General features: G+C 64.1%; 49 protein-coding genes. 35 read left to right on the forward strand and 14 right to left on the reverse strand.

All coding sequences use genetic code 11. The annotated features are described in order from the left end of the window. Window positions 1–331 (forward strand): transposase (locus BLR94_RS25005; RefSeq protein ID WP_139207505.1); only part of this gene is annotated, 331 nt, incomplete at its 5' end. Between the two features lie 83 nt (window positions 332–414). Here BLR94_RS25005 and BLR94_RS25010 read toward each other — a convergent pair. After that, on the reverse strand, window positions 415–1125 hold the full coding sequence (locus BLR94_RS25010) for an NUDIX domain-containing protein (RefSeq protein WP_084308669.1): 711 nt from the start codon (window positions 1123–1125) through the stop codon (window positions 415–417). Next, on the reverse strand, window positions 1122–1703 hold the full coding sequence (locus BLR94_RS25015) for an adenylyltransferase/cytidyltransferase family protein (RefSeq protein WP_084308668.1): 582 nt from the start codon (window positions 1701–1703) through the stop codon (window positions 1122–1124). Before BLR94_RS25015 ends, BLR94_RS25010 begins: the two co-directional genes overlap by 4 nt. Before the next feature lie 99 nt (window positions 1704–1802). Here BLR94_RS25015 and BLR94_RS25020 point away from each other — a divergent pair, with 99 nt between their 5' ends. Genes BLR94_RS25020 through nadE form a run of 3 tightly spaced genes read left to right on the forward strand, consistent with a single transcriptional unit; the run spans window position 1803 to window position 4498 of the window. Beyond that, window positions 1803–2456 (forward strand): isochorismatase family protein, encoded by a 654-nt coding sequence (locus BLR94_RS25020; RefSeq protein WP_084308667.1) that lies wholly within the window; start codon window positions 1803–1805, stop codon window positions 2454–2456. Continuing rightward, a complete protein-coding gene (gene pncB / locus BLR94_RS25025; protein ID WP_084308666.1) occupies window positions 2449–3654 on the forward strand; it encodes a nicotinate phosphoribosyltransferase in 1206 nt (401 codons plus the stop codon). The genes BLR94_RS25020 and pncB overlap by 8 nt, the downstream gene beginning before the upstream one ends. 16 nt (window positions 3655–3670) lie before the next feature. Further along, window positions 3671–4498: an ammonia-dependent NAD(+) synthetase gene (gene nadE, locus BLR94_RS25030; protein ID WP_084308665.1), complete on the forward strand. Its 828-nt coding sequence runs from the start codon at window positions 3671–3673 to the stop codon at window positions 4496–4498. A gap of 108 nt (window positions 4499–4606) precedes the next feature. On the opposite strand, the gene BLR94_RS25035 is transcribed toward nadE, so the two are convergent. After that, window positions 4607–5953, reverse strand: a complete 1347-nt coding sequence (locus BLR94_RS25035; RefSeq protein WP_090423768.1) for an MATE family efflux transporter — start codon at window positions 5951–5953, stop codon at window positions 4607–4609. Between the two features lie 167 nt (window positions 5954–6120). Between BLR94_RS25035 and BLR94_RS25040 the strand changes: the two genes are divergently transcribed. From BLR94_RS25040 to BLR94_RS25050, 3 genes are all read left to right on the forward strand, one after another. Continuing rightward, window positions 6121–6624 (forward strand): RNA polymerase sigma factor, encoded by a 504-nt coding sequence (locus BLR94_RS25040; protein WP_084308663.1) that lies wholly within the window; start codon window positions 6121–6123, stop codon window positions 6622–6624. Beyond that, the gene (locus tag BLR94_RS25045) at window positions 6621–7574 is read left to right on the forward strand and encodes a FecR family protein (RefSeq protein WP_084308662.1); all 954 of its coding nucleotides are present in this window, start codon (window positions 6621–6623) and stop codon (window positions 7572–7574) included. The genes BLR94_RS25040 and BLR94_RS25045 overlap by 4 nt, the downstream gene beginning before the upstream one ends. A 195-nt stretch (window positions 7575–7769) precedes the next feature. After that, window positions 7770–10172 carry a TonB-dependent receptor gene (locus BLR94_RS25050; protein ID WP_084308661.1) on the forward strand — a complete coding sequence of 801 codons (2403 nt, stop codon included), beginning with the start codon at window positions 7770–7772 and terminating at the stop codon, window positions 10170–10172. 242 nt (window positions 10173–10414) lie between these two features. Here BLR94_RS25050 and BLR94_RS27635 read toward each other — a convergent pair whose 3' ends face one another. The 5 genes from BLR94_RS27635 to BLR94_RS25070 form a co-directional block, all read right to left on the reverse strand. Continuing rightward, entirely contained in the window at window positions 10415–10555 is a 141-nt protein-coding gene (locus BLR94_RS27635; RefSeq protein ID WP_167359809.1) for a hypothetical protein, read from the reverse strand. 344 nt (window positions 10556–10899) lie between these two features. Then, window positions 10900–11181: a FecR domain-containing protein gene (locus tag BLR94_RS28350; protein WP_084308660.1), complete on the reverse strand. Its 282-nt coding sequence runs from the start codon at window positions 11179–11181 to the stop codon at window positions 10900–10902. Then, window positions 11178–11513, reverse strand: a complete 336-nt coding sequence (locus tag BLR94_RS25060; protein ID WP_084308659.1) for a FecR/PupR family sigma factor regulator — start codon at window positions 11511–11513, stop codon at window positions 11178–11180. Before BLR94_RS25060 ends, BLR94_RS28350 begins: the two co-directional genes overlap by 4 nt. Before the next feature lie 366 nt (window positions 11514–11879). Beyond that, entirely contained in the window at window positions 11880–13100 is a 1221-nt protein-coding gene (locus tag BLR94_RS25065) for a hypothetical protein (RefSeq protein WP_244158263.1), read from the reverse strand. Between the two features lie 80 nt (window positions 13101–13180). After that, a complete protein-coding gene (locus BLR94_RS25070) occupies window positions 13181–15340 on the reverse strand; it encodes a TonB-dependent receptor family protein (protein WP_084308658.1) in 2160 nt (719 codons plus the stop codon). 322 nt (window positions 15341–15662) lie between these two features. Between BLR94_RS25070 and BLR94_RS25075 the strand changes: the two genes are divergently transcribed. The 6 genes from BLR94_RS25075 (at window position 15663) to BLR94_RS25100 (ending at window position 21492) form a co-directional block, all read left to right on the forward strand. Then, a complete protein-coding gene (locus tag BLR94_RS25075; RefSeq protein ID WP_084308657.1) occupies window positions 15663–16751 on the forward strand; it encodes an ABC transporter substrate-binding protein in 1089 nt (362 codons plus the stop codon). Continuing rightward, window positions 16732–17727, forward strand: a complete 996-nt coding sequence (locus BLR94_RS25080; RefSeq protein ID WP_084308656.1) for an ABC transporter permease — start codon at window positions 16732–16734, stop codon at window positions 17725–17727. Before BLR94_RS25075 ends, BLR94_RS25080 begins: the two co-directional genes overlap by 20 nt. Next, window positions 17721–18512 (forward strand): ABC transporter ATP-binding protein, encoded by a 792-nt coding sequence (locus BLR94_RS25085; protein WP_084308655.1) that lies wholly within the window; start codon window positions 17721–17723, stop codon window positions 18510–18512. Before BLR94_RS25080 ends, BLR94_RS25085 begins: the two co-directional genes overlap by 7 nt. Before the next feature lie 381 nt (window positions 18513–18893). Continuing rightward, window positions 18894–20339 (forward strand): cytochrome ubiquinol oxidase subunit I, encoded by a 1446-nt coding sequence (locus BLR94_RS25090; protein WP_084308654.1) that lies wholly within the window; start codon window positions 18894–18896, stop codon window positions 20337–20339. Window positions 20340–20341: 2 nt separating this feature from the next. Then, the gene (gene cydB / locus BLR94_RS25095) at window positions 20342–21349 is read left to right on the forward strand and encodes a cytochrome d ubiquinol oxidase subunit II (RefSeq protein ID WP_084308653.1); all 1008 of its coding nucleotides are present in this window, start codon (window positions 20342–20344) and stop codon (window positions 21347–21349) included. Continuing rightward, on the forward strand, window positions 21349–21492 hold the full coding sequence (locus BLR94_RS25100) for a DUF2474 domain-containing protein (RefSeq protein ID WP_084308652.1): 144 nt from the start codon (window positions 21349–21351) through the stop codon (window positions 21490–21492). Before cydB ends, BLR94_RS25100 begins: the two co-directional genes overlap by 1 nt. Before the next feature lie 168 nt (window positions 21493–21660). Here the strand turns inward: BLR94_RS25100 and BLR94_RS25105 are convergent, their stop codons facing one another. Further along, window positions 21661–22440: a sulfite exporter TauE/SafE family protein gene (locus BLR94_RS25105; RefSeq protein WP_084308651.1), complete on the reverse strand. Its 780-nt coding sequence runs from the start codon at window positions 22438–22440 to the stop codon at window positions 21661–21663. A 103-nt stretch (window positions 22441–22543) separates the two neighbouring features. Here BLR94_RS25105 and BLR94_RS25110 point away from each other — a divergent pair, with 103 nt between their 5' ends. Further along, the gene (locus BLR94_RS25110; protein WP_084308650.1) at window positions 22544–23422 is read left to right on the forward strand and encodes a LysR family transcriptional regulator; all 879 of its coding nucleotides are present in this window, start codon (window positions 22544–22546) and stop codon (window positions 23420–23422) included. A 166-nt stretch (window positions 23423–23588) separates the two neighbouring features. Here BLR94_RS25110 and BLR94_RS25115 read toward each other — a convergent pair whose 3' ends face one another. Continuing rightward, window positions 23589–24377, reverse strand: coding sequence for a transporter substrate-binding domain-containing protein (locus tag BLR94_RS25115; RefSeq protein WP_084308672.1), 789 nt, complete (start codon window positions 24375–24377; stop codon window positions 23589–23591). 524 nt (window positions 24378–24901) lie between these two features. Between BLR94_RS25115 and BLR94_RS25120 the strand changes: the two genes are divergently transcribed. Both BLR94_RS25120 and BLR94_RS25125 read left to right on the forward strand, forming a co-directional pair. Then, window positions 24902–26344 carry a TldD/PmbA family protein gene (locus BLR94_RS25120; protein ID WP_084308649.1) on the forward strand — a complete coding sequence of 481 codons (1443 nt, stop codon included), beginning with the start codon at window positions 24902–24904 and terminating at the stop codon, window positions 26342–26344. Beyond that, a complete protein-coding gene (locus tag BLR94_RS25125; protein ID WP_084308648.1) occupies window positions 26344–27663 on the forward strand; it encodes a TldD/PmbA family protein in 1320 nt (439 codons plus the stop codon). Before BLR94_RS25120 ends, BLR94_RS25125 begins: the two co-directional genes overlap by 1 nt. A 151-nt stretch (window positions 27664–27814) precedes the next feature. Here BLR94_RS25125 and BLR94_RS25130 read toward each other — a convergent pair whose 3' ends face one another. Next, window positions 27815–28111 (reverse strand): type II toxin-antitoxin system RelE/ParE family toxin, encoded by a 297-nt coding sequence (locus BLR94_RS25130; protein WP_084308647.1) that lies wholly within the window; start codon window positions 28109–28111, stop codon window positions 27815–27817. Continuing rightward, window positions 28099–28356: a type II toxin-antitoxin system Phd/YefM family antitoxin gene (locus BLR94_RS25135; protein ID WP_084308646.1), complete on the reverse strand. Its 258-nt coding sequence runs from the start codon at window positions 28354–28356 to the stop codon at window positions 28099–28101. The genes BLR94_RS25130 and BLR94_RS25135 overlap by 13 nt, the downstream gene beginning before the upstream one ends. Before the next feature lie 162 nt (window positions 28357–28518). Between BLR94_RS25135 and BLR94_RS25140 the strand changes: the two genes are divergently transcribed. The 17 genes from BLR94_RS25140 to BLR94_RS25220 all read left to right on the forward strand — a co-directional run bounded on the left by BLR94_RS25140 (window position 28519) and on the right by BLR94_RS25220 (window position 50804). Beyond that, complete coding sequence (locus BLR94_RS25140; RefSeq protein ID WP_084308645.1) at window positions 28519–29538, forward strand: substrate-binding domain-containing protein; 1020 nt, start codon at window positions 28519–28521, stop codon at window positions 29536–29538. Further along, on the forward strand, window positions 29522–30526 hold the full coding sequence (locus BLR94_RS25145) for an ABC transporter substrate-binding protein (RefSeq protein WP_084308644.1): 1005 nt from the start codon (window positions 29522–29524) through the stop codon (window positions 30524–30526). Before BLR94_RS25140 ends, BLR94_RS25145 begins: the two co-directional genes overlap by 17 nt. A 52-nt stretch (window positions 30527–30578) precedes the next feature. Continuing rightward, complete coding sequence (locus BLR94_RS25150; protein WP_167359811.1) at window positions 30579–31397, forward strand: ABC transporter permease; 819 nt, start codon at window positions 30579–30581, stop codon at window positions 31395–31397. Next, a complete protein-coding gene (locus tag BLR94_RS25155; RefSeq protein WP_084308642.1) occupies window positions 31394–32188 on the forward strand; it encodes an ABC transporter permease in 795 nt (264 codons plus the stop codon). Before BLR94_RS25150 ends, BLR94_RS25155 begins: the two co-directional genes overlap by 4 nt. Then, on the forward strand, window positions 32185–33216 hold the full coding sequence (locus BLR94_RS25160; protein WP_084308641.1) for an ABC transporter ATP-binding protein: 1032 nt from the start codon (window positions 32185–32187) through the stop codon (window positions 33214–33216). Before BLR94_RS25155 ends, BLR94_RS25160 begins: the two co-directional genes overlap by 4 nt. Beyond that, the gene (locus tag BLR94_RS25165) at window positions 33209–34069 is read left to right on the forward strand and encodes a phosphodiesterase (RefSeq protein WP_084308640.1); all 861 of its coding nucleotides are present in this window, start codon (window positions 33209–33211) and stop codon (window positions 34067–34069) included. The genes BLR94_RS25160 and BLR94_RS25165 overlap by 8 nt, the downstream gene beginning before the upstream one ends. Before the next feature lie 327 nt (window positions 34070–34396). After that, entirely contained in the window at window positions 34397–34903 is a 507-nt protein-coding gene (locus BLR94_RS25170) for a sigma-70 family RNA polymerase sigma factor (protein WP_084308639.1), read from the forward strand. Then, window positions 34900–35835, forward strand: a complete 936-nt coding sequence (locus BLR94_RS25175; protein ID WP_084308638.1) for a FecR domain-containing protein — start codon at window positions 34900–34902, stop codon at window positions 35833–35835. Before BLR94_RS25170 ends, BLR94_RS25175 begins: the two co-directional genes overlap by 4 nt. Window positions 35836–36031: 196 nt before the next feature. Next, entirely contained in the window at window positions 36032–37870 is a 1839-nt protein-coding gene (locus BLR94_RS25180; protein ID WP_244158264.1) for an ABC transporter ATP-binding protein, read from the forward strand. 122 nt (window positions 37871–37992) lie between these two features. Further along, the gene (locus tag BLR94_RS25185; RefSeq protein WP_208601370.1) at window positions 37993–40914 is read left to right on the forward strand and encodes a TonB-dependent receptor; all 2922 of its coding nucleotides are present in this window, start codon (window positions 37993–37995) and stop codon (window positions 40912–40914) included. Between the two features lie 123 nt (window positions 40915–41037). Beyond that, window positions 41038–41592, forward strand: coding sequence for a GNAT family N-acetyltransferase (locus BLR94_RS25190; RefSeq protein ID WP_167359810.1), 555 nt, complete (start codon window positions 41038–41040; stop codon window positions 41590–41592). A gap of 74 nt (window positions 41593–41666) precedes the next feature. After that, window positions 41667–41894 (forward strand): hypothetical protein, encoded by a 228-nt coding sequence (locus BLR94_RS25195; protein WP_084308636.1) that lies wholly within the window; start codon window positions 41667–41669, stop codon window positions 41892–41894. A gap of 295 nt (window positions 41895–42189) precedes the next feature. Continuing rightward, the gene (locus tag BLR94_RS25200; protein WP_084308635.1) at window positions 42190–45111 is read left to right on the forward strand and encodes a TonB-dependent receptor; all 2922 of its coding nucleotides are present in this window, start codon (window positions 42190–42192) and stop codon (window positions 45109–45111) included. Window positions 45112–45315: 204 nt separating this feature from the next. Then, the gene (locus BLR94_RS25205; RefSeq protein WP_084308634.1) at window positions 45316–47136 is read left to right on the forward strand and encodes an extracellular solute-binding protein; all 1821 of its coding nucleotides are present in this window, start codon (window positions 45316–45318) and stop codon (window positions 47134–47136) included. Continuing rightward, window positions 47133–48197, forward strand: coding sequence for a microcin C ABC transporter permease YejB (locus tag BLR94_RS25210; RefSeq protein WP_084308633.1), 1065 nt, complete (start codon window positions 47133–47135; stop codon window positions 48195–48197). Before BLR94_RS25205 ends, BLR94_RS25210 begins: the two co-directional genes overlap by 4 nt. Next, window positions 48197–49219, forward strand: a complete 1023-nt coding sequence (locus BLR94_RS25215; RefSeq protein WP_084308632.1) for an ABC transporter permease — start codon at window positions 48197–48199, stop codon at window positions 49217–49219. Before BLR94_RS25210 ends, BLR94_RS25215 begins: the two co-directional genes overlap by 1 nt. Window position 49220: 1 nt before the next feature. Continuing rightward, a complete protein-coding gene (locus tag BLR94_RS25220; RefSeq protein WP_084308631.1) occupies window positions 49221–50804 on the forward strand; it encodes an ABC transporter ATP-binding protein in 1584 nt (527 codons plus the stop codon). Window positions 50805–51215: 411 nt separating this feature from the next. Here BLR94_RS25220 and BLR94_RS25225 read toward each other — a convergent pair whose 3' ends face one another. Together BLR94_RS25225 and BLR94_RS25230 are read right to left on the reverse strand one after the other, a co-directional pair. Further along, complete coding sequence (locus BLR94_RS25225) at window positions 51216–52334, reverse strand: methyltransferase (protein WP_084308630.1); 1119 nt, start codon at window positions 52332–52334, stop codon at window positions 51216–51218. 386 nt (window positions 52335–52720) lie between these two features. Further along, window positions 52721–53665 (reverse strand): LysR family transcriptional regulator, encoded by a 945-nt coding sequence (locus tag BLR94_RS25230; protein WP_084308629.1) that lies wholly within the window; start codon window positions 53663–53665, stop codon window positions 52721–52723. 116 nt (window positions 53666–53781) lie between these two features. Between BLR94_RS25230 and araD1 the strand changes: the two genes are divergently transcribed. Together araD1 and BLR94_RS25240 are read left to right on the forward strand one after the other, a co-directional pair. Then, entirely contained in the window at window positions 53782–54777 is a 996-nt protein-coding gene (araD1, locus tag BLR94_RS25235; protein ID WP_084308628.1) for an AraD1 family protein, read from the forward strand. 71 nt (window positions 54778–54848) lie between these two features. After that, window positions 54849–55244: aldehyde dehydrogenase family protein (locus BLR94_RS25240; RefSeq protein WP_208601371.1), on the forward strand; the 396-nt coding region annotated here is incomplete at its 3' end.

A 55244-nucleotide genomic window follows, 5' to 3' on the forward strand; every position in this document is an offset into this window, starting at 1 on the left:
CGAACTGGGCGATCTGCACAGGTTTGACAGCAGCCGTGCTGTGACGGCCTATGCGGGGCTCAATCCCAGGCTACAGGAGTCCGGGAAATTCAAAGGCCAAACACGGATATCTCGCACCGGCTCGGCCATCTTACGCGCAGGGCTGTATATGCCCGGCTTGGTGTCCATAACGCATAACGCGGCGATACGGGCAATGGCCGAGCGCATGAGAGCCAAAGGCAAAACCGGCAAACAGATCGTCTGCGCGGCGATGCGCAAGTTGCTGTGTATCGCCTACGGCGTGCTGAAATCGGGAATGCCTTTTGATGCCGAATTGGCGCTTGCAAGGTAACGGGCAAGACGGTATCTACGGCCGCTTGCGCCGCTCCGCTGCCCTTCATATCAGCAGCATCGCAGCCGCTCCGAGCCGCAATATCAAATAGCGGCGCGATCCGCCAGCAGACTGCGGTCGAATACGAATACGCCCACGGCCTGTTCGGTCAGCTCCCACAGCTGCTGAGGGCGGCCCATCTTCGGGAAATTCTTGTCCCCGGTGTCGCGAATCCAGCCGGCTTCCTTCATCCGCTCCAGGCGTTTGCGCAGCGAGGTGTTGTTGATCGTCGTGCCCAGGCAGGCCTGGGCTGCATGCAGGGCATCGAGCACGGTGAAGCGTGGCGGGGCCAGGTACAGGGGCAGGCTGGTGTACACCGATTTGCCCGCCAGGCGTTCCAGGCTGAGGCGCAGCAGATCCCCATGGTCGAAGGGCAGGGCGATATTCCCGTCGAGCACCTGTTCCAGCGGCACGAAACGCAGGCCGTCATCGGCCGTTTCAGTGTCCGGGGGCAGCAATGCCAGGTAGTAGGTGCTCATCGACCAGCCCCGCGGATCACGGTTGGCGCTGCCTTCGGTGCCAACCTGTTCCAGGTGCCGTGGCGCGACCTGGGCCTTGTCGCGCAGCACGCGATGGGCCGCCGCTTCCAGGTTGGCGTCGCGGGTGCTGCCATTGACGATCACTCCAGGCAGCGCCCATTGCCCGATGAAGGGCTCCCGCTCGCGGCGGTGCAGCAAAAGGTGTAGCTGCCGGCTCTCGGCATCCATGCGCAGGGCGATCAGGTCGACACTCGCCAGTACTTCTACGGAACTCACATGGCCCTCCTGTAAATCGTCATGTCGGACTGGATCTCCGGCAGTTGCCATGCATCCGGGATCCTTTGCCCGGCAGCGATCATCGCGCGAATCGAGCTGCTGTGCACGGCCATCTCCTCGTTCGCCACCAGCAGGCCGAATCGCTCGCGCAGTTGCGCTGCCCGGTAAAAGGTGGTCAGGCGAGTGAGGTTGTCCTCACCGATCACCAGCGCCAGGCGATGCGCTGGCAACTGATGCTGCTGGGCGATGTGGCTCATCAGGTCGTAGCTGTAGATCACCTTGCCGTCAGCACCCAGCTGACGCTCCACGGCTGAGCACACCACGCGTTCGCCGAAGCGTGCCGCCAGGCGTTCGATCCAGGCGCAGCGCAGCTCGAAGTCCGCCATGCGCTTGGCGTCGGCGTGCCGGTAGCTGGGCACCACCATGACCCGGTCCGCTACTTCCAGCGCGCGCTGGATGACGCTGGCATGGCCGGCGTGAGGAGGGTCGAAGGCGCCACCATATAGGGCCATGGCGAAACGTTGCGGCGTTGGCAGGGCACTGGCGGCGGCGAAGGTCTGCAGTGATGACGGCAGCATCGTCAATCTCCTCGTGAGCGGGTGTTGACATATATAATACACCTGGTGGAATATGTGTCCACCCCGCAGCGATGCGGCTCCACCAGCAGGAGGTGTCAGATGAAGATCGCCACGTTCGATGTCGATGCGCAGAAGGGCTTCACCAGCCTGTGCCCGGATGAACTGCCAGTGGCTGGCGGCCATGAGATCGCCGCGCCGCTCAACGACATGGCGCGTCGTGGCACCCTGCGCCTGGGCAGCAAGGACGCCCATGCGCCCAATGCCATCTGGGTGGTGGAAAACCATGCGCAGATGCTCCAGCCGCTGAGTCATGCCAACGCCGACCTGACCTGGGTCAGCCACTGCGTACCGGGTACGCCTGGCTTCGAGCTGCTGGACGAGCTGCCAGCACCGATCGACTACGACTTCTTCGTCTGGAAGGGCGTCGAGCCCGATCTGCACCCCTACGGCGCCTGCTTCCACGACCTGGCCGGCAGGCGCAGTACGGGCGTCATCGAATACCTGAAGGTCGCCGGGGTGCAGGCGGTGGTGGTCGGCGGCCTGGCCCTGGACTTCTGCGTACAGAACACCGCATTGCAATTGCGCGGCGCCGGCTTCCAGGTGTTGCTGTATCTTCCGGCCTGCCGGGCCATTTCCGAAGCCGGCGCAACGCAAGCCATCGACCGGATGCGCGCGCAGGGCATCATCATCTGCGCCGACAGCGGAGCGCTCGACAACGAGTTGGCCCGCCTCGAGGAGAATGACCATGAGTGAGAGCGTATTCGCCCCCAGCATCATCCAGAATCTGCTGGATACCGACTTCTACAAGCTGACCATGATGCAGGCGGTGCTGCACAACTATCCCAACGCCGAAGTGGAGTGGGAGTTCCGTTGCCGCAGCAACGAGGATCTGACGCCTTACCTGGCGGAGATCCGCTATCAGATCGAGCAACTGGTCAACACCTCGATCACCCCGGATCAACTGGCCTATCTGGAGAGGATCCCCTTCATCAAGGCCGATTTCATCCGCTTTCTCAGCCTGTTCCGCTTCAACATGCGTTACGTGCACGTCGGTACCGACGCCGCCGGCCAGTTGGCGATCAGGGTACGCGGGCCCTGGCTGCACGTGATCCTCTACGAGATCCCGCTGCTGGCCATCGTCTCGGAAGTCCGCAACCGCTACCGTTACCGCGAGGTAGTGATCGAGCAGGTGCGCGAACGGCTCTACGAGAAGCTCGACTGGCTCAAGGGGGAGGCCTCGGTCGATGAACTGGCCGATTTCCAACTGGCTGATTTCGGCACGCGCCGGCGCTTTTCCTACCGGGTGCAGGAGGAGGTGGTGCACATCCTCAAGCGTGATTTTCCCGGCCGTTTCGTGGGGACCAGCAACGTGCACCTGGCCCGGGAATTCGACCTCAAGCCGATCGGTACCATGGCCCACGAATGGTTCATGGCGCACCAGCAACTGGGCCCGCGGCTGATCGACAGCCAGAAGGCCGCGCTGGAATGCTGGGTCAAGGAATACCGCGGCCTGCTCGGCATCGCCCTGACCGACACCATCGGCATGTCGAGCTTCCTCGAGGATTTCGATCTGTACTTCGCCAAGCTGTTCGACGGTCTGCGTCACGATTCCGGCGACCCTTTGCAGTGGGCCGAGAAGGCCATCGCGCACTATGAGCAACTGGGCATCGACCCACAGAGCAAGACGCTGATCTTCTCCGACGGCCTGACCATGCCCAAGGCCCTGGAACTGTATCGCGCGCTGCATGATCGCATCCATGTCAGCTTCGGCATCGGCACCAACCTGACCTGCGACATCCCCGGTGTCGAGCCGATGAATATCGTCATCAAGATGATCGACTGCAACGGCCAGCCGGTGGCGAAGATCTCCGACACACCCGGCAAGACCCAGTGCCGCGACCCGAACTTCGTGACTTACTTGAAACATGTTTTCCGCCTCGAATCCAACTGACCAAGGGAGAGACACCATGAGCAATCGACAAGCCGAAATCGCCATCGCCCTGGGCGTCATCGCCCCGTTCGCTTCGTCGGCCGATGTGGATGCCGAAGTCGCCCGGCGCATCGCCTTCATCAAGGCCACCCTGGCCGCTTCGCAAACCAAGGTGCTGGTGCTGGGCATCAGTGGCGGCGTGGACTCTTCCACCGCCGGGCGCCTGGCGCAGCTCACCGTCGAGCAACTGCGCAGCGAGAAGCAGGACCAGGGCTACCGTTTCGTCGCCATCCGCCTGCCGCACAACGTCCAGCACGACGAGGCCGATGCCCAGGCCGCGCTGGCCTTCATCGCCGCAGACGAGGTGCTGACCCTCGACATTGCCCCGGCAGTGGCCGGGCTGGCCGGGCAGGTCGCCGAGTTGGGCGGGCTGACTTCGGCGCGCCGCGACTTCGTGCTCGGCAATACCAAGGCGCGCATGCGCATGCTGGCCCAGTACACCGTGGCCAACGCCCGCAACGGCCTGGTGATCGGCACCGATCACGCGGCGGAGGCGGTGATGGGCTTTTTCACCAAGTTCGGCGATGGCGCCTGCGACCTGGCGCCGTTGAGCGGCCTGGTCAAGGGCCAGGTGCGGCAGATCGCCGAACGCCTCGGCGCCCCTGCGGCGGTATTCTCGAAGGTGCCGACCGCAGACCTGGAAGACGAGCGCCCCGGCATTCCGGATGAGCAGGTGCACGGCGTCAGCTACGAGGACATCGATGCCTTCCTGCAGGGCAAGCCTGTCAGTGAATCGGCCTACCAGGCCATCGTGCAGACCTATGACAAGACCCAGCACAAGCGCGAATTGCCGCTGGTGCCTTGAAGGCCTGCGTTCGGCTATCGCGGCTCAGGCTTCAGGCAGCCCGTAGCCGCGCGCCATCAGTACCGTCTGCAACGCCGACATGACGCCATGCAGCCGATCAGCCTGGCATCACGCGTCGCCCGGCGCCGCGAGCCACTGGTTGCGGCGTGCCAGTTGCCAGGCCATGGCCGCGAGGGTCATGCCGCGCAGGGCCATGAAGGCCAGGAACGCCATCCACAGACCATGGTTGCCGAAGCCCTGCAGTGCGAGGGCGATCGGCAGGCCGAGGGCCAGGGCCACGAGCATGGCGTTGCGCATCTCCCGGGCGCGGGTGGCGCCGATGAACAGCCCGTCGAGCAGGTAGCTGGCCACCGCGAACAGCGGCAACAAGGCGAGGTAGGGCAGGTAGCGCTGTGCGGTTTCGCGTACCACGGGAATGTCCGTCTGCAGGGTGACGAACAGCTGGCCACCGACACCGAAGCACAGCGCGAAGAGGAGGCTGGCCAGCAGCGACCAGAGGCCGGCGACGATCAGGCTGCGCCTGAGTGCCAGGCGGTCACGGGCGCCGATGGCATGGCCGCATAGCGCTTCCACCGCGTGGGCCAGGCCATCCAGCGCGTAGGCAGTCACCAGCAGCCCATTGAGCAGGAGCGCATTGGCTGCCACCGTGGCGTCGCCCAGGCGTGCCCCCTGGATGGTGACCAGCAGGAACACTCCCTGCAGTGCCAGGGAGCGCAGAAAAATATCCCGGTTGACGCCCAGCAGTGCGCTCCAGCTCCGCCACTTGGCCATCGCCGCCCACTGCGTGTTGCCAGGGTGGCGGCGCAGGGCGCCGCGGGTCAGCGCCAGGCCCACCAGCAGGCCGCCCCATTCGGCCAGTACCGCGGCGCGGGCAGCGCCGACGACTTCCCAGTCGAGAACCAGCACGAACCACAGTGACAGCAGGATATTCAGCAGGTTGGTGACCAGCAGCATCGCCAGGGGCGCACGGGCGTTCTGTGCGCCCAGCAGCCAGCCGATCAGCGCATAGTTGGCCAGTGCGGCCGGCAGGCCGAGCAGACGGGTATGCAGGAAGGCCCGGGTCAGCGCATCCAGCTCGGCCGATGGCGCCATCAGGCCAAGGGCCAGACCGCTGAAGGGCACCGCCAGAGCACCGAGCGTCAGCGCCAGCAGTGCCGCCAGCAGCAACCCTTGCACCAGTACCTGGCGCAACGCGCCGCCATCGCCCCGGCCGCAGGCCTGGGCGCTGAAGCCCGTGGTGCCCATGCGCAGAAAACTGAGCAGGCCGACGATCAGCACATACAGGCTGCTGCCCACCGCCACGGCGGCCAGCTGGTGGGCGTGGGGCAGGTGGCCGACCACGGCGGTATCGACCAGCGCCACCAGCGGCACGGACAGGTTGGAAAGGGTCATTGGCGCGGCCAGCGCCCATACCTTGCGGTGGGTCGGCGCATGGCGCCAGGCATCACGAAACATACGGGGCTCCATTACGGCTGCGCAGTATAGTGACAGTGCCGCGCACATGCCTCCTGGCGCCGCTGCGCCCTGTATCCGGACCTGCAGCGAGACGCTGGTCGCCTTTTATTGAAAATAGTTATCAGCGGATATATGTTCGCAACCCTTTCCCTGCATGAGATCCGCGAGTGCGTCCGCCCAATGACTCCGATGCCCAGGATGGCCAGTTCCAGCGCCATGCAGGCGAGTTGCTGCGCTTCTTCACCCGCCAGGTGAAGTGCGACGAACTGGCGGCGGACTTGCGTCAGGAAACCTGGCTGCGCTTCCAGCGCCGTGGCGCGGGTGAGGTGGAGAATCTGCGCGCCTTCCTTTATCGCATTGCCCGCAACCTGATCATCGACCATCGCCGTCAGCAACAGGCGCGGCCCGTGCAGGAGAGCGTGTCGGTGGAACTGGAGTCTGCCCAGCCGGGGCCAGAACAGATAGTCGGTGATGGTCAACAGCTTGCCCGTTTGCAGGATATTCTTCAGGATCTGCCCCCTCATTTGCGTCAGGCCCTGTTGTGGAACCGCCTCGACGGGCTGACCCAAAAGGAGATCGGGCAGCGCCTCGGTGTTTCCGAAAGCATGGCCGGGCGCTATATCCTCAAGGCGCTGGAACAGTGTCAGCAGAAAATGGACTTGATGTCGTGACCACCGATTCTTCGCTCCTCGCCCAGGCCCGGGAATGGCAGGTACTGCTGCATTCCGGGCGCGCCAGTGCTGCCGATCGTGCCGCCGCCAACGCCTGGCGCTGCGCGTCGCCGGATCACCAGCGAGCCGCCGTCGAAGTGGACAGGTTATGGGCGCTGTTGGGGCAGCTCGGCGAGCAGCCTGCCGCGAGCGCCACCGTCCCCCCGGCGGCTGCGATCCGGCCATTGCGCCGTGGCCGGCGGCTGCGTTGGGCGGTACCGCTGGCCAGCGCCGCCATGCTGCTGGTGGCGCTGTGGCTGCCCCAGGGCGCATGGCTGGGCTGGTACGCCGACCTGGCCACCGCCCCGGGCGAAGTGCGCATCGTCGAACTGGAGGACGGTTCGGTGCTGACGCTCAATGGAGCCACCGCGCTGGACTGGCGCCTCGACGAAGGACGTCGGAGCATTCGCCTGTATCGGGGCGAAGCGGATTTCCAGGTCGCCAAGGATGCCGGCCGGCCGTTCTTCGTGGAGGCTGGGCCGGCGCGTATCCGCGTGACCGGTACCCGTTTCGATGTCGACTACGACGGTCGGCAAGTGGTTCTGGCGGTCACCGAAGGGCAGGTGCAGGCCAGCGATGCCCACGGCCAGCCGTTGCCGGTGGGCGCCAACCAGCAGGTACGCTGGAGCGCTGACCGCCTGCAACAGGTACAACCTCTCGATGCCCGTCAGCAACTGGCCTGGCAGCGCGGCAAACTGGTGTTTCGCGCACAGCCGCTGAGCGAGGTGTTCGCCGAGCTCGAACGCAGCCAGAGCCAGCGGGTGATCTTTCTCGACTCGAGTGTGCGTGACTTGAAGGTCACGGGGGTGTTCGCCCACGACGATCCGCAGGCGGTGTTGCGTGCTATCGAAAGCAACCTGCCGGTACGCCTGGTGCGATTGCCCGGGTTGCTGCTGGTCAGCCGTCCCTGACCCGGTGGGCAAACGGGCCTTGCACCCGGCATCGCGGGTGCTGCCGCGAGGGGTTCTGCCCGCCTCGCCGATGCCGGGCAGCCCTGGCTGAAAAATAATCTCGCTGCTGGTTCAGAAACGCGCTGGTCTTTCGTCTTCCGCTTCTGCAAATGCGACTTTTTCGCATGATCTTTGGCAGAACACAGGAAACCCAGCATGCGCCCCACGCGTTCTCCTCTTCTCCCGGCACTGGCCGCCGCTCACCTGTTGTTCGCGGCCACGAGCGCGTCGGCGCTGGAGTTCGATCTCCCTGCCCAACGTCTCGATGCGGCCCTCACCGATTTCGCCGAACAGGCCAATGTGCGCCTGCTCTACGATGCCAGCCTGACCCGGGGTGACCATCAGGCGCCAGCGCTGAAGGGCGACTATTCGCTGGCCGAAGGTCTGCAGCGGTTGCTGCAGGGCAGTGGCCTCAGCTACCAGATCGACCCTCAGGGCACCGTGAGCCTGGTGCCGCTTGGCCAAGGCGATGATTCGCTGCAGCTCGGTGCCACCACGGTCAGTGGCCAGGCCGACGGCCGCCTCGACCTGCCGGTGGCATACGCCGGTGGCCAGGTCGCCCGAGGGGCGCGCATCGGTATGCTGGGCAATCAGGACATGCAGGACGTGCCGTTCAGTGCGGCCAGTTACACCGGCGAACTGATCGAGAATCGTCAGGCGCGCAGCCTTGGTGAAGTGTTGGCCAGTGATCCGGCGATCCGCCAGTCCAACGGCTTCGGTAACTTTTCCCAGGTGTTCGTGGTGCGTGGCTTTCAGCTGTACAGCGACGAGATCGCCTTCAACGGCCTGTATGGCATCCTGCCGCGGCAGATCATTTCCACCGAGGCCGTGGAGCGGGTCGAGGTGTTCAAGGGCGCCAACGCCTTTCTCAATGGTGTGGCACCTGGCGGTAGTGGCGTTGGCGGCACGATCAACGTGATTTCCAAGCGCGCCGAGGATACGCCCAATCGCAGCATTACCCTCGATTACGCCAGTGATTCGCGTGTTGGCGGGCATATCGACCTGGGCCGGCGTTTCGGCGAGGACAATCGCTTCGGGGTACGCGTCAACCTGGCCAAGCGTGATGGCGAAGCGGCGGTGGACGGTGAGCATTCACATTTCAGCCTGGCGGCTGTCGGCCTGGATTACCGCAGTGACAGGCTGCGCGTCTCGACCGATTTCGGCTACCAGAAGCAGCGGATCAATGAAGGCCGAGCGGTCATCAACCTGGCTGCGTCAACCACTGGGCTGGGCGGCAAGCTCCCCAAGGCGCCGGACTCGGACGCCAACTACGCGCAGCCTTGGAGTTGGTCGCAGTTGGAAGATACCTACGGCATGTTCAACGCCGAGTACGACCTCAGTGATAATTGGACGGCCTACCTGGCCGGCGGCGGAAAGTACACCCGCGAGAATGGTGTGTATTCCTCGCTGTTTCTCGCCTCGTCGAATGGCGATGGTCGGGTCGGTCGTCTCTATTCGCCGCTCGACCAGGAAACCCTCAGTTCGGTCGGTGGCTTGCGTGGTCGTGTGCAGACCGGTGCGATCAGTCATCAACTGAATTTCGCGGTGAACGGTTTGTGGCAGGAAAAGCGCAATGCCTTCGAGTCGACCACCGCAGCCAATCGCTTGCCGGGCAACCTCTACGATCCCTTCCCAAGCCCCGAGCCGATACCCAGTGTCAGTGGCGATATCCATGATCCACGCAAGACGGCCAAACTCACTACCCGCAGTGCCGCCGTTTCCGACACGCTGGGCTTCATGGACGACCGCCTGCTGCTGACGCTGGGCTTACGTCGGCAGAGCCTGACCTCTGACTCATGGAGCGCAAGCACCGGAGCGCGCGGTACGCCTTACGACAAGAGCATCACCACGCCAGCTTACGGCGTGGTATTCAAAGCCACGGATGTGGTGTCGCTTTACGCCAACCGCATCGAGTCTCTGCAGCAGGGGCCGACTGCGCCTACCGCGGCGGTCAACAACGCCGGGCAGACATTCGCGCCATATCGTTCCAAGCAGATCGAGGCGGGCGTCAAGCTGGATTGGGGCACCTTCGGTGGTAGCCTGGGTGTCTATCGGATCGAACAACCACAGGGGATTACTCAGGGCGGTACGTTCAGCGTGGATGCTGAACAGCGCAACCGTGGCGTCGAGTTGAACCTGTTCGGTGAGCCGGTTTCCGGGGTGCGTGTACTGGCTGGGGCGACCTGGATGGACACCGAGTTGCGAGGCACCGCAGGTGGTACCAATGATGGCAACCGCGCTGTTGGCGTGCCGCAGTTCCAGTTCAATGTTGGTGCCGACTGGGATGTGCCAGGTGTGCCTGGGCTGAGCCTCAACAGTCTGCTGTTGCGTACTGGCGGCCAGTACATAGACTCGGCCAACGACCTGAGCATCCCCGCCTGGACGAGGGTAGATCTGGGCGCCCGTTATGGGATGAAACTCGACGAAGAGCGCAACTTGACCCTGCGTGCGGGCCTGGAAAACGTCGCTGACAAGGCCTATTGGGCTTCCACCAACGGTGGCTACCTGACCCAGGGTGAACCACGCACCCTGAAGGTTTCGGCCACTCTGGACTTCTAAGGAGCACCGTAGATAACGACCCCGCATCACGATAACCAGCCCGGCACATTCCCACGTCGGGCTGGTGTAGTACTTCTTGTCGAGCAGGTTGTTGAGGTTGAGCATCGTGCTGAGTTGCTCGGTGATGGGGTAGCAGGCCATCAGGCCGACGACGGCGTAGCTGCCCTGGGTAAAGCGCACGCGGTTTGGGCCGAGATTGTCGGTGTAGGCCGCGCTCTGCCAGTTCACACCGCCGCCGAAGGTCAGGCCATTGCCAAGGTTTCGATCAGATAACTGGTAAACAGCTTGGCGGTGTTTTGCGCAACGTTGGTGTTGAGAGCGCTACCACTACTGTCCTGCACCAAGTTGCGCGAGAAGCTGGCACTCACTTGCCAGTTCGGCATCAGCTCACTGCTTAGCTCTACCTCGAAGCCGCATGCCGTTATCGGCGTGGCCGTGGCGAAACAAAGCACATCTCTAACGCGCGCTCAGCTCGGTGCTTTGGCTGCCTTCGTTCGCGCGTACCGGGGCGATGGTCGGGAGGGCGCGGATGAAGTCCTCCATGTCGCTCAGTTGCAGTACGGCACTGATCCGTGGGCTCGGGCAACCGGCGTGGGCTTGCAGCGGCCGTTCGCGATAGCGCGACAGGCTGGCGGTGATCTAGCCGAGATCCGCGTCTTCGAACACCAGGTTGCCGCAGGTGAAGGCCAGGGTATTGTCGGCCGGCAGGTCGCCCTTGCGCAGTCCACTACCATCGACTTCCACGACCAGCCCCCACCTGCCATGTTTCGTTCGGGTGGCGAGTGCTGGTTACTTCGAGCCGGCCATGATCGACGCTGACCCGCAGCCGATCCGGCAGGCGGTTGACCACGAAGCGGATGCCGCGCACGGTAATCTGCGCCATGCCGCTATCGATCAAGAAGGGGCGCAAAGGGTTGCGTACGACGTCGAACAGCGCCTCGCCCTGCCGCAGGTCGAGGCGGCGCTGGCGCCAGCCATAACGGACGTTGGTCCGGGTGGCGGCGTTCAGCTACAGCTCGCTGCTATTGCGTAGGATACTCGCCAATCGGCGTGTGCAACGCGAGCTGCTGAGAGGTATGCCGATAACCGAGCCAGCCCGCAGCCGACGGCGAACATCAGCATCAGGGCGTAGGTAGCGGGGCTGCGCATGCCGCTGGCGCTCCATGGCTTCGATCTGACGGGGCTGCCGAAGTCGTTCCAGAGCGCCTCGAAGGCCCGATACTCCTCGGCGTTCGCCGGGTCAGCGGCCAGCCAGTTGCGCAATTGCGCCTGCTCCGCCAGTCGCGCATCGCCGCGCAGGCGCAGAAACCAGGTGGCTGCCTGTTCGGTCGGGTCGTTCATGATTGCAGCAAGTCGCGGGCGCGGCACAGGTCGAGCAGTAGCGCATCATGTGCCATTCGACCCTGTTCAGGCTTGATGCCCATTACACGCAGCAGGTGCGCCGGCTCAGGCTGAGCAGCAGATCGCTGTAGGCCCAGCCAAGGTCGATGCCTTGCCTGTCGGCTCGGGCGGAATCGCGAAGCACGGGGTGCCGGCCTGCAGCACGGCAATCGACACGATAAGCCCTATGGGTGTTGGAAGCGGCCAGAGGATAGGCAATTGGCGATAGTTGTTAAATAGTATTTATTGCTATTTTGAGTGCTCGGGCGTATCGCACGTAGAGCCAAGAGGGTCTGCCCCATGCGGGGCAGATCAGGGGAGGTGACGTTACTTCGCCTTCAAGGTGTAAGACGGCCCCCACACCGATTTACCAGGGGTTTCGCGGGCTTTGATGTTGATCTGCCGGTAGGTCAACTCGCTGAGTATGTTCGCCAGCTTGGGCAGCCCATAGTCGGCCGGGTTCTGGCTGTTCCTGACTTCCTCGACCTCACCCAGCAACTGAACCAGGGTGACCTGCTCGAGCTCGCAGCGCATCCGCTCCTGATCCGCCTGTTTGCAGCTCTTGTTCCTGAGCGCAGCGGCAGGCGGTTCGGCAAACAGGCCATCGGTAACAACGACCTCACCAGCGGCGATATCGAAACTCGCGAATTCCCTGTCGATGGTTGCCGTGACATTTCGGGCTTCGAAGGTTCGTTGCTGGATGCTGGGCACCCAGCCTGCCTCCGACGTTTGTCGTTTCACGTCGTAGGAGGTTTTCGCCCGGCTCATGCACTCGTTGTTGACCACGCGCACGGAGGTGCAGTAGTCCTCTTCCACCGTCTCGGTACGGTAGCTGGCGTCTTCCCATTTCTGGCCGCGCTCGAACTCATCGATCTTCTGCGCCTTGAGCATCAGATGACCCAATGACGACGGCTTGATGTTACGCCCGCCCGGTGCCTCGAAGGCGGCAGTTCGCGGCAGCACATAACTGACGCCGGTGATCGTATAGCGACCCGGCTCGACCACGAAGATCTTGTAGAGCGTGCGCCCGAAAACCAACTGGAAATAGGAGCGGCTTGGATCGTTCTCATCCGGCTCGTTGCGGGTGTCGTAACCGACGAAGAACTTGGACGACGGGCGAGAGGTATTGGTCCACTCGGTGACCCCCGAGCGAAGTCGCAGAAACTCGGCGATCGAGTCGTTGTTCTGGAAGTCGGTGGTACCGTCCAGGCTGGCAGTTGGCACGATTAGAATGGCTTTGCCCGAGGTTTTTATCTGGGCGAACATTTCGTCATGAGCTCTACGCATTTCCAACATCATGGCTTGCGGTGATGCAGGCTGCGCCTGCCCGGCATAGTAGCCCTGGTTGGGTGCGGCGAGCGGAACGCATGCAGCCAATGCCAGGCTGGACAGGGTGATGCCGAGCAGCATGCCCAAGCGGGTCGACGAACCCCTCGGGAGTTGCGATCCAACGGTGCCCTTCACGTTCATCTTTCGTATCCATCTGCTTTGTGGGGTAGTGGCACATGCCTTCCGGGCTGTGCAAAGGTCCAACACACCATTGTCCACATAAGCTCGACAAGCCCTATAGCTCATCAAAACTATTGTGAGGGCGTTCAAAAAATGGTGGTTCGCATGCGGCGGGTGGGTCAGTTGAAGCTGTACGACACCCCGACGAACGCCCCGAAGCCATCGCCCGGGGTGGAGCGGGCAACGTCTGCGCCGTTGTCGTTGTAGCCAGGCGTGACGGTGGCGGCGTAGCGCTTGTCGGTGAGGTTGCGCAGGTCCAGCCAGGTCTGCCAGTCGTCTTTCGGCGAGGCGTAACCCAGGGTCGCGCCGAAAATCGCGTAGGCATCGGCGTAGTAAGAGTTGGCGTAATCCACGGCAACCTTCGAGGCGTACTGGGTGTTGAACCCGGCGTAGAAACCGCTCGGGTGGCTGTAGCGCAGCTCGGCCTGGTAGTAATGACGCGGCAGGCCGGGCAGGCGGTTGTCGCCGTAGGTGTCGTCGTCGCGGTAGTGGAAATCGCTGAAGGTATACGCCTGGCGCAGGGCCAGATCACCGGCTGCACCACCTTGCCACAGCGGGCTGTCGAGGCCGAGCTCGATGCCCTGGTGGATGGTGGGGCTGGCGTTGGATTCGGAGAACACGTTCTGCTCGACCTGTACGGTCAGCAGCTCGTGGCGCACGACCGAGTAGTAATAGGCCGCGTCCCACTGGCCCAGTGCCGAGTCACCACGGCCGCCCATCTCGAAGGTGGTGGCGGTTTGGTTATCCATCGAGATCGGCGCGCGCTGGCGAGCGCTGTACGGCTGGTTGCTGGCCGGGAAACGCAGCGGCGAACTCCAGAGCATCGACCAGGCGTGGGGCGGTTCGACCGAGCGGCTGATAGTGCCGTACAGCTGCACCTCGGGGTTGAGCTTATAGCGCAGGCCGATGCGCGGGGCGTAATCCCAAGTGTGTTCGCTGAGCGTGTCGTCGGTGGCCGGCCAGGTTACCTCGACCTGACGGCGGGTATAGATCAGCGCCAAACCGGTAGTCAGCCACAGATCGGGCACCAGCTCGGTTTCGTTGCTGGCGTGCAGCACGTTGTCCGAGCCCAGGTGTTCATAGGCGCGCATCAGGGTGCCGGCTGGGTAATCGGTGCCACCGACGCTGATCGGTAGGGCGGCATTTTCCTTCGACTTGCTGCTTGGCAGATTGGTGGTGCTGCGAAAGCCGATGGTGGTGGTGCTGTCGAGCCCGAACAGGGTGTGGCGGCGGGTGTAGTTCAGGGTGCCACTGACGTCGCTGTAATCCACACGCACCCGGTAGGTGTTGCCGTTGGGGGAGCTGTTCTCGACGATATCCATCGGGTAGTGGTGATAGGCCAGGCCGGCTACCAGCGTCGAGTCATCGTCGATCCGCCAGGTGGTCTTGTTGGCCAGCCAGGTGCTGCCGGGTTGGTCGCGGTGCGCGTCGATGCGCAGGTTGTTGGCGGCGGCAGCCCGTGGGTCGTGCTTGATCTGCGCTTTGCTCAGGCGGCCCGGGACATCATGCTCTGTTTCCCGATAGCGCAGGTAAAAGCGCGTTTCCAGGTTGTCGTTGAGGCGATAACCAACGTTCGCGGCCACGCCCTTGCCTTTGCCCGAGGCATGATCCTGATAACCGTCGTAATGGCTGTCGGTGAGGTTGATGTAGTAATCGAAATCACCCAGCACCTGGCCGGAGCTGATGCTGCGTTTCTGGTAACCGTGGCTGCCGGCTTCGTAGCGCAGTTGCAGCGTGTCGGCATCGCGGCCGGTGCGGGTGATGTAGTCGATGGCGCCGCCCAGGGCCAGCGATCCCTTGTCGAAACCATTGGCGCCGCGCAGCACTTCGGCGCGGCTTATCCACAGCGGCTCCAGCAGCTCATAAGGCGTGCCGCCCGAGCCGGTCAGCGGCAAACCGTCGAGCATGATGTGGTTGCCGGAGGCGTGAGAGCCGGTGCCGCGATTGATGCCCGAGCCGCGGATCGCGATCTTGATGCCCTCGTTGCCAGGCGACTGTGCGTACACGCCCGGCTGGTAGGCCAGCACATCCTGGTTGCCGGCCACGCGGCCCTGCTCGACGCGCGTCATGTCCACCAGGTTGATGCCGCCCGGTACCTGCTTGAGCTGCTCTTCGGCCGCCTGCTGCTCGGTCAGCACCTGATCGGTTACCCGCACGCCTTCCAGTTGCACGGTGCCTGGCCTGGTTTCGGCATGGGCGGCAGGAAGTGCCGCGCAGGTCAGCAGGCTGGCGGCCAGCAGGTGGCGAGGGCGCAGGGCGAAGGGGGGCAGGGAACGCATCGATGGAAATCTCCGTGTGAACAGCAGGCAGCGGTTGTAGCAGGCAGCGCCGGGTAGGACGGCGGCTCGGCAGGATAAGCCACGTCCCTCGCCTGGTGATCGTTTTCTGCTGCCGGGGTTTCCGGCTCTGGTGTCGTTCAATTTGCTAAATTTGCATATTAGGTTATGCCTAAATTGAATTTCCATGTAGTTCGTGGAGCCTATACCGTCTAAGGCCTTTCCATCGACGCTCGCCCACAGGCCTTGAAACGCGTCATGCCGTTCCATCCGCACGCTACCCGACCGCGCGGCGCCTGCACGACTCTCTCTGAAGGGAGGCGCCATGCCCATATCCGCGCTCAACCGCCGACAGCTGCTTGCCCTGGCCGGCACTGCCACTGCGGCAGCGTTCGCCAGCCGCTTCGCCTGGGCCGACAGCAGCCATGCCGGCCACGGTGCCCACACAGGGCACGCCAGCCACGGGGCTCAGCCCGTGGGCAGCGGCCTGGATCTGGACAGTGATCGCTGGGTGTTGCCCGAGCCACGCAAGATCAAGCTGGCCACCAACCTCAATGCGGTGTGCCTGGCGCCGGTGGCCGTAGCCGACAGCCAGGGCATCTTCAAGCGGCACAACCTGGACGTGGAGTTCGTCAACTTCGGCAACTCCACCGAGGTGCTGCTCGAGTCCATGGCCACCGGCAAGGCGGACGCCGCCACCGGCATGGCGCTGCGCTGGCTGAAGGCGCTGGAGCAGGGCTTCGACGTCAAGCTGACCGCCGGCACTCACGGCGGCTGCCTGCGCCTGTTGACCCTGGAGGATGGGCCGAAGAGCTTCGAGGCCCTGAAGGGCACCACGATCGGCGTTACCGACATGGCCGCAGCCGACAAGAACTTCTTCTCGCTGATGCTCAAGCGTCATGGGGTAGACCCGGTGCGCGACGTGACCTGGCGCGTGTACCCCATCGATCTGCTCAGCGTTGCCCTGCAGAAGGGGGAGATCCAGGCGGCCAGCGGCTCCGACCCGCTCATGTATCGGGTCAAGCAGCAGCCGGGCTTCGCCGAGCTGGCGACCAACATGATCGAGGAGTACGCCAACATGAGCTGCTGCGTGGTCGGGGTCAGCGGCGAGCTGGCGCGCAACGACACGCCGGTGGCGGCGGCCATCACCCACTCGATCCTGCAGGCCCACGCCTGGGCATCGCGTAACCCCGACGCGGTGGCGGAGGAGTTTCTCAAGTTCGCCATCAACACGTCCAAGGAAGAGGTGCACGCCATCCTCACCGAGCACACCCACGGTTACTACTCGGTGGGCAACACCTTCGTCAAGGAGATCGCGGTGTATGCCCGCGACCTCAAGAACGTGGAAGTGCTGCGCCCACGTACCGATCCTCTGGAGTTCGCGGAGAGCGTCCATGCCGACGTCTTCGCTTGAGCAAAGCCGGCCACCGCAAGGCGCCGCGTTGCCGCTGTGGCGTGGCGGCCTTCTGGCAGCGCTGGGCTGGATAGCCTTCGCGTTGTTCACCCGATTCTATCCGGACGGCGGCAAGCCCTGGCCCTTCACCCAGGAACTGGCGTTCTTCGCTGCGGGCGTTGGCGTGCTGCTGGCAGTGCTGGCCATCCTGCCGGGCCTGTTCGGCAGGATGGTCGAGCGTCTGCGCCCGAGCGGTGCCTGGTTGGCGGCGCTGCCCCTGCTATTGGGCATCTGGCTGCTGGTCACCGCCAAGGTGGTGGTGCTGCCGGTACCGTTCTTCGCGCCTCCCCAGGCGCTGATCGAGGTTTTTGTCGATGACTGGGCGCGCCTCGGCGAGAGCCTGCTGCATTCCCTGTGGCTGCTGGTCAACGGCGTTGTGATCGGCGGGCTCAGCGGCTTCGCAGCGGGTGTTGCGATTGGTTGGTCGCAGCGAATCGGCTACTGGGTGCATCCAGTGCTGCGCATCCTGGGGCCGATTCCTTCCACGGCATTGCTGCCGCTCTGCTTCTTTTTCTTCCCCAGCAGCTGGAGCGCCAGCGTGTTCCTGATCGCCCTGGCGACCTGGTTTCCGGTCACGGTACTGACCTGGTCCGGCGTGGCCAGCGTCGACAGGGCCTACTACGAAGTGGCCCGTACCCTGGGTGCCAACGCGCGCTTTCTGATCTTGCGGGTGGCGATCCCGGCGGCGCTGCCACATGTGTTCGTGGGGCTATTCATGGGCCTTGGCGCGTCGTTCTCGGTGCTGGTGGTGGCCGAGATGATGGGCGTCAAGGCGGGTCTCGGCTGGTACCTGCAATGGGCTCAGGGCTGGGCAGCCTATGCCAACATGTACGCGGCATTGCTGGTCATGGCGCTGCTCTGTTCGGGGTTGATCACCCTGCTGTTTATCGTTCGTGACCGGGTGTTGTCCTGGCAGAAAGGGGGCGTGAAATGGTGAATGTCGCGCAAGCAATCGTGGGTCGGGAAGCCGGCATGACCCTGGAGGTTCTCGGCCTCAGCCATGCCTTCGACCTTGGCGACAGCCGCCTGCCGGTACTCGACAAGGTCGATCTGCAACTGGCGCCCGGCGAGAGCGTCGGCCTGCTCGGCCCGTCCGGTTGTGGCAAGTCGACCCTGCTGCGTCTGCTCGCCGGCCTGGAAAACCTGCAGAGCGGCAGCCTGCTGGCCGATGGCACGGCGATTCCGGGGCCGCATCATTCGCGGGTGCTGGTGTTCCAGGACCCGACGCTCTACCCCTGGCGCAGCGTGTGGGACAACGTGGCTCTTGGCCTACAGGCGCGTGGCCAGCTCAGGGAGCAGAAGCACCGGGTCGACGAAACCCTGCGCAAGGTCGGCCTGCTGGAGTTCCGTGATGCCTACCCGCGCCAGCTCTCCGGCGGCATGGCGCAGCGTGTGGCGCTGGCCCGCGCACTGATCAACGAACCACGTCTGTTGCTGCTCGATGAACCTTTGGGCAAGCTCGATTCGTTGACTCGCATCGCCATGCAAAGCGAGCTTATCCGCCTCTGGCAACAACAGGCCTACAGCGCCCTGCTGGTCACCCACGATGTCGAGGAGGCGCTGCTGCTCTGCGACCGCGTGCTGGTGTTCTCGGCACGCCCGGCGCGGGTACTGGCGGAGCTGAAGGTCGAGCGGCCCTATCCGCGTCGTCGCGACGATCCGCGGCTGCTGGAACTGCGTCATCATGCGCTGGACCTGCTGGGGCAGGGTAGCGACTGGTGACTGCACAGGCGACCGGTAGCCGTACAGGTCGCTCACGGCTGTAGCTTTCCACTCCTGGGGCGCGCCATCGATGGATAACTTGGCATTTTCCCAGCAGCCGGGTGCTCAACCCTGCTTCCCATGCTCTCGTGGACTGCACATGGCGGGGCGACTACCTGCAAGGGCAGGCCACACAGCGCCTGCGCCTGCGATAACGCGCCAACACGACACAACGCCGCACGTGACGGCCTGTCGCGCGGCAACCGACCACGGCGGCAAGCGCCGAGACGGGGCGTAGTCTTTCGTTGATCGATTGATCCAGATCAAGACGCTTTTCGCTCTGTCTGGGTTGCAGATAACTAGAAAATCGATAACCGATAACCTGATCGAGGGGACGCTCCCATGTTCGGCCTAGAGGCTTTGGATCTCGCGCGCATCCAGTTCGCCTTCACCATTTCCTTCCATATCATTTTCCCGGCCATCACCATCGGCCTGGCCAGTTACCTGGCGGTGCTCGAGGGCCTGTGGCTGAAGACCGGCCAAGCGGTGTACCGCGACCTCTACCATTTCTGGGCGAAGATCTTCGCCGTCAACTTCGGCATGGGCGTGGTGTCCGGGCTGGTGATGGCCTACCAGTTCGGCACCAACTGGAGTGCCTTCTCGGACTTCGCCGGCTCGGTCACCGGGCCACTGCTGGCCTATGAGGTGCTCACCGCATTCTTCCTCGAGGCGGGTTTTCTCGGTGTCATGCTGTTTGGCTGGAGCCGCGTCGGGCCGGGGCTGCACTTCTTCTCGACGATCATGGTGGCGATCGGCACGCTGATCTCGACCTTCTGGATTCTCGCCTCCAACAGCTGGATGCAGACGCCCCAGGGCTTCGAGATCGTCGACGGCCGGGTGATTCCCGTGGATTGGTTCGCGGTGGTGTTCAACCCCTCGTTCCCCTACCGCCTGGCGCACATGGCCACTGCCGCGTTTCTCGCCACCGCGTTCTTCGTCGGCGCGTCGGCGGCCTGGCACCTGCTGCGTGGGCGCGACACCCCGGCGATGCGCAAGATGTTCTCCATGGCGCTGTGGATGGCCCTGCTGGTCGCCCCGGTACAGGCGGTGATCGGCGACTTCCATGGCCTCAATACCCTCGAGCATCAACCGGCGAAGATCGCCGCCATCGAGGGCCACTGGGACAACAGCTCCGGTGAGCCGACGCCGCTGATCCTGTTCGGCTGGCCGGACATGCAGCGCGAGGAAACCCGCTTCAAGGTCGAGGTGCCGTACCTGGGCAGCCTGATCCTGACTCACAGCCTCGACAAGCAGGTACCCGCGCTGAAGGAGTTCGCCAAGCAGGACCGGCCTAACTCGACCATCGTCTTCTGGTCGTTTCGGGTGATGGTCGCCATGGGCATGCTGATGATCCTGGCTGGGCTCTGGAGCCTCTGGCTGCGCTGGCGCGGCAGCCTCTACCAGTCGCGCCCGTTCCTGTATTTCTGCCTGTGGATGGGGCCGTCTGGCCTGATCGCCATCCTCGCCGGCTGGTTCACCACCGAGATCGGCCGCCAGCCCTGGGTGGTCTACGGGTTGATGCGCACCGCCGACGGCGTGTCGATGCACAGCGCGGCGCAACTGGGGATCACCCTGGTGCTGTTCGTGGTCGTCTACTTCGCCGTGTTCGGCGCCGGCATGAGCTACGTGATGCGCCTGGTGCGCAAAGGGCCGGTCAGCGGCGAAGGCGATCATCAGCATGACGGCGGGCCGGGAACCCGGCACACGCAGGCGCGACCATTGTCCGCCGCGAAGGAAGGCCTGGACGACAGCGATTCGATCACCAGCACGGCGACCGGGAGGGCATGACCATGGGTATCGATCTTTCCGTCATCTGGGCGGTGATCATCGTCTTCGGCGTGATGATGTACGTGATCATGGACGGCTTCGACCTGGGCATCGGCATCCTCTTTCCGTTCGTGCCGGACAAGGGCGAACGCGACGTGATGATGAACACCGTGGCACCCGTGTGGGACGGCAACGAAACCTGGCTGGTGATGGGCGGTGCCGGGCTGTTCGCCGCCTTCCCGCTGGCCTACTCGGTGGTGCTCAGTGCCTTGTATCTGCCATTGATGCTGATGCTGCTGGGCCTGGTGTTTCGCGGCGTGGCCTTCGAGTTCCGCTTCAAGGCCAGGGATCACAAACGGCATATCTGGGACAAGGCCTTCATCGGCGGCTCGCTGGCGGCGACCTTCTTTCAGGGCGTGGCGCTGGGGGCTTTCATCGAGGGTATTCCGGTCGAAGGCCGGGCGTTTTCCGGCGGCTCGCTGGACTGGCTGGCGCCGTTCCCGCTGTTCAGCGGCCTGGGCCTGATCGCCGCCTATGCGCTGCTCGGCTGCACCTGGCTGATCATGAAAACCGCAGGGCGCCTGCAACAACAGATGCACAGGCTGGCCCGGCCCCTGGCGCTGCTGTTGCTGGCCGTGATCGGCATCGTCAGCCTGTGGACGCCACTGTCTCAATCGAGCATTGCCGAGCGCTGGTTCAGCCTGCCCAACCTGTTCTGGTTCCTGCCCGTGCCGCTGTTGGTGCTGGCGACCTTCTTCCACCTGCTGCGCTCGGTGGCCAACCACGACAACAGCAAGCCATTCGTACTGACCCTGGTGCTTATCTTCCTTGGCTACAGCGGCCTGGGCATCAGCCTGTGGCCGAACATCGTGCCCGGCTCGCTGACCCTCTGGCAGGCCGCCGCGCCCCCGCAGAGCCAGGGCTTCGCCCTGGTCGGCGCACTGTTCATCATTCCGTTCATCCTCGTCTACACCGCCTGGAGCTACTACGTATTCCGCGGCAAGGTGACGCCTGACCAGGGGTACCACTGATGAACAAGGCCACGGAAAAGAAACCCCTCTGGCAACGCATCGCCTGGCTGGCCGGCATCTGGACGGTCAGCGTGCTGAGTTTGGGGCTGGTGTCGTACTTGTTGCGGCTATTCATGAGTGCGGCGGGGTTGAGTACGCCGTAACGCCGCCCCGTAGGGTGGATCGGGGCGCATAGCTGACGCTTTATTCATCCACCAAGGGATCAACCGTGAAAACGGTGGACAAGCTTCGCGTTGTCCACCCTACTTGCTGCAACCCGCTTCGCCGCCCTTGAATCACACAAGCCGTGCGGCGAAACAGGTGTGCCATCCCTAGCCAGGCCCGGCGACGAAATAGCGCCCCACCAGAACGATGCCGCTGGCCAGCACCAGCCAGGTCACCAGGCGCACGAAGCGCTCGCGGGACATGTTCAGCGTCAGGCGACGGCCCACCCACAGGCCCAGCGCCATGGCCGGCAGCAGGCAGGCGGCGAGCAACAGCAGCGCCGCGTCGGCGTACACCCCGGCGATCAGCAGCAACGCCAAGCGTATCAGCGTGCTGCAACTGATCAGCGCGCTCTGAGTCGCCCGGGCCTGGTCCTTGTCGGGGAGACGCGCATTCAGGTAGATCGCATAGAGAAACCCGCCGCTGCCGAACAACGCCCCGAACAGGCCGCCGACCACCCCCGCTGGCACGGCCCAGCGTGGTGACAGCGTGGCTGGGCGCACCGTTGACGCCAGGCTGTAGAGCGCGTAGGCGGTCACGAAGACGCCCATCGCCAACAGCAGTAAGTCTGACTTCAGGCTGAGCAGAAAGACCACGCCCAGGGTGCAGCCCAGCGCCATGCAAGGTAGCAGGCGCAGCAACTCGCGGCGCGCCACGTCCTGGCGCGACGGCAGCAGGTTGCCGAGCGCGGCGACGAAGTCCAGCAGTACCAGCAGCGGGATGATCTTCGCCAGCGGCATGACGTGCAGCAGCAACGGCGCCGCCACCAGGGCAGTTCCGAAGCCGGCGATACCGAAGACCACGTAGGCGCCGGCCAGGGTCACGGCGATCAGCAGCCAATCCATAGGTGAGAACGGCAGCGAAGCGAACAGTGCAGCGAGATCCATCGGGTGCCGTCCATGCAGGGTATCTGCGCATACTCTAGCGGTGTTCGAGATATGCCGACCAATATGATAAAAGTCCTTTTGCTATCTCGATAAGGCATGACTCATGGTCTCTACACGGCAGTTGCACTATTTCGTCGCCATCGTCGAATGCGGCAGTTTCAGCGCTGCCGCCGAGCGCCTGTTCATCGCTCAGTCGGCCCTGAGCCGGCAGATCAAGGCGCTGGAGGACCAGCTGCAGGCCGCGCTGTTCCTGCGCACCGCACGCCAGCCGGTGCTGACGGATGCCGGCGCGGCCTTCTTCGCCCGCGCCAGCAGTTTGCTCACCGAGCTGCAGGCCGCCAGCCAGCAGGCCCTGGAAATCGCTCGCGGACAACGCGGTACCCTGCGCCTCAACCATTCCAGTACGGTGCCGCTGAGCGGGTTGCTGATGGAACGGTTGGCGCGCTACCTGGCCGCGCACCCGGACGTACGCATGGAAATCGCCCAGCAATCTTCGGAGGCTCAACTACAGGAACTGAGCGAGCGACGCCTGGACATCGGCCTGATACGCCTGCCCGTGCTACGCCAGCACGACGGTCTGGTCCTGCACGCCCTGTTCGACGAGCCCATGCTGCTGGCCGTGGGGGACCAGCACCGCCTGGCGCAAGCCTCGTCGGTGAGCCTTGCCGAGCTGCGCGACGAATCCTTCGTTTCCATTCCTCATCCGCAACGCGGTGGGCTCAGTTACAGGGCGGTCGAGCTCTGTACCCGTGCCGGCTTCTACCCGCGTGCCGCGCGCGTGGTGTCGCGCAAGACCACCCAACTGCAACTGATCCAGGCAGGCTTCGGTATCGCCCTGCTGCCGCTTAGCATGCAGGCCATCACGCCGACCGGCGTTCGGCTGATCGCCCTGGCCGACGAGGACTGTCGCACCACCGTGGCCCTGGCCTGCCGCCAGAATGACAATGCACTGGTTCGGCAATTTGTCGATCAATACCGCTAGAGGCGCCGGGGCGTTGGCGACCTTTGCGCGGGCATTCCGGTGCTATTCAGCGCCACGACAGCTAGGCCTGATACAGCGGGCAGAGTGCTCTGGCAGTACGCTCTTGCCGATCGGCCGCCCCTCCTGTTCCTGATGGGCCAGCATGCTCCGCGTCGGAACCCTCCAATCACTGCGCCGGCACCGCCAGCCAATGCCCCAGGGTTTTCTGATACGCGCCGGTGGCCTTGCTCAAATGCAGCCACTGATCGACGTAGCTCTTCCAGGTCATGTCGTCGCGGGGCAGCAGGTAGGCCTTCTCGCCGTATTGCATGTAGTTGGTCGGGTTGACGGCGCACAGGCCGGGCATGCGTTTCTGCTGGTACAGGGCCTCGGACGAATCGGTGATCATCACGTCGGCGCGCTTATCCAGCAGTTCCTGGAAGATGGTCTTGTTGTCATGGAAGCCCAGCTGAGCCTTTGGCAGAAAAGCCCGCGCGAAGGCTTCGTTGGTGCCGCCGGCCGGCTCGATCAGGCGCACCGACGGCTGGTTGATCTGCTCGACGGTCTGGTAACGTGACACGTCTTCGCAGCGCACCAGGGGAATCTTGCCGTCGACATCCAGCGTGCTGCTGAAAAAGGCCTTCTTCTGGCGCTCCAGCGTCACCGAAATGCCGCCCATGCCGATATCGCACTTGCCCGCCACCATATCCGGCATCAGGGTTTTCCAGGTGGTCGGCACCCACTGCACCTTGACCCCGAGGCTTTGCGCGAGCGACTGGGCCATTTCGATATCGATGCCTTCGTACTCGCCATCCTGGCGCAGAAAGGTATACGGCGTGTAATCACCCGTGGTGCACACCGCGAGCTGTCCCTCCTCCAGCACCTTGTCCAGATGCGATGACGTTTCCTGGGCCTGGACAAAACCCGACAGCCCGATAAGCAAGGTGGTGATGGCGCTGAGGGTCAGGTTTTTCATCATGAGTCGATGCTCGCGGTTGTGAGGAGGGGCAATCTTGCAAGACACAGTAAGGACGAGGCGCCCCGCAGCCAAGCCCCGGAGCAAGGCACTGACCCCAGGCTAACCCGAGTTCATTCGGGACAATGTTTTGAAAATGGTGGACAAGCTTCGCGTTGTCCACCCTACGGATGTCCTTCGACTTGCTGCGTGGAAATGCAGACTTGACGCTCCGCGTAGTATTTATGAGCCGAACTGACAATGCCTCGGACGCGTCCTGTTGAGACGTTTCCATGCAGCAAGTAGGGTGGATGACGCTCTTTTCATCCACCATTGCAATACTGAAAAGCATGCTGCCTAACCGGGAGATCATTACTTATCAGGGTGCGGTCTTGCTGTTAATCGCGCACGAATACAAAAAACGCTTCCGACACTACGCTATCAAATAGCCATCCGTCTAAGGCATGCTCGCCGGCGCTCTGGTTGCCTCATCCCGGCACTTATTCCCATACTGACTCCCTATGCCGCCTACCAAGGGAGCCCCCATGTTCGCCTTCAGCGAAACCCTAGAACGCCGCTTCGCCGCCCTGCATTCCACCGCCGACTTCTGGTCGCTGCGCCATGTGCGGGAAACCACCGAGCGCTATTGGGTGCGCCGCAACGTGGCGCTGGCGCCGTCGTTCGGTGACGATGCAGGCGCCATGCTCAGCGTGCGTATCGCTGGCGTGGAGGCCTACGCGGCGACCAGCGATCTCAGCCAGGCCGGGCTGCAGGCAGCGCTCGACAGGGCCGAAGCGCTGGCGCGGCAGCTTGCGGGCCGCAATCTGCTCGATATGCATGAGCTACCGGTGCCCCATGAGCAGGCCGATGACGTGATGCCCGGCTACCAGCGATCCCTGGCCAGCCCGGCCCACTGGTATGAGCTGCTGGCGGCCGAGTCGGCGCGGGTGCCGCGTGACGAGCGCCTCGTTGACTGGTACGCGGGCCTGAGCTTCACCGCCACCGAGCAGATCTACCTCAACAGCGCCGGTGCCCGTTTGCGGCGTGCCCAGCACTACGTGTTCCCGCAACTGGGGGTGACCGCCAGCGATGGCGCCGACAGCCAGAGCCGCAGCTTCGGCGGCACTCACCTGGCACGCCAGGGCGGTGCGGAGGTGATCGATCAGCTGGGGCTGATCGGTACCGCCAGCCGTATTGCCGACGAGGCGCTGCAGTTGCTGCTGGCGCCCAACACGCCAAGCGGCCACCGCGACCTGTTGCTGATGCCGGATCAGATGATCCTGCAGATCCACGAGTCCATCGGCCATCCACTGGAGCTGGATCGCATCCTCGGTGACGAGCGCAATTTCGCCGGCACCAGCTTTATCCGCCAGGAAGATTTCGGCAGCTATCAATACGGCTCGCCGCTGCTCAACGTGACCTTCGACCCGACGGTTTCGGGCGAGCTGGCCAGCTACCGCCATGACGACGACGGCACGCCGGCGCAGCGTGAGTACCTGATCCGCGAGGGCATCCTGCAGCGACCGCTCGGCGGGGCGCTGTCGCAGTGGCGCAGCGGTCTGCAGGGGGTCGCCAACAGCCGTGCCTGCAGCTGGAACCGGCCGACCCTCGACCGCATGGCCAACCTCAATGTCGAGCCCGGTACGCAACGCCTGCAGGAGCTGGTCGCGGGCATCGAGCAGGGCATTGTGATGAGCAACAACCGCTCCTGGTCGATCGACGATGCACGCAACAAATTCCAGTTCGGTTGCGAGTGGGGCCGGCTGATCGACAACGGCGAACTCAAGGGCGTGGTGAAGAACCCCAACTACCGCGGCATCTCCGCGCAGTTCTGGCGCAACCTCAAGGCCGTCGGCGATGCCAGTACCTTCGAAGTGCTGGGCACCCCATATTGCGGCAAGGGCGAACCGAACCAGGTGATCCGCGTCGGCCACGCCACGCCGGCGTGCGTGTTTGCCGATGTGGACATATTCGGAGGGGCGGCCTGATGAACGCACGCCAGCATTTCGAAGCGCTGCTCGCGCACCTGAACGCCGGGCTGCAGGCCGGCGAGGGCTTTACCCTGGAGTACCAGGCCGAGGCTTCGGACTTTATCCGCTTCAACCACGCCCGCGTACGCCAGGCCGGCCAGACGCAGCAGGTGTACGCCACCCTGGCGCTGTACCAGGGCGAGCGACATGGCGACTTCGAACTGGCCCTGAGCGGGGTGTTCGCGGATGACCAACTGCGTCTTGACCAGGCCCTGCAGCGCCTGCGCGCGGTAGTGCCGACACTGGCCGACGATCCTTACCTGCGTCTGAATCGTGAAGCCTGGCGCAGTGAAACTGCTGCGGGTCAGGGGATTCAGGACAGCCAGGCCGCCATCGCCCAGATCAACGAGGCGTCAGCCGGGCTGGATCTGGTCGGCTTCTATGCCGCCGGGCCGCAATATCAGGGCTTCGCCAGCTCCTGGGGCGCCTTCGGCTGGCACGCGGCGAGTAGCTTCAACTTCGAATTCAGCCTGTTCCATGAAAATGGCCAAGCGGTGAAAAGCAGTTATGCCGGCGAACGCTGGGATCCCCAGGCCTTCAACCGCAAGCTGGCGTTCGCCCGTGAACAGCTGCAGCACCTGGGCAAGCCCGCCCATGAACTGAAACCGGGGGCTTACCGTGCCTACTTGACGCCTGCTGCACTGGAAGAGCTGTTCGGGCTGTTCGCCTGGGGTTTTTCCGCCCAGGCGCTGGCCACAGGCAGCAGTCCCTTGCAGCGCTTGTTCGCCGGGAGCGCCAGCCTCAGTGCCAAGGTGACCCTCGACGAGCGTATCGAAGGCGGTTTGGCACCTGCCTTCACCCGCGAGGGCCCGCGTCAGCCGCTGCGGCTGCTGAGCGAAGGGCAGCCCGGCGAGCGTCTGGTCAGCTCACGCAGCGCAGCCGAATATGGCTTGATCGCCAACGGCGCGGGCAGCGGCGAGTACCCATTTTCCCTGCGCCTGCAAGGCGGCGAGCTGGAGGAGGGCGAGATCCTGCAGCGCCTCGACACCGGGCTGTATATCGGCAACCTGTGGTACAGCAACTTCTCCGACCTGCCGGCCGGACGCCTGACCGGCATGACCCGCTTCGCCACCTTCTGGGTGGAGGACGGTCGCATCCGGGCGCCGGTCAATACCATGCGCTTCGACGACTCGCTGTTCGACTTCCTCGGCCCGAACCTGGAAGCCCTGACCCGCGAGCCTGAGCTGCTGCTGCCAAACGGCACCTACGGCGCCCGCCAGACCGGTTCGATGGCGTTGCCCGGCGCGCTGCTGTCGCGCTTTACGCTGACCTTGTAGGGAGAGCAGCCTCAAGACTTTCCTGGGTATCGCTGCGCTCAACCGCAGGCTACGACCTGTAGCCCGGTGCGAGCAACGTGACACCCTGGAAGAGGCTAGTTGCATGTGCTGACTAACGCTCACCCACGATTTTGCGTCACCACAATGAGGCTCACTCGAGCATATGGGCGCGTAGTACGCGCTCCTCTCGCATGATGTGGATGATAAAAACCGTTGTATCCGAAACGCGGTAGAAAATCCGGCAGGGCGGGACGACGACTTCGCGATAGAGAGCGTTTGGCAACTCGGCAGGAACGCGGCCGGACATCGGAAACTCGGCCAAGCGTGCGACCGCTTCAATCACCTTTTTGACGACTGCTCGTGCGGCATCTGGTTTGTCGAGGGCTATGTACTGCGCCAGATCCTCGAGTTGTTCGAGCGCGGGGGCCGTCCAGACTATTTCAGCCATTTGCTCAGCCGTTCCTTGGCCTGTTCATGGCTGATGGTATTGCCTTCGACCACGGCTCGTTCGCCTCGCGCGAGGGCATCCAGCAGTGCAAGGCGTTTCTGCATGAACTGATAGTCATCGACGTCCACCAGATAAGCCGAAGGCATTCCGTGCTCGGTGATCAGTACGGGCTCTTTGGATTCGTGAAGATCGGCAAGGATCTTGGTGGCCTGTCGCTTCAGGTTGGTGACCAGTTCGACTTTCATGATGGAGCTCTGTGCGTGAAGGAAAGTATCACTTTAGTGACACTTTTCTCGCTGGGCAATCACAAAACGCTCTGAAACCGAACTGTCATTCCCGTGTCGCGCTACTGCCATCTGCGCTCGCTAAGTTGCTCGCCAATGAGATCGATCTCAAGGCGAGCGAACATGACGGATCTGAAAGAAGTCGCCCTACGGGCAGGCGTTTCGCGGGCCACCGCCGCACGGGCTTTTGCCTCGCCGGACATGGTGCGCCCGCACACCCGCGAGCAGGTGTTCGCTGCGGCCCGCCAGCTGGGTTTTCGCCCCAACCGCCTGGGCCGCCAGTTGCGCCTGCAGACCACCCAACTGATCGGTGTGGTGGTGCCCAACCTGTTCAACCCGGTGTTCGCCGAGCAGTTCCAGGCGATGGAGCAGGTGGCCCGCTCGCGAGGCTACAACCTATTGCTGGCGACCACCGACTACGACGCCGAGCGCGAAAGCGTGGTGGTCGAGGAGTTGCTGCGCCAGCGTGTCGACGGCCTGGTGCTGACGGTGACGGATACTCAGAGCAATCGCGTGCTGCAGGATCTTGCCCGCGAGGACACGCCGTTCGTGCTGGCCTACAACCAGCCCGAGAACCCCGGTTACAGCGCCGTGTCGGTGGACAACCGTGTCGGCATGGCGGCGGCGACCCGTTATCTGCTGGCGGCGGGGCACCGGCGAATCGGCGTGGTGGCTGGCTCGGCAGTGCAGTCCGACCGTGCCCGACTGCGTTACGCCGGCTACCGGGACGCCATGTGCACGGCAGGGCTGGCGGCGTTGCCGCTGATCGAAATGCCTGCTCACACCCAGGCCGACTTCGCCGCCATCGAGCCCTGGCTACGCGGCCCCCAGGCGCCCAGCGCGCTGCTCTGTTCCAACGACCTGCTGGCCATCAGCCTGATCAACGCGTTGCGCCGCAACGGCTGGAGCGTGCCGCACCAGCTGTCGGTCATGGGCTTCGACGGCATCGCTCTGGGCACCCAGATGCACCCGACGCTGTGCAGCGTGGTGCAGCCCATCGCCGAAATGGCGCACACCGTGATCGACCAGTTGCTGGCGCAGATCGCCGGTGCCGCCCCCGTTTCCCATTACCTGCCGTGCCATATCCGGCCAGGCGGGAGTATCCGCCCCCTCGAGGAGACGCCCGATGATCCGCTTGCGTAAAACCCTTGCGGCCCTGTTGCTGTGCGCTACCGCCAGCCTGAGCCACGCCGCCGAAACGGCGATCTGCTACAACTGCCCGCCGGAGTGGGCGGACTGGGGCGCGCAGCTCGCGGCGATCGCCGAGAGCACCGGCGTGAAGGTGCCGCTGGACAACAAGAATTCCGGCCAGGCGCTGGCGCAACTGGTGGCCGAGCGCGCGGCGCCGATGGCCGACGTGGTGTATTACGGCGTGACCTTCGGCCTGCAGGCGCAGAATGCCGGGGTGGTCGGCACCTACAAGCCTGCGGGTTGGGACGACATTCCGGCTGGATTGAAAGACCCGGCCGGTCACTGGTTCGCCATCCATTCCGGCACCCTGGGCATCATGGTCAACGTCGACGCACTCGGCGGCCTGCCGGTGCCGCAAAGCTGGGCCGACCTGCTCAAGCCCGAGTACAAGGGCATGGTCGGTTACCTCGACCCGTCCAGCGCCTTCGTCGGTTACGTGTCGGCGGTAGCGATCAACCGCGCCATGGGCGGTGACCTCGACGACTTCACCCCGGCCATCGACTACTTCAACAAGCTGGCGGGCAACTCGCCGGTGGTGCCCAAGCAGACCGCCTACGCGCGGGTGCTGTCCGGCGAGCTGCCGATCCTCGTCGACTACGACTTCAACGCCTACCGCGCGCGCTACAAGGACCAGGCCAACGTCGCCTTCGTGATTCCCAGCGAGGGCAGTATCAGCGTGCCCTACGTGATGAGCGTGGTGGACAACGCCCCGCACCGCGCCAATGCCGAGAAGGTGCTGGACTTCGTGCTCTCCGACCAGGGCCAGGCGCTATGGGCCAATGCCTACCTGCGGCCGGTACGGCCGGTGCAGATGCCAGCCGAGGTGGCGGCGCGCTTCCTGCCGGAAAGCGATTACGCCCGGGCCGGCGTGGTGGATTACCAGAAGATGGCTGCGGTGCAGGAAGCCTTCGCCGCGCGTTACCTGAAAGAGGTGCGTTGAGGTGAGCCGCGCCCTGAGCAACCGCGCTGCCGTGAGGGCCCACCGCCGGCCGCTGTGGCGCTGGCGGCCCGGCGCTGCCGTGGCGCTGGTGCCGGCTGCCGCCGTGTTGCTGGCCTTCTGGCTGTTGCCGCTGGCCCATCTGGTGCTGCTCGGCGGCGAAAGCCGTGGCGAGGCGGGCAGTGGCTACTGGCAGGTGCTAAGCAGTGCCCAATACCTGGGCAGCCTGGCACAGACCAGCGTGCTGGCGGCGTCGGTGACCCTGGCGGCGCTGCTGGTGGGCAGCATCAGCGGGGTGTTTCTCGCCCGCCAGCGTTTCTTCGGACGCTCGGCGCTGGTCGCCCTGCTGACCTTTCCCCTGGCGTTCCCCGGCGTGGTGGTGGGCTTTCTGGTGATTCTGCTGGCCGGCCGTCAGGGCCTATTCGCGGCGCTTGGCATGGGCTTGGTGGGCGAGCGCTGGATCTTCGCCTACTCGCTGGCTGGGTTGTTTCTCGGCTATCTGTACTTCTCCATACCGCGGGTGATCCTCACCGTGATGGCCGCCAGTGAAAGCCTGGACACCAGCCTGGAGGAGGCCGCTCGATCGCTTGGCGCGAGCCACTGGCGTGTCACCTGGGACGTCATCGTGCCGGGGCTTATGCCCGCGCTGGTGTCCTGTGGCGCGATCTGCTTTGCCACCTCGATGGGCGCGTTCGGCACCGCGTTCACCCTTGGCACCCAGCTCAACGTCACGCCGGTGGCGATCTACAGCCTGTTCACCAACTACGCCAACTTCACCGTGGCTGCGGCGCTGTCGGTGGTCCTTGGCGCGCTGACCTGGGTGGTGCTGCTGGTGGTCAGGAAGTGGGTGCGGCAATCCGGAGGGCTGCTATGAAACGGTCGACGCTTTTTGCCGCGCAGTTGATCTTCACCTGCCTGGTCTGCGCCTTCATGCTGGTGCCGGTGCTGCTGTCGCTGCTCGCCGGGTTGACCCGCAATTATTTCCAGGGCCTCTCCAGCGGCCTGACCTTCGACTGGCTCGTGCAGGTCTGGCAGGCCTATTCGCCTACGGTATGGTTGTCCATGCAGTTGGCCGTGGCCTGCGCGTTGTGTGTCTGCGTGATCGGCGTGCCGGCGGCCTACGCCCTGGTGCGCATGAACAACCGCTTCAGCCGCGCCTTCGAAGAACTGATGGTATTGCCGGTGGCGATGCCGGGCCTGGCCAGCGCACTCGCGCTGCTGCTGACTTACGGCCACTTCGGCGGCTTTCGTGGCAGCTGGCTGTTCATCCTGGTTGGCCACGTGCTGTTTACCCTGCCGTTTCTGGTGCGCCCGGTCATGGCGGTGATGCAACGCCAGAACCTGCCGACCCTCGAAGATGCCGCCGCCAGTCTCGGCGCCGGCCCGCTGCGGCGCTTCTTCACCGTGGTGGTGCCCAATTGCCGGGCCGGCATCCTCGCCGGCGTGCTGATGGTCGTCACCCTGTCCCTCGGTGAGTTCAACCTGACCTGGATGCTCCATACACCGATGACCAAGACCCTGCCGGTGGGCCTCGCCGACAGTTACGCCTCGGCGCGGCTGGAAGTCGCCAGCGCCTACACCCTGCTGTTCCTGTTGATGATCGTGCCGCTGCTGATCGCCCTGCAGGCCATCAGCGCACGCCTGTCCCGTGGAGGCCAACGATGACCGCTACCTCCATTCGCCTGCAGAACTGCCGCAAGGCGTTCGCCGACGGCACCGTCGCCGTGGATGACCTCAGCCTGGATATCCACGCTGGCGAGACCCTGGCCATCCTCGGCCCGTCCGGCTGCGGCAAGACCACCACGCTGCGCCTGATCGCCGGCCTTGAGCGCCCGGATGCCGGACAGGTGTTCTTTGCCGCGCAGGATGTCACCCAGTTGCCCATCGAGCGCCGTGACGTGGGCATGGTGTTTCAGAACTATGCGCTGTTTCCCAACCTGAACGTGGCGGGCAACATCGTCTATGGCCTCAAGGTGCGCGGCATGGCACGTGACGAGCGCGATCGGCGCTGCGCCGAACTGCTCGAACTGGTCGGCCTGCCGGGCTACGGCCAGCGCGCCATCCATGAGTTGTCCGGCGGCCAGCGCCAGCGGGTTGCCCTGGCCCGTGCCCTGGCGCCACGGCCACGGGTACTGCTGCTGGATGAGCCGCTGGCGGCGCTGGACGCGCAGTTGCGCGAGCGCCTGCGCAGCGAGCTGGCCCAGTTGCTGCGCGAGCTGGCCATTACCGCCGTGTTCGTCACCCACGATCAGGGCGAGGCCATGGCGCTTGGCGACCGCATTCTGGTCATGGAGCGCGGGCGCATCGCTCAACTGGCCACGCCGCGAGCGCTCTATCAGCAGCCCGCCAATGCCTTCGTAGCGAACTTCATCGGCACTCTGAATGCCTTCGCGGTGCTCGGCCGTACGGCCAATGGCGTGCAGGTCAACGGCGGCGAGTTGCCCTGGAGCGCCAGCGAGCTGCCGGGCACCCTGTATTGCCGGCCCGAACACCTGCAGGTGACCAGTGCCCCCGGCCACGTGCGCGGGCGTCTGCTCGGGCAATTCTTCCAGGGCGCGCAGAGCCGCCTGCTGGTCGACGTGGGCGGCGCGCAGCCGCTGTCGGTGGACAGCAGCGACGACCGCCTGCATGCCCCCGGCGATTTGATCAACCTGGCCGTCGAGCCCCAACGCGTGTTCAGCCTCAATGCCTGATGCAATCCCCAGCCAAGACCGCACCACGACCTTCCTGATCGCGCAGATCAGCGATCTGCACCTCAAGGCCGGCGGCAAGCTGAGCTATGGCGTGGTCGATACCCTCGCGGCGCTGCGCCGCGCGGTCGATCATTTGAACGCCAGCCACCCACGTCCGGATATCGTGGTCATCAGCGGCGATCTGGTGGATTTCGGTCAGCCGGACGAGTACGCCGTGCTGCGCCCCGAGCTGCAGCGCCTGGCCATGCCCTATTACTTGGTGCCCGGCAACCACGATGATCGCGCGCACCTGCTGTCGGCATTCGCCGATCACGCGTATCTGCCGTCGTCGCCACAGGCGCCACTGGACTGGGTGGTCGATAGCCATCCGCTGCGCCTGATCGGCCTGGATACCAGCATCCCCGGCTGCCATGGCGGGCGGTTGCAGGATAGCCAACTGGACTGGCTGGACGGGCAGCTCGCGCGGCGCCCCGAGGTGCCGACCCTGTTGATCCTCCACCACCCGCCGTTCATCAGCGGCATCGGCCACATGGATCTTCAACCCTTCGGCAATGCGGCGGCTCTGCAGCGGGTGATCGCTGGCCACCCGCAGGTCGAGCGCCTGCTCTGCGGGCACCTGCACCGCTCGATACAACGGCGTTTCGCCGGCAGCCTGAGCTGCGTGTGCCCCGGCATTTCCCACCAGATCGTGCTGGACCTGCAGCCTGCCGCGCCTGCTCACTTCAACCTGGAGCCGCCTGGCTACCTGCTGCACCACTGGCACGCGGAGCATGGTCTGGTCACGCACACCGGGGTGTTCGGTGAATACCCCGGGCCGTATCCGTTCTACGACGCTGACGGCCTGATCGACTGAGCGAGGAGACTCCTGGGTATCGCTGCGCTCAACCGCAGGCTACGACCTGTAGCCCGGGGCGAGCGCAGCGATACCCAGTGTCAAAGACGTTACTTCGTCGCCTTGAGCACCACGAACTTCGGCGTGGCCGCCACCTGCTCCACACCCCGGAACAAGCGCGCCAGCTTGGGTGGCCGCCCAGGCGGCAATTACTGACTATTCAGAGAACGTTTTATTCTTTTTGGTTATATTTTTCTTATATTTAATTCCTTCCTTGCCGATACCCGCCTGGTGCACATTTCATGCCTTTGAGCAAGCCGATGCGTGCCGCATGCAGGGAGCCAGTCTATGAGTAGCGATGTTCGGCGCAGCTTGATCGCGCGCATGTTCCAGCGCGATTACGGCTGGTTGTGTGGGCGCATGAACAGGGCACTGGGTTGTCCGCATAGTGCCCAGGACATCGCCTCGGAAACCTTCCTGCGGATCCTGACCCTGCCGGACCCGAGCGCCATCCGCGAACCTCGGGCACTGCTGACCACCATCGCGCGGCGCCTGATGTACGAGAGCTGGCGGCGCCAGGATCTGGAGCGGGCCTACCTGGAAGCGCTCGCGCAGTCACCCGATGGGCCTCACCCGTCACCCGAGGAGCAGGCGCTGCTGATGGAAACCCTGGTGCAGGTCGACCACCTGCTCGACGGCCTGTCGGCGCGGGCAAAGGCCGCCTTTCTCTGCCATCAGCTCGATGGTCTGACCTATGCCCAGATCGGCGAGCAGCTTGGCGTGTCCACCAGCCGCGTACAGCAGTACATGGCCGAAGCGTTCAAACGTTGCTATCTGGCCATGGCCGAACAATGAATGCTCGTCGGCCAGATGAGCTCATCATCGACGAAGCGGCGCAATGGCTGGCCTTGCTGCAGTCCGGCCAGGCCAATGCCGCCGAGCTCCAGGCTTTCGCGCAGTGGCGTGACAGCGATATCCGGCATGCCGAGGTGTTCGCCGCGATGGGCGGCGGGTTGGGAACGCTGGATGTCCAGGCACTGCAACGCATGCCGCGTGACAGGCTGCTGCATACCTTGAACGCGCCTTCCGGCCGGCGGCGCTTCCTCGGCACGGGGCTGGTGGTGATGCTCGGTCTGGGGCTGGGCTACCGCATTCTCGGCGAGGACGATGTCATAACGACCACCACGGCCCAGCGCCTGCAGCTCACCCTGGAGGACGGCAGCAAACTGACGATCAATGCGCGCAGCTGGGTTCGCACGCAATTCGACGCGAGCCAGCGTTTGTTGCACTTGCAACAAGGCGAACTGCTGGTGGACGTCGCCAAGGATGCCCAGCGGCCCTTCGTGGTACAGAGCGAGCGCGGGCGCATGCGCGCCCTGGGGACGCGTTTCCTGGTGCGCGAGGAGAAGGCGGCCACGCATATCGTCATGTTCCATTCGCAGGTGGAAATCGTCACCAACGGCGGGACGCGCCAACTGATCAAGGCGGGGGAGTTCGCCCGCTTCGACGCCGAGCGGATTCTCGAGCTGGGTACCGCCAGCGGCAGCGAAGGTGCCTGGACTGGCGGACATCTGGAAGTGCGCGATCAGCCGTTGGGCGAGGTGATCGACAGTATGCGGCCCTACCGGCGGGGGATCGTGCAGGTTTCGCCGCAGGTCGCGCAGTTGCGCCTGAGCGGCATCTATCCGCTCGACGACAGCGACCTCAGCCTGCAACTGCTGGAAGAGTCATTGCCCATCCACATCAGTTATAGAACCCCGTACTGGGTCGTTATCGAAGAGCGCTGAAGCGCTACGTCGGCAGGCTCGATGGCCACGCAGTGCGGTGCGGCAGACCTTCAATGCCGTTGGCCGTTTCCGGAAGGCAGCGACAGCGATGATGGCCTATAAAAAATCGCTGTTCGCTGCACAAGAAAATGTATCGCCGGCCGCTCGAGCAATCGTTGGCCGCGTTGACTTTATCGCAACATCATCAGGACGCTTCGTGAGCCGACCTTCCCACGCCATACCGCGATTGCCCCACAGTCCCGCCGCCTTCGTCTGGCATTACGTGCACGCCTACCCGGTCTGGTATCTGCTGATCCTCGGTCTGCAGCTGGGCGCGGCGATCAGCGCCACTCTGATCCCCTACGCCATCGGCCAGCTGACCACGGCGATCAGCGATGGCATCTGGCGAGGCAGTGAGGTGTTGCACCAGAGTTCGGCTGCGGTGGGCGTGTTGGCGCTGTTCGCCGCCCTGGCGATAATTTTCGAACGGGCTAACGGCGCGGTGCTCATCGTCATACGGCCCCGGCAGAAGCGGCGCATCACCGGTGATCTGTTCGCGTACCTGCGGCGTCATTCGCACCGCTACTTCGCCGAGCATTTCGCCGGCAGTCTGTCGCAGCGGGTCAGCGAAACCACCCTGGGGGTTCTGGATATCCTGTTCCTGGTCAGCGTCGAGCTATTGCCCATCCTCACCACGCTGGTCGTGTCCCTGGTGCTGCTGAGCCTGGCCTCGCCGTGGCTGGGCGCCAGCCTGCTGGCCTGGACGCTGCTGTTCGTGGGCATTTCCTATTGCCTGGCGCGTCGGGCGCAGCCCTTTGCCAAAGCCCATGCCGAGGCGCGCAGCCGCACCAGCGGCAATCTGGTCGATACCATCACCAACCTCGCCAGCGTGCGCCTGTTTGCCCGCGGCGACTATGAACAGCGCTACCTCGATGGTTACTTGTGCAGCGAAAAGGCCGCCGCCCGGCGCTCGTTCTGGTTCATGGAGCGCATTCGCTGGTTCCAGGATGCGATGGCCCTGCTGCTGCGCCTCGGGCTGGTGGTGCTGGCTCTGCATCTCTGGGGGCGTGGGCAGATCAATGTCGGTGAATTCGTGATGACCGTCACCCTGGGCATGCTGATCGTGACCAATGCCCGGTTTCTCAGTTATCAGTTCCTGCACTTCTTCGAAGCCAGCGGCAATATCGAGAATGGCGTGCGCACCTTGCTGCAGCCCCACGATATGCGCGACCTGGAGCAGGCGCAGGATCGGCAGGTGCCGGGAGCGGATATCGAGCTGCGCGACCTGACCTTCGGCTACGACCCCGAACGCCCGATCTTCCAGCAGGTGAACCTGCATATCCCCGCCGGACAGCGGGTCGGTGTGGTGGGCTATTCGGGGTCGGGCAAGTCGACCTTGCTGAGCCTGCTGCTGCGCCTGTACGACCCCCAGCAGGGCGCCGTGCTACTGGGCGGCGTGGACATTCGCAGCCTGACTCAGGATGCCCTGCACCGGCAGATCAGCCTGATCCCCCAGGAGCCCGGCCTGTTCCACCGCAGTCTGGCCGAGAACATCGGCTACGGCCGGCCGGATGCCAGCGCCGAAGCGATCCACGACGCGGCGCGCCAGGCCTATGCCGACACGTTCATCCGCGACATTCCCGACGGCTACGAGACGCTGGTCGGCGAGCGCGGGGTCAAACTCTCCGGTGGCCAGCGCCAGCGTGTGGCCATCGCCCGCGTGCTGCTCAAGGATGCGCCGGTGCTGATCATGGACGAAGCCACCTCGAGCCTGGATTCGCACACCGAGCACATCATCCAGCAAAGCCTCGAGTGGATCATGGGCGACAAGACGGTGATCGTGGTGGCGCACCGGCTGTCCACCATCGCCCAACTGGATCGCATCCTGGTGTTCGACCAGGGGCGGATCGTCGAAGATGGCAGCCATTCCGACCTGCTCGCCCGCGGCGGTATCTACCACAGCCTCTGGGCACACCAGAGCGATGGGCGCATCCACGATGAGGGGCGTGCACCGGCGGCGGATCAGGTTCGCGACGAGCCGACGGCGCAGCGCTGAGCGCCGGGATGCCGGCCCCTTGCTTCGACCATAAGCTCATAGCCCAACGGTCTAGCCTCGCCCTATAAAACGCTCAGGTCGGCTGCTCATCCCTTGTGACACAACCAACAAGGGATTACCCAATGCAACCGATCTCCTTTCATCGTCATTCGCTGGCGGTGCTTTCCCTGTCCGTGGCGCTTGGTATGGGCGTACAGAGCGACAAGATACAGGCGCAGAGCAGCGTGACCACGGACAACCAGCAACTGCAGTTCGACGTGCCGGCCGGCTCCCTGGATCAGGTGCTGCTGGGCATCTCGCGCCAGGCCGGGCAACTGATCTCCTTCCAGCAGAGCCTGGTACAGGGCCGCAGCAGCCCGGCGATCCGGGGCGCGCTGAGCGTCGAGCAGGCCATCGAGCGGGCCTTGCAAGACAGCGATCTGCGGGTACGGCATGGTGAGCGCGGTTGGAGTGTGGAGGCTTCGGCGGTTACACCGAACAGCGCAAATGTCGCAGCGACTGATACTGCCCTTGCCCGGGTGGTCGTGACCGGATCCAATATTCGTCGTGCCGAGGCAGAGGGTTCCAGCCCGGTGCAAGTGATTGATGCTGAACAAATCGAGAAAAGTGGCAAATCGACTTTGCCCGAACTGCTGCGCTCCATTTCCGCCAACAGCGGACAGAGCTTCAACGAACAATTCACCAGTAGTTTCTCCACGGGCTCGTCGGGGGTCGCCTTACGTGGACTGTCGCAGAAGAACACGCTGATTCTGGTCAATGGTCGACGGCTGGCGAACTACGGTTTTGCGCAGAATTTGCAGGACACCTTTGTCAATCTGAACTCGCTGCCCAAGAGTATGGTGGAACGCATCGAAGTGCTCAAGGATGGTGCTTCTGCGGTATATGGCTCCGATGCCATCGCTGGTGTGATCAACATCATCACCCGCCAGGATATTCAGGGGCTGACCGTGGGCGGAGACCTGGGAACCTCGGACGAGGGCGGTGCTGGCTCGCAGAGTTTCAAGGTGTTGGGTGGTGCGGGTGATTTTGTGGACGATGGCTACAATTTTTCCTTTACCTTCGACGGCTATCAGCGCGATCAACTCAATGCCGATGATCGTCATCAGACGCGCAGTGGCAACTTCAGCAATCGTCCAGGGGGTGGGGCCTACGATGGTTGGGGGATCGCCGGGCGCTTTATCCGCCAAGGGCCGCAGGGACAGTACACCGAAGCCTTGCCCACTTGCCCCTTCGGCTCCAGCCGTGTGGAAAATGCCGCATTGGGCAGTACTACACCCGGCTCATCCTGCGCCTTCAATGGCCAGTCCTACAAAACACTGTTTCCCGAAACGGAGCGTTACCAAAGTTACTTCAGCGGTCGGGTGCAACTAGCCAATGACGTTGAAGCGTTCGGTGAGGCCATCTACACCGAGAGCCGCAATGCATCGATTTTTGGGGCGCCGTATTCCGTCACCAGTAATACCACTGTCTACGATCCAGAAACGGGAGGGCTCGTGCCGGCCTATTCGAATGTGCTGCCAGTGGGCCATCCGAGTAACCCCTATGGCGAGGATGTCCAGATTCAATACAACCTGGGCGACCTCGGGCGCCGCGACAAGGTCAACAAGAATCGGTTTTTCCGTGGACTGGCTGGGCTGCGCGGCGACTGGCATGCCTGGGAGTGGGAAACCACTGCCTATCAAACGGTCAGCCGCGAACGGGAGAACACCAAGAACTTCCTCAGTGCCTGGGGATTGCGTGAAGTGCTCGCCGATGGCAGCTACAATTTTCTCGAGCCGTCGCAAAACAGTGCCGCGACAATAGACAAACTGCGTATCGGCACCGAGCGTCAGGCGCGTTCCTCCACCAGCGCCGTCGATCTGAAGATGGTCAATGCGGAATTCTTCGATCTGCCTGCTGGCCCGGTCGGATTCGCCTGGGGCAGCGAGGCGAGGCGCGAACGTATCCGTTCGGAAACACCTGACGAGATCCTCAGTGGCGAGCAGGTATCCCCGGCTATTGCCGACATCGATGGCGCCCGCACCGTAAAGGCGGTCTATGGCGAATTCAACATCCCCCTACTGGACAATCTGGAGGTTGACATCGCGGGCCGTACCGATTGGTACAGTGATTTTGGCCGCGCCTTTTCGCCCAAATATGGCATCCGCTGGCAGGTGGCTCCGGAACTCCTGGTAAGAGGGGCATTTTCCAGGGGCTTCCGGGCGCCCTCGCTACCTGAAGTCGCCGATAGCACCAGCGTCGCCTATGGCGGTGTGGTGGATGCCCGAGATCCTGACCGCCCCGGCGCTGTAGTCAGCCCGACTCGCATTATCGCCGGTAATCCCGATCTCCAGCCGGAACGCTCGAAGAACGTCAACCTGGGCGTGGTCATATCGCCTACGCCGTTGACCAGCCTCAGCGTCGATTACTATCACATCAAGCAGCGCAATGTGATCGACACCAATAGCAACCAGTGGGTAGTCGACAACGAGGATAGCCATCCACAGGACGTGATACGCGACGAGCGCGGTAAGTTGGTCACCATCTACAACCGTTTCCAGAACCTTTCCAATCTGGTTACTGACGGCTTCGACCTGGAGCTCAACCAGCGGATACCCACCGCCGGCTACGGCGATTTCAGTGTCAATGGCAACTGGACTTATGTACGGAACTGGCGCTGGCAGCCAGCTGCCGGGCAGCCTCTGCAGGACGCGGCTGGTAGCAACTATCCCTATGCCTTCCCGAAATGGAAGGGAACCACCGCCCTGACCTGGGCTTATGGCGATTGGAGCAACACCCTGACCTGGTACTACACCGGTGGCTACAAGCAGGCCTATCAGAGTGACTACCCGGGTTCCAAAGGACGTATCGAGGCTTACAACCAATTCGATTGGACCCTGCGTTATGGCGGCTTCAAGGATCTCACGCTGTTCGCCAGCATCAATAATCTGGAAAACAAGACCCCGCCCTACGATCCTGTCTACAGCACGACATACAGCGACTATACCCAGTACGACTTGCTGGGGCGTTATTTCAAGGCGGGGTTTGAATACAGGTTTTTCTGATAGGCCTGCCAGGGGAGGAAGGCCGTCCGCCCCTGGCATATACACAGCACGCATTTCTAAGGTCTGGCTGGAAAAAACAGCTTGGCGTACTCATCCATGCAATACCAAGGAGCCCCGCACTTCATGCTCATCCATACCGAACGACTATTGATCCGCTCCTATGTGGCAGAGGATGCGCCAGCCTTGCACGAAGCGGCACAGGCCTCGATCAATACTGTCGGGCGCTGGCTCCCCTGGTGCGACACCAACTACTCACTCGCAGTCGCTGAGAGCTGGATCGCCCATTGCCAGCGCGCGCAAGAAAACAGTAGCGCCTTCAATCTAGGAATATTTCTGCGTGAATCTGGGCAGTTGTGCGGCAGTGTTGCGATAAATCAGGTTGATTACGGTGCTGGCTGCGGAAAAATTGGCTATTGGCTACATCAAGACAAGCAAGGTTACGGTCTGGCCAGTGAAGCGGTGCGCGCCATCATCCCGTTTGGTTTCGATGAGCTGGGCCTGACGCGTCTGGAAATAGTGGTCGCTCTTGGCAACGAAGCCAGTCGACGAGTTGCCGAGCGTGTCGGTGCTCAGCGAGAGGGCATTGTCCCAGAGCGCCTGCCTCTACCCGGGGGCATTGCTGATGCCTGGGTTTACTCGCTCGATAGGAAGATCCTCCATTTCCTGAGGCAGGAATAGATTCAAGCCGATTCCAACATTGCTCGGTACGAGCTGAAAACGACCCGCATCGACTTTTTGGAGCCAGCTGCAACATGCTTGAAGATTTGCACCGTTCGTCGTTCAAATGCCGACGCGGCTTCTGCTTGGGCATAGGCGTGATCCTGCTGTCGAAACTGGCCCGCGTGGTGCCGGCTCTACTGCTAGGCAAGGTGGTCGACGGCTTTTACCAGAGCTCGGACAGCGGTCGTGTCGAGGCCTACCAGCTCGGGTTCATGCTGGTGGGGCTCGTCAATGTCGTGCTGATGCCGATTCAAGGTTAGGTGCTCGACCAGGGCAGGGTGGTCGCGGATGGCTGATGGAGCGAGCTAGAGTCCCTCGACGAGGTGGCGGAGATCGTCCGGCGCGTGGCCGCACAGGAGGCCTAACGGTTGCACGCAGGCAGGGCCCGGGCCTGTGCTGCTCGCCCCGCCAGAACGCTCGGTTCGACGCAGCGGTATGGACAGCTCAATGCTGTCGTTCCGCGATAAGCACATAGCCCAACGATCTAGCCTCGCCCTATAAAACGCTCAGGTCGGCTGCTCATCCCTTGTGACACAACCAACAAGGGATTACCCAATGCAACCGATCTCCTTTCACCGCCATCCGTTGGCGGTGCTTTCCCTGGCCGTGGCGCTTGGCATGGGCGGGCAGAGCGACAGGGTGCAGGCACAGACCCGTGCGGTCACGGACAGCCAGTCACTGCAGTTCGACGTGCCGGCCGGCTCCCTGGATCAGGTGTTGCTGGGCATCTCGCGCCAGGCCGGGCAACCGATCTCCTTCCAGCAGAGCCTGGTACAGGGCCGCAGCAGCCCGGCGATCCGGGGCGCGCTGAGCGTCGAGCAGGCCATCGAGCGGGCCTTGCGAGACAGCGATCTGCAGGTGCGCCGTGGCGAGCGTGGATGGGGCATAGTCGGGACGCCCGTCAGCGAGACCAAGGAAGGGCAAACACAGCACAGCGCCGAAACGCAGCTCGAGCGGGTCACCGTCACTGGGTCGCGTATCGCGCGGGCGCAGGTCGAAGGCCCATCGCCGGTCACGGTGATTTCCGCCCAGGAGATCGAGTCGCGTGGCTATCGCAACGTCTATGAGGCTCTGGCCACGCAAACGCAGAACACTGGCATGACCCAGGGCGAGGACTATGGCAACACCTGGCAACCGGCGGCCAGTGCCCTGAACCTGCGCGGCCTCGGCCCGAACCACACGCTGGTGCTGATCAATGGCCGGCGGGTCGCCGATTACCCGACCGCCTATGGTGGGCGGGTCAACTTCACCAACCTGGCCAATATCCCGTCCTCGGCCATCGAACGCATCGAGCTTCTCAGCAGTGGCGCATCGGCGGTGTACGGCTCGGATGCCATCGCCGGGGTGGTCAATATCATCCTCAAGGAAACGACCGAGGGGGTCGAGGTCAATATCCGTGCCGGTACCACCGAGCGTGGCGGTGGCGATAACCAGCGCCTGCAGATCACCGGCGGCAGCGCCTGGGGCGACTTCGAGGGGCTGTTCAGTCTGGAGCTGAGCCGGCGCGAGCCGATCTGGGGCAACCAGCGAGGCTTCATGGACAGCTACGAGTCCGGCCACAGTGTGGGCTACCGGCGCGACCTGACCAGCGGCCAATACCTCGGCCCCGGTTGTTCGGCCTATTCGGGGCTGTTCGGCGGTAGCCTGCAGGAGCGTGGCGGGCGCTGTACCACCGACCAGTACTACAACAACTACTGGACCCTACAGACCCAGAAGGAAAACTACGACGGCTATACCCGCGGTGCCTGGAACTTCAGCGACACCGGCCAGGTGTTCGCCGATCTGCTGTTCGGTTTCGACCATATGCAGAACAATACCCGTGGGCCGAGCTTCACCTCGCCGGATTTCATCAACCAGAGCACCGGCCAGCTGGAGCGTTGGTTCAGGCAGTTCGGCCCGGAGGAACTCGGCGGCAAGACCAGTAACAATGGCAAGTGGAAGGACGTGTCATGGACCGCCAGCGTCGGCCTGGAAGACAGCATCGGCGATAGCGGCTGGGACTACCAGATAGCCGCCAACCGCTCGGAGTACCGCAGCACCCGGCATACCCGTTACACGCCGCTGGCCGGCATCCGCGATTTCTACCTCGGCCCCCAGTTGGGCGAGCAGGACGGTTACCCGGTTTTCGCGCCGGATCCGTCGCGCCTCGATCGACCGCTCATGCCCGAGGAATGGCGGCAGTTCCGCACCAGCGTCGAACAGCAGAGCAAGTCCGTGTCGCAGCTGCTCAGCGCCAGCGTCAATGGCGAACCCTTCAGTATTCCGGCCGGGCCGGTGGGCTTTGCCGGCGTGCTGGAGATCGGCAAGCAGGAATACAGCATCGATATCGACCAGCGTCTTAACGATGGCTCGCTATACAACACGGCACCGGGTAGCGACGCTGGTGGTTCCCGTGACCGTTATGCGGTGGGCGGTGAATTCAGCATTCCGCTCACGGAGACCCTGTTGGCCTCGGCAGCGGGGCGCTGGGATCAGTACAAGTTCAGCGGGCGTACCGAGCAGCAGAAAACCTACAACCTGGGCCTGGAGTGGCGTCCGCTGCGCAGCCTGTTGCTGCGTGGCAGCTATGGCACCAGCTTCCGCGCCCCCGATCTCAACTACCTGTACCAGGCCGACAGCAACGGTTACTACCCAGCCCAGGTCGACTACTACGGATGCAGCCAGGGCGTCGACGGGGCCTGCAACCGAGGGCGTGTGGATTACACCCAGAGCGGTAACCGGGACTTGCAATCGGAGCGCGGCAAATCCTGGACCTACGGGTTCGTCTGGTCGCCGGGCAACAATTTCGATTTTTCGGCCGACTACTGGCGGGTGCAGATCACCGACCTGCTGACCGTGGTCGATGCCAACCGCCTGTTGCAGGAAGAGGCCGCCTGCCGTGCCGCCGGTGACACGGGAGCCCGCTGCGCCGATGTGCTGGCGCGTGTCGAACGCAACGCCGCGGATGCGGCCGTCGATCCGAATGTACTGCAGCGGGTGCAGGTCAATGCGATCAATGCCGCCAGCGAACGTGCCAGCGGCCTGGATCTGAAAAGCAATATCCGCTGGGATGCCGGTCGCTACGGGCGCTTCAGTTCCACCATCGGCTATACCCTGGTGCTGTCTCATTACTATAAGGAGGGCGATGATGCGCAAACCCTCAACCAGCGCGACAGCCTCAGCGAGTACGACTGGCGCAGCAAGGTCAACGCCAGCCTGACCTGGGATTACCAGGATTTCACCAGCACCCTGCACGCCATTCGCTATGGCAGCGTGACCAACGGCGCCGGTGATGGGCGCCTGACGCCCTGGACGGTGCTCAATGCCAGTGCGCGTTACCAGTTGAGCGACAGTGCCAGCGTTGGCCTGACCGTCAGCAACCTTCTGGACAAGGTGAAGAAAGACGATTCGGCCGGCTGGCCCTACTATCCGACCGGTAACTACGATCCCTATGGACGTCAGTGGTGGCTGGATTTCAGTTATCGCTTCGGCGGCTGACCCTGGCAGTCCGCTGATCTGCAGCCGTTTTCAAGGGGAAGTATCGCCCTATATTTCTTGGTGGAATATCCAGTTTATTTTATATGCTCAGAAATTATTCACCAAGCCTATAAATTGTTCGCTGCCGTTGCACAGATGAAGATCTGCTCTCGTAAAAAGTCCCGACTCATCGATGAGGCCTGGCATTTGATTTCTCCGCGTTTGATGGTCTGCCTGTTCCTGCTGCTCGCGCCGGGCGTCCAGGCGGTCGCACAGCACGCCCTGACCGTCTATGGCGAGCCGCCCCGGTATTCAGCCGGCTTCGCCCACTTCGACTACGTCAACCCCGATGCGCCCAAGGGCGGAAGTCTGCGGCGCTCGTCCATGGAGAACGGCCAGTTCGATCACATCGTGCCCTACATCGACAAAGGCACGGGCGTCAGTCAGGTCGATCCCTGGCTGTACAGCCCGCTGGCGGTCAGGTCGCTGGACGAGCCCTACACGGTCTACGGCTTGATCGCTGAGCGGCTGGAGCTGGCCGAGGATCGGCGCTGGCTGCGGGTGCACCTCGATCCCCGGGCGCGCTTCCACGATGGCGAGCCGATCCGTGCCGAGGACGTGCGTTATACCTACGAGCTACTGACTACCCGGGGCAGCCTGGCGTACCGAGTACGCTTTGCCGATGTGGACAAGGTCGAGGTGGAGGGGCCGAGGCAGGTGCTGTTCACCTTCAAGGGCGTCGACAACCGCACCCTGCCGCTGGATATCGCCAGCCTGCCGGTGCTGCCCGAACACTGGTGGAAGAACCGCGACTTCGCCAGCGGTGGCGGTTTCGAGGCGCCGCTGGGCAGCGGCCCCTACCGTGTCGGCAAGGTCGATGCGGGGCGCAGCATCAGTTTCGAGCGCGTCCGGGACTGGTGGGCGAAGGATCTGCCGGTGAGCCGTGGCTTGTACAATTTCGACCACCTGCGGGTGGAGTTCTTCGCCGATACCGATGTGGCCCGACAGATCCTGCGGGCCGGCGGCTATGACTACAACCGCGAGTTTTCCGCCACCAACTACAGCATCGGCTATGCCGGCAAGGCCCTGGACGAAGGCCGGCTGCGCCGCGAGCACCTAGCGCCGGAGGCGGTGCAGGGAACCCAGGGATTCGTCTTCAACCTGGACAGGCCGCAGTTCAAGGATCGCCGCGTACGCCAGGCCATTGGTCTGCTGTGGGATTTCGAGTGGGCCAACCGGCAACTGATGCGTGGCATGTACATCCGTCAGCGCAGTTTCTTCTCGCGCAGCGAACTGGCCGCCAGCACATTGCCGGATGCCGAGGAACTGAAGATCCTCGAGCCCTTGCGCGGGCAGGTGCCCGACGAGGTGTTTTCCTTGGTCTACCAGCCGCCGGCTACCGACGGCAGCGGCATGATTCGCGCGCAGCAGTTGCAGGCCCTGGCCATGTTGCAGGAGGCCGGCTGGCGGCCGCGCGGCGACCAGTTGGTGAATGCTGCCGGCGAGCCGCTGCGCTTCACCTTTCTCAATGCGCAGAAGGGTTTCGAGCGCCTGTTGCTGCCGTTCAAACGCAACCTGGCGCAGATCGGCATCGGCTTCGACATCCGCCAGATCGACAGCGCTCAGTACGTCAACCGGGTTCGCGCCCGGGACTACGACATGATCGTCACCAGCTTTCCGGTGAGCCCGTCGCCGGGGCGCGAGCTGTTCAACTACTTCGGCTCCGAGAGCGCCGCCGATCCCGGCTCGAACAACCTCATGGTGTTGCGTGACCCCGCCGTGGATAGGCTGATCGAGGGGCTGTCGCGTGCCGCCGACCGGCCGAGCATGACGCGCCATGCCCATGCGCTGGATCGGGTTCTGCAGTGGGGGCACTACTGGATCCCCAACTACTATCCGCCCGGCACCTCCAGTGTCTGGTGGAATCGCTTCGGGCGTCCCGCCGTGCCACCGCGCAACGACGTGGGCCTGGACACCTGGTGGGAAGTCAGCCCGACCGCCCTCACCGAGCAGCAGATGCGCCAGCACCTGGAGCAGCCCCGATGATCGCCTATATCCTGCGCCGTCTGTTGCTCATCCTGCCGACCCTGTTGTGCATCCTGCTGGTCAATTTTGCTATCGTCCAGGCCGCTCCCGGCGGGCCGGTGGAGCAGGCCATCGCGCGTCTGCAGGGCATCGGCGCGGGTGCCGCCGTGGGTGCCGGCGCGGTGGAACAGGTGGGTGGCGAGTCGCGCGCCAGTCGCGGCCTGGACCCCAAGCTGATCGCCGACATCGAGCGGCAGTACGGGTTCGACAAGCCCCCGCTGGAGCGCCTGTGGCTGATGCTCGGCAACTATGCGCGCCTGGATTTCGGCGACAGCTTCTTCCGCGGGGCCACGGTGGTCGACCTGATCCTGGAGAAGCTGCCGGTGACCCTGTCGCTGGGTTTCTGGGCGACCCTGATAACCTACCTGGTATCCATTCCCCTGGGCATCCGCAAGGCGGTGCGCCATGGCAGCCGCTTCGATGTGTGGAGCAGCGTGGCGATCATCGTCGGCTACGCGATCCCGGCGTTCCTCTTCGCCCTGCTGCTGATCGTGGTGTTCGGCGGCGGCAGCCTGCTGTCCTGGTTTCCGGTACGTGGCCTGGTCTCGGAGAATTTCGCCGAGCTGTCCCTGACGGGCAAGCTGGCCGACTATTTCTGGCACCTGACGCTGCCGGTGCTGTCGCTGGTGATCGGTGGCTTCGCCACGCTGACGATCCTGACCAAGAACAGCTTTCTCGGCGAGATCGGCCGCCAGTACGTGCTGACCGCCCGGGCCAAGGGGCTCAGCGAGCGCCGTGTGCTGTACGGCCATGTGCTGCGCAACGCCATGCTGCTGGTGCTGGCCGGGCTGCCCCAGGCGCTGGTCACGGTGTTCTTCGGCGGCGCGCTGCTGATCGAGGTGATCTTCTCCCTCGACGGACTGGGGCGCATGAGCTACGAGGCGGCGGTGTCGCGCGACTATCCGGTGATCTTCGGCGCGCTGTTCATCTTCACTCTGTTCGGCCTGTTGATAAAACTGGCGGGCGACCTGTGCTATCTGCTCGTGGATCCACGTATCGACTTCGCCGCGAGGAGCGCCTGATGTTCGTGCTCACACCGGTTGCTCGCCGTCGCTGGCAGCGCTTCAAGGCCAACCGCCGGGGCTGGTGGTCGCTGTGGCTGTTCCTCGGCCTGTTCGTCCTGTGCCTGGGCGGCGAGCTGGTGGCCAACGACAAGCCGCTGCTGCTGGTCAATGCCGATGGCGTGCATGTGCCGGTGTTCAAGCGCTACACCGAGCAGCAGCTCGGCGGCCAGTTGCCGTTCCAGGCGGACTACCGCAGCGCCTACGTGCGCCAGTTGCTCGAACGGCAGGGTGGCTGGATGCTGTTCCCGCCGATTCCGTTTTCCTACGACACGGTCAACTACGACCTGAGCAGCCCGCTACCCAGCCCGCCGTCGGCGGAAAACTGGCTGGGCACCGACGACCAGGGGCGCGACGTGCTGGCGCGGGTGATCTTCGGGGTACGCACGTCGCTGCTGTTCGGTCTGCTGCTGACCCTGGTCAGTGCCTGCGTCGGGGTCACGGCCGGGGCCCTGCAGGGCTACTACGGAGGCTGGGTCGACCTGTTCGGCCAGCGCCTGCTGGAGGTCTGGTCGGGCTTGCCGGTGTTGTACCTGCTGATCATCCTGTCGGGCTTCGTCGAGCCGGGTTTCTGGTGGTTGCTGGGCATCATGGCGCTGTTTTCCTGGCTGGCCCTGGTGGACGTTGTGCGCGCCGAATTCCTGCGCGGGCGCAGCCTTGAGTACGTCAAGGCGGCTCGGGCGCTGGGTGTCGGCGACCGGCGGGTGATGCTGCGGCACATCCTGCCCAACGCGCTGAACGCGACCCTGACCTACCTGCCGTTCATCCTCACTGGCGCTATCTCCACCCTCACCGCCTTGGATTTCCTTGGCTTCGGCATGCCCGCCGGCAGCGCCTCCCTGGGCGAGTTGATCGCCCAGGGCAAGAACAACCTGCAGGCGCCCTGGCTGGGCTTCACCGCCTTCTTCGCCCTGGCCCTGATCCTCGCCCTGCTGGTATTCATCGGCGAGGCCTGCCGCGATGCCTTCGACCCGCGAGCCTGACATGAACGAGCCACTCATCGACATCCGCAACCTGCGCATCGCCTTCGATGGCCGCCCCGTGGTGCATGGAATCGACTTTCACCTGCGCGCCGGCGAGTGCCTGGCGCTGGTGGGGGAGTCCGGATCGGGCAAGTCGGTCACCGCCCACGCCCTACTGCGCCTGCTGCCGCCACACGTGGCCCGGGTCGCGGGCAGCGTGCGACTGCTCGGCGAGGAACTGCTCGACGCCTCCGACGCGCGTATTCGCCAGGTGCGCGGCGATCGCATCGCGATGATCTTCCAGGAGCCGATGACCTCGCTCAATCCGCTGCATACGGTGGAGAAGCAGATCGGCGAGACCTTGGCAGTGCACAAGGGGCTGGCCGGCGCGGCGGCGCGCGCGCGCATCCTCGAGCTACTGGCGCTGGTCGGTATCCAGCAACCGGAGCAGCGCCTGAAGAGCTATCCGCATCAGCTTTCCGGCGGCCAGCGGCAGCGGGTGATGATCGCCATGGCGCTGGCCTGCGAACCGCACCTGTTGATCGCCGACGAACCGACCACCGCCCTGGACGTGACCGTGCAACGGCGCATCCTGCAACTGCTCAAGTCGTTGCAGCAGCGCCTGGGCATGGCCTTGCTGTTGATCAGCCATGACCTCAACGTGGTACGCAGCATTGCCCAGCGGGTGGCGGTGATGCACAACGGTACGATCGTCGAGCAGGCTGACAGCGACAGCCTGTTTGGTGCGCCACAACACCCCTACACGCGCCAGTTGCTGGATGCCGAGCCTGGTGGCGAGCCGTTCGCTGCTCAGGCGGCCGGTGAACTCCTGAGTGTCGAGCAACTGCGTGTCTGGTTCACCCAGCGCGGTCTGCTGCGCGGGCCGCGCCACTGCATCAAGGCCGTCGATGGCGTCGATCTGTGCCTGGCGCGCGGCCAGACCCTGGGGATCGTCGGCGAGTCGGGGTCGGGCAAGTCCACCCTTGGCCAGGCCATCCTGCGCCTGCAGGATGCCGAGGGGCGCATCCGCTTCGCCGGTGAGCGGCTGGATCTGCTCAAGGGACGTCGCCTGCGCCCATGGCGTCGGCGCCTGCAGGTGGTGTTCCAGGATCCGTTCGGTAGCCTCAGCCCGCGCATGAGCGTGGCGCAGACCATCGCCGAAGGCCTGGACGTGCACACTGATCTGGACGCGGCGCAGCGCGAGGCCGCGGTGATATCGGCCCTGCAGGAGGTGGGCCTAGACCCGCAGAGCCGGCACCGCTATCCCCACGAATTCTCCGGCGGCCAGCGACAGCGTATCGCCATCGCCCGGGCGCTGGTTCTCAAGCCCGAACTGATCCTGCTCGACGAGCCGACCTCGGCGCTGGATCGTACCGTGCAGAAACAGGTAGTGCAGTTGTTGCGGCGCCTGCAGGCGGAGCATGGGCTGAGCTACCTGTTCATCAGCCATGATCTGGCCGTGGTGCGGGCCCTGGCGCACCAAGTGATCGTGCTCAAGGATGGCGTGGTGGTCGAGCGGGGGCCGGCAGCGCAACTGTTCCGTGCACCCCAGCATCCCTATACCCGCGAGCTGCTGGCGGCTGCCATGCCCGCGCGGGAGGACTGAACGGCTGCAAGCTGCAAACCCGTCGCCTGGGGCCAGGCGAAGACGTAAGCCGAGAAACCGCAGCAGCAGGCAGGTACGATTCCCGAGTGTCGCTACATGACCTTGTAGAGCGGTGTTGCCCGTTCTTGGGTATCGCTGCGCTCAACCGCAGGCTACGAGGTTACGTGGTTCTGGTAGCCCGGTGTCGAGCGCAGCGATACCCGGGGAGCTGTTGTGACAATGCAGAGTTCGCAAGGTGGTTGCCGAGCTCAGTTGAGCTAGCGACTCAGCTTCTCTCTGGCTTGGGCGTGGCTATAGATCCGGTTTTCTGCAGTTGCCTGCTCTCCGCGGGCGAGAGCAAGCGAAAGCTTTTGCCCCCGCTTATCACTGGTTTGCTGTGGTGTGTTCATCGGCCTCCCTCACTAATCCGTTTTATTTCGTCGCCTTGAGCACCACGAACTTCGGCGTGGCCGCCACCTGCTCCACACCCCGGAACAGACGCGCCAGCTTGGTGTGATAACCCAGGTGGCGGTTGCCGACGATCCACAGTTCACCGCCGCTGACCAGTGCGTTGCGGGCCTGCTGGAACATGCGCCAGGCGAGAAAGTCGCCCACCACCTGCTGCTGATGGAAGGGCGGGTTACAGAGCACCAGGTCCAGCGAATCGGCAGCCTGCTCGGCCAGGCCGTCACCGGCGCGGACGGTCACCGGTCGCTCGCCCAGGGCTGCGCGCCAGTTCTCCGCGGCCGATTGCACGGCCATATAGGACTCGTCCACCAGGGTCAGCTCGGCGCCGGGGTTGCTCAATGCGTAGGCGATGCCTAGCACACCATTGCCGCAGCCAAGGTCGGCGACCCGACGTTTGTCCAGGTGCCGTGGCAGATGAGGCAGAAAGGCGCGGGTACCGATATCCAGTCCCTCGCGGCAGAACAGGTTGGCGTGGTTGCTCAGCTCGAGTGCCGGGTCGTCGAGGCGATAGCGGGTCGGGTAGGGCGACGTCGGCGTCGCTTTGGCTTCTGGCATAGCCTTCAACAGGCGGGCTTTTTTCACCCCTAGCGAAGCCTGCACCGGGCCGATGTATTGCTCCAGCAGATCGCCGGCAGCCCGTGGCAGGTGCTTGATCATGCCGCCAGCGACTACCTGGGCTCCCGGCGCCAACTGGCCATGCAGGCGGATCAGTTGTTCCTCGAGCAGGGCCAGGGTTTTCGGCACGCGGATCAGCACCAGATCGAAAGGGCCACTCACCGGCTCGCTGGCCGGCACGAAGCTCACTGCATCCTCGGCAAGGCCGTTGCGCGTCAGGTTGAGGCGCAGTGCCAGGTGGCCAAGGTGCGAGTCGCCGCTGCTGATCACCTGGGCGCGGCCGGCCAGCGCACAGGCCAGGGCGCCGAAGCTGTCGTTGAGCAGTAGCACGCGCGTGGTGCCTGAAAGCGTCTGTGCCTGTTCGAGCAGGTAGGCGTCGGCGGCATCGAAGGCCTGCAGCGGCATGCCGGGTTGCTCGGGCTGGCGCTGCAATTGCAGGATGGCGAACGGGGTGACGAAAGACGACATGGGGGGCTCTTGAGCGATCAGGCGGTGTGCATTCTGCCATGGCTGGGAGGGGCACCATACAGGCTGGGTGAAAACGACTGCGCTCGGTCATGCAGCGTTAGAACCGTCTGCAATGCCAGCCCGGTCAAAATGCTTGTTTACAACGCGTAAGCTGCGCTTTTGACTCACTTCGTTCGCCCTGCGGGCCAGCCTTCGGCTGTTACTCTGCGGTGCTGCGTTTCGCCGTTTTGCGGGGGCGCCCAGCCCTTGCCTGACCTTCGCTCGCTACGTTTTCACACGGCCTGCATAGCGCCGCCGGGGGGATTCTATTGACGGCATCGAGGGCTGCCAGCCTCGGTTGCAGCGTTTCATCCGGGCTTCTAGCCATGGCGATGCTGCCGTGCGCCTCAGGCGCCGCTTGTCAGCGTCGTCGGCTCGCTGCGCAGCTCGTCGAGCAGCAGGCGGGCAGGGGCCGAGAGTGGCGGGCCTTGGCGGCTGATGACCCCATAGGGCTCGCTGCGCAGCACCTGGGCAAGTTCCAGGCAGGTCAGTGCGCCGAGGCGCTTGGCGGATTGCGCGGTTTCCAGCGGCATCAGGGCGAGTAGGTTCGGGTCCTCCTGCAAGAGCATCAGGGTGGCGAAGGTCGATGCGGTCTCCAGGGGGTAGCGGGGAAACTCCAGGCCGGCGCCGCTGAACGCCCGCTCCAGCACCAGGCGCATCGGCATGTTGGCCGGGTAGACCACCCAGCTGTAGGGCGCCAGTTGCGCCAGGTCCAGGCCGGAGCTGGTCGCCAGTGGGTGAGCGGGGTTGGCCACTACGCTGAGGGGCTCCTGATGCAGGCTCAGGCAGTCATAGGCGGCCGGCCGGCGGCTGACGCTGCGGCGACAGATCGCCAGGTCCAGGCGGCCCTCGTCGATCAGGTTGAGCAGGCGTGCGCTGGTGTCCTCGACGATTTCCACCGACAGTTCCGGCTGGCGTGCCCGTAAACGGGACAGCGCGCGGGTCAGGCGCGGTACCGCGCCCATGATCACGCCCACCACCAGGCGGCCACCCTGGCCCTGGAGAATCCCCAGCATTTCCTCGCGCAGGTGCGCCAGGTCGCTGTGGATCAGGCGTGCGTAGCGAATCGCGCAGCGCCCCAGGTCATTGGCTTCCAGCCCCTGGCTGGTGCGGGAAAACAGGCGCATGCCGAACGCCGACTCGATCTCGTTGAGCGCCTTCGTTGCCCCGGGCTGGCTGATCGCCACGGCGTCGGCTGCCTTGTGCAGCGAACCCTGGTCGTCGAGGGCGATAAGCAGGCGCAGCTGTTTCAGGCGCAGTCGGGAAACCAGGGCGGGGAGGGACGCGATCATGGGGATAACCAACAGTTATTGCTTGATCAAGGCTTGTCATTAGGCAGGCTGGCGCTGCCTTCGTAAAGTCTGCTCTGTATCCCGATGGGCAAGCCATCCAACAAGAGAGACAAGCCATGCGACTGATCCAGTTCGAATCCCCCGAAGGCCAGCGCCGGGTTGGCGTTGTCGAAGGCGACACCCTGCGCACCGTTGACGGTATCGGCAGCACCCGCGAGTTGGCGCTGGCGGCGATCCGTGGCGGGCGCAGCCTGCAGGACGAAGTGAACGCCCGGGGCAGCGAGGCCGGCCCGGCGTATGCCGATCTGCAGCAGGACGGCCGCATCCTGCCACCGCTGGATCATGAGGATCCGGCGCATTGCCTGATCAGCGGCACCGGCCTGACCCACCTCGGCAGCGCCGCGACCCGTGACAAGATGCATCAGCACAAGGCCCAGGACGAGTCCACCCTGACCGACACCATGCGCATGTTCCGCTGGGGCCTGGAGGGCGGCAAGCCTGGCGCTGGCAAGGTCGGCGCGCAGCCGGAGTGGTTCTACAAGGGCGATGGCGGCATCGTCGTGCGCCCCGGCGCCGACCTGTCGGTGCCGGTATTCGCCGAGGACGGCGGCGAGGAGCCCGAACTGGTCGGCCTGTATGTCATCGGCGATGACGGCCAGCCTTACCGCCTCGGCTACGCGCTGGGCAACGAGTTCTCCGACCATGTGCTGGAGCGCCGCAGCTACCTGTACCTGGCCCACTCCAAGCTGCGTTTCTGCGCCTACGGCCCGGAACTGCGGGTAGGCCGGCTACCGGCCAACCTGTCTGGCACCAGCCGCATTCGCCGTGACAATGAGGTGCTCTGGGAGAAGGAGTTCCTCAGTGGCGAGGAGAACATGTGCCACAGCCTGGAGAACCTGGAGTTCCACCACTTCAAGTACGCGCAGTTCCTGCGGCCGGGCGACGTGCATGTGCATTACTTCGGGACGGCCACGCTGTCCTTCGCCGACGGCATCAAAGCCCGGCCCGGCGATACCTTCGAGATCGAGATGAGCGAGTTCGGCGCCCCCTTGCGCAATGGCCTGGTGGCGGCCGACGAACCGTTGTCACCCGGTGCCGTGCGCGCGCTGTAACCGCTACCCCGTATCTTTCTTATCGCACTCGGGGCCTGATGGCTCCGCGTGCATGTGTCAGGAGAGCTTTAATGTCCCATATCGGCCACAACATCATCGGCGGCGCGTACAGCGCAGCCGGCCCCGTCGTCCACAAGAGTCACGACGCCACCACTGGCGAAGCCCTTTCCTACGACTTCATTCAGGCCACTCCTGAAGAAGTCGATGCCGCTGCCAAAGCCGCTGCTGCCGCCTACCCCGCTTACCGCAGCCTGTCTGCCGCCAGGCGCGCCGATTTCCTCGACGCCATCGCCGACGAGCTGGATGCCCTGGGTGACGACTTCGTCGCCACCGTGACCCGTGAAACCGCCCTGCCTACCGCCCGTATCCAGGGCGAGCGTGGCCGTACCAGCGGGCAGATGCGCCTGTTCGCCAAAGTGCTGCGCCGGGGTGATTTCTACGGCGCGCGTATCGACCGCGCCCTGCCG

Origin of the sequence: Phytopseudomonas flavescens (genome assembly GCF_900100535.1) — a bacterium.
Classification (GTDB): domain Bacteria; phylum Pseudomonadota; class Gammaproteobacteria; order Pseudomonadales; family Pseudomonadaceae; genus Aquipseudomonas; species Aquipseudomonas flavescens.

Coding starts and splice junctions, on each gene's coding strand:
- BLR94_RS25015 (WP_084308668.1), bottom strand. CDS start 1,703: ATGCTGCCGTCATCACTGCAGACCTTCGCCGCCGCCAGTGCCCTGCCA.
- BLR94_RS25020 (WP_084308667.1), top strand. CDS start 1,803: ATGAAGATCGCCACGTTCGATGTCGATGCGCAGAAGGGCTTCACCAGC.
- pncB (WP_084308666.1), top strand. CDS start 2,449: ATGAGTGAGAGCGTATTCGCCCCCAGCATCATCCAGAATCTGCTGGAT.
- nadE (WP_084308665.1), top strand. CDS start 3,671: ATGAGCAATCGACAAGCCGAAATCGCCATCGCCCTGGGCGTCATCGCC.
- BLR94_RS25035 (WP_090423768.1), bottom strand. CDS start 5,953: ATGTTTCGTGATGCCTGGCGCCATGCGCCGACCCACCGCAAGGTATGG.
- BLR94_RS25050 (WP_084308661.1), top strand. CDS start 7,770: ATGCGCCCCACGCGTTCTCCTCTTCTCCCGGCACTGGCCGCCGCTCAC.
- BLR94_RS27635 (WP_167359809.1), bottom strand. CDS start 10,555: ATGCCGAACTGGCAAGTGAGTGCCAGCTTCTCGCGCAACTTGGTGCAG.
- BLR94_RS25060 (WP_084308659.1), bottom strand. CDS start 11,513: ATGAACGACCCGACCGAACAGGCAGCCACCTGGTTTCTGCGCCTGCGC.
- BLR94_RS25070 (WP_084308658.1), bottom strand. CDS start 15,340: ATGCGTTCCCTGCCCCCCTTCGCCCTGCGCCCTCGCCACCTGCTGGCC.
- BLR94_RS25075 (WP_084308657.1), top strand. CDS start 15,663: ATGCCCATATCCGCGCTCAACCGCCGACAGCTGCTTGCCCTGGCCGGC.
- BLR94_RS25080 (WP_084308656.1), top strand. CDS start 16,732: ATGCCGACGTCTTCGCTTGAGCAAAGCCGGCCACCGCAAGGCGCCGCG.
- BLR94_RS25085 (WP_084308655.1), top strand. CDS start 17,721: ATGGTGAATGTCGCGCAAGCAATCGTGGGTCGGGAAGCCGGCATGACC.
- BLR94_RS25090 (WP_084308654.1), top strand. CDS start 18,894: ATGTTCGGCCTAGAGGCTTTGGATCTCGCGCGCATCCAGTTCGCCTTC.
- cydB (WP_084308653.1), top strand. CDS start 20,342: ATGGGTATCGATCTTTCCGTCATCTGGGCGGTGATCATCGTCTTCGGC.
- BLR94_RS25100 (WP_084308652.1), top strand. CDS start 21,349: ATGAACAAGGCCACGGAAAAGAAACCCCTCTGGCAACGCATCGCCTGG.
- BLR94_RS25105 (WP_084308651.1), bottom strand. CDS start 22,440: ATGGATCTCGCTGCACTGTTCGCTTCGCTGCCGTTCTCACCTATGGAT.
- BLR94_RS25110 (WP_084308650.1), top strand. CDS start 22,544: ATGGTCTCTACACGGCAGTTGCACTATTTCGTCGCCATCGTCGAATGC.
- BLR94_RS25115 (WP_084308672.1), bottom strand. CDS start 24,377: ATGAAAAACCTGACCCTCAGCGCCATCACCACCTTGCTTATCGGGCTG.
- BLR94_RS25120 (WP_084308649.1), top strand. CDS start 24,902: ATGTTCGCCTTCAGCGAAACCCTAGAACGCCGCTTCGCCGCCCTGCAT.
- BLR94_RS25125 (WP_084308648.1), top strand. CDS start 26,344: ATGAACGCACGCCAGCATTTCGAAGCGCTGCTCGCGCACCTGAACGCC.
- BLR94_RS25130 (WP_084308647.1), bottom strand. CDS start 28,111: ATGGCTGAAATAGTCTGGACGGCCCCCGCGCTCGAACAACTCGAGGAT.
- BLR94_RS25135 (WP_084308646.1), bottom strand. CDS start 28,356: ATGAAAGTCGAACTGGTCACCAACCTGAAGCGACAGGCCACCAAGATC.
- BLR94_RS25140 (WP_084308645.1), top strand. CDS start 28,519: ATGACGGATCTGAAAGAAGTCGCCCTACGGGCAGGCGTTTCGCGGGCC.
- BLR94_RS25145 (WP_084308644.1), top strand. CDS start 29,522: ATGATCCGCTTGCGTAAAACCCTTGCGGCCCTGTTGCTGTGCGCTACC.
- BLR94_RS25155 (WP_084308642.1), top strand. CDS start 31,394: ATGAAACGGTCGACGCTTTTTGCCGCGCAGTTGATCTTCACCTGCCTG.
- BLR94_RS25160 (WP_084308641.1), top strand. CDS start 32,185: ATGACCGCTACCTCCATTCGCCTGCAGAACTGCCGCAAGGCGTTCGCC.
- BLR94_RS25165 (WP_084308640.1), top strand. CDS start 33,209: ATGCCTGATGCAATCCCCAGCCAAGACCGCACCACGACCTTCCTGATC.
- BLR94_RS25170 (WP_084308639.1), top strand. CDS start 34,397: ATGAGTAGCGATGTTCGGCGCAGCTTGATCGCGCGCATGTTCCAGCGC.
- BLR94_RS25175 (WP_084308638.1), top strand. CDS start 34,900: ATGAATGCTCGTCGGCCAGATGAGCTCATCATCGACGAAGCGGCGCAA.
- BLR94_RS25185 (WP_208601370.1), top strand. CDS start 37,993: ATGCAACCGATCTCCTTTCATCGTCATTCGCTGGCGGTGCTTTCCCTG.
- BLR94_RS25190 (WP_167359810.1), top strand. CDS start 41,038: ATGCTCATCCATACCGAACGACTATTGATCCGCTCCTATGTGGCAGAG.
- BLR94_RS25195 (WP_084308636.1), top strand. CDS start 41,667: ATGCTTGAAGATTTGCACCGTTCGTCGTTCAAATGCCGACGCGGCTTC.
- BLR94_RS25200 (WP_084308635.1), top strand. CDS start 42,190: ATGCAACCGATCTCCTTTCACCGCCATCCGTTGGCGGTGCTTTCCCTG.
- BLR94_RS25205 (WP_084308634.1), top strand. CDS start 45,316: ATGGTCTGCCTGTTCCTGCTGCTCGCGCCGGGCGTCCAGGCGGTCGCA.
- BLR94_RS25210 (WP_084308633.1), top strand. CDS start 47,133: ATGATCGCCTATATCCTGCGCCGTCTGTTGCTCATCCTGCCGACCCTG.
- BLR94_RS25215 (WP_084308632.1), top strand. CDS start 48,197: ATGTTCGTGCTCACACCGGTTGCTCGCCGTCGCTGGCAGCGCTTCAAG.
- BLR94_RS25220 (WP_084308631.1), top strand. CDS start 49,221: ATGAACGAGCCACTCATCGACATCCGCAACCTGCGCATCGCCTTCGAT.
- BLR94_RS25225 (WP_084308630.1), bottom strand. CDS start 52,334: ATGTCGTCTTTCGTCACCCCGTTCGCCATCCTGCAATTGCAGCGCCAG.
- BLR94_RS25230 (WP_084308629.1), bottom strand. CDS start 53,665: ATGATCGCGTCCCTCCCCGCCCTGGTTTCCCGACTGCGCCTGAAACAG.
- araD1 (WP_084308628.1), top strand. CDS start 53,782: ATGCGACTGATCCAGTTCGAATCCCCCGAAGGCCAGCGCCGGGTTGGC.